At 70.4% G+C, this 56,329-nt stretch carries 49 protein-coding genes (1 of these 49 running past the window's edge); 28 read left to right on the forward strand and 21 right to left on the reverse strand.

The features are described from left to right. Positions 1-299: 299 nt before the first annotated feature. Positions 300-1,490, forward strand: coding sequence for an acyl-CoA dehydrogenase family protein (locus tag ACIBK4_RS33680; RefSeq protein WP_399000897.1), 1,191 nt, complete (start codon positions 300-302; stop codon positions 1,488-1,490). A gap of 69 nt (positions 1,491-1,559) precedes the next feature. On the opposite strand, the gene ACIBK4_RS33685 is transcribed toward ACIBK4_RS33680, so the two are convergent. Beyond that, entirely contained in the window at positions 1,560-2,000 is a 441-nt protein-coding gene (locus ACIBK4_RS33685; protein ID WP_019059292.1) for a cell division protein SepF, read from the reverse strand. A gap of 333 nt (positions 2,001-2,333) precedes the next feature. Between ACIBK4_RS33685 and ACIBK4_RS33690 the strand changes: the two genes are divergently transcribed. The 5 genes from ACIBK4_RS33690 to ACIBK4_RS33710 all read left to right on the forward strand — a co-directional run bounded on the left by ACIBK4_RS33690 (position 2,334) and on the right by ACIBK4_RS33710 (position 7,372). Continuing rightward, entirely contained in the window at positions 2,334-3,521 is a 1,188-nt protein-coding gene (locus tag ACIBK4_RS33690; protein ID WP_399000899.1) for a DUF5685 family protein, read from the forward strand. Positions 3,522-3,752: 231 nt separating this feature from the next. Next, positions 3,753-6,011 (forward strand): nitrate- and nitrite sensing domain-containing protein, encoded by a 2,259-nt coding sequence (locus ACIBK4_RS33695; protein ID WP_399000902.1) that lies wholly within the window; start codon positions 3,753-3,755, stop codon positions 6,009-6,011. Beyond that, positions 6,008-6,436: a roadblock/LC7 domain-containing protein gene (locus tag ACIBK4_RS33700; RefSeq protein WP_033286269.1), complete on the forward strand. Its 429-nt coding sequence runs from the start codon at positions 6,008-6,010 to the stop codon at positions 6,434-6,436. The genes ACIBK4_RS33695 and ACIBK4_RS33700 overlap by 4 nt, the downstream gene beginning before the upstream one ends. Beyond that, on the forward strand, positions 6,433-6,789 hold the full coding sequence (locus tag ACIBK4_RS33705; RefSeq protein ID WP_033286270.1) for a DUF742 domain-containing protein: 357 nt from the start codon (positions 6,433-6,435) through the stop codon (positions 6,787-6,789). Before ACIBK4_RS33700 ends, ACIBK4_RS33705 begins: the two co-directional genes overlap by 4 nt. Beyond that, positions 6,773-7,372 carry a GTP-binding protein gene (locus tag ACIBK4_RS33710; protein WP_399000905.1) on the forward strand — a complete coding sequence of 200 codons (600 nt, stop codon included), beginning with the start codon at positions 6,773-6,775 and terminating at the stop codon, positions 7,370-7,372. The genes ACIBK4_RS33705 and ACIBK4_RS33710 overlap by 17 nt, the downstream gene beginning before the upstream one ends. 48 nt (positions 7,373-7,420) lie before the next feature. Here ACIBK4_RS33710 and ACIBK4_RS33715 read toward each other — a convergent pair whose 3' ends face one another. Then, positions 7,421-8,377 (reverse strand): ABC transporter substrate-binding protein, encoded by a 957-nt coding sequence (locus tag ACIBK4_RS33715; RefSeq protein ID WP_399000907.1) that lies wholly within the window; start codon positions 8,375-8,377, stop codon positions 7,421-7,423. Between the two features lie 421 nt (positions 8,378-8,798). Here ACIBK4_RS33715 and ACIBK4_RS33720 point away from each other — a divergent pair, with 421 nt between their 5' ends. From ACIBK4_RS33720 to ACIBK4_RS33760, 9 genes are all read left to right on the forward strand, one after another. Continuing rightward, complete coding sequence (locus ACIBK4_RS33720; protein ID WP_399000908.1) at positions 8,799-9,656, forward strand: amino acid ABC transporter permease; 858 nt, start codon at positions 8,799-8,801, stop codon at positions 9,654-9,656. Beyond that, the gene (locus tag ACIBK4_RS33725; protein ID WP_399000910.1) at positions 9,653-11,464 is read left to right on the forward strand and encodes an FAD/NAD(P)-binding protein; all 1,812 of its coding nucleotides are present in this window, start codon (positions 9,653-9,655) and stop codon (positions 11,462-11,464) included. The genes ACIBK4_RS33720 and ACIBK4_RS33725 overlap by 4 nt, the downstream gene beginning before the upstream one ends. Positions 11,465-11,507: 43 nt before the next feature. Then, positions 11,508-12,269: an amino acid ABC transporter ATP-binding protein gene (locus tag ACIBK4_RS33730; protein WP_399000912.1), complete on the forward strand. Its 762-nt coding sequence runs from the start codon at positions 11,508-11,510 to the stop codon at positions 12,267-12,269. A 24-nt stretch (positions 12,270-12,293) separates the two neighbouring features. After that, positions 12,294-13,370, forward strand: a complete 1,077-nt coding sequence (locus ACIBK4_RS33735; protein ID WP_399000914.1) for an LLM class flavin-dependent oxidoreductase — start codon at positions 12,294-12,296, stop codon at positions 13,368-13,370. Next, positions 13,367-14,695, forward strand: coding sequence for an NtaA/DmoA family FMN-dependent monooxygenase (locus ACIBK4_RS33740; RefSeq protein WP_399000916.1), 1,329 nt, complete (start codon positions 13,367-13,369; stop codon positions 14,693-14,695). The genes ACIBK4_RS33735 and ACIBK4_RS33740 overlap by 4 nt, the downstream gene beginning before the upstream one ends. Positions 14,696-14,719: 24 nt before the next feature. Further along, complete coding sequence (locus tag ACIBK4_RS33745) at positions 14,720-15,514, forward strand: DUF1684 domain-containing protein (RefSeq protein ID WP_399000918.1); 795 nt, start codon at positions 14,720-14,722, stop codon at positions 15,512-15,514. 241 nt (positions 15,515-15,755) lie between these two features. Continuing rightward, positions 15,756-16,655, forward strand: a complete 900-nt coding sequence (locus ACIBK4_RS33750; protein WP_033286275.1) for a S1 family peptidase — start codon at positions 15,756-15,758, stop codon at positions 16,653-16,655. 377 nt (positions 16,656-17,032) lie between these two features. Beyond that, entirely contained in the window at positions 17,033-17,950 is a 918-nt protein-coding gene (locus ACIBK4_RS33755; protein WP_399001479.1) for a slipin family protein, read from the forward strand. Between the two features lie 235 nt (positions 17,951-18,185). Continuing rightward, positions 18,186-19,268 carry a S1 family peptidase gene (locus ACIBK4_RS33760; protein WP_399000921.1) on the forward strand — a complete coding sequence of 361 codons (1,083 nt, stop codon included), beginning with the start codon at positions 18,186-18,188 and terminating at the stop codon, positions 19,266-19,268. A gap of 73 nt (positions 19,269-19,341) precedes the next feature. Here ACIBK4_RS33760 and ACIBK4_RS33765 read toward each other — a convergent pair whose 3' ends face one another. After that, positions 19,342-20,541: an AAA family ATPase gene (locus ACIBK4_RS33765; protein ID WP_399000923.1), complete on the reverse strand. Its 1,200-nt coding sequence runs from the start codon at positions 20,539-20,541 to the stop codon at positions 19,342-19,344. After that, positions 20,538-21,620, reverse strand: a complete 1,083-nt coding sequence (locus tag ACIBK4_RS33770) for a DUF3533 domain-containing protein (protein WP_399000925.1) — start codon at positions 21,618-21,620, stop codon at positions 20,538-20,540. Before ACIBK4_RS33770 ends, ACIBK4_RS33765 begins: the two co-directional genes overlap by 4 nt. 153 nt (positions 21,621-21,773) lie before the next feature. Between ACIBK4_RS33770 and ACIBK4_RS33775 the strand changes: the two genes are divergently transcribed. Both ACIBK4_RS33775 and ACIBK4_RS33780 read left to right on the forward strand, forming a co-directional pair. Next, entirely contained in the window at positions 21,774-25,187 is a 3,414-nt protein-coding gene (locus ACIBK4_RS33775) for a DNA polymerase III subunit alpha (protein ID WP_399000927.1), read from the forward strand. Next, positions 25,184-26,152 (forward strand): DNA polymerase thumb domain-containing protein, encoded by a 969-nt coding sequence (locus tag ACIBK4_RS33780; protein ID WP_399000929.1) that lies wholly within the window; start codon positions 25,184-25,186, stop codon positions 26,150-26,152. Before ACIBK4_RS33775 ends, ACIBK4_RS33780 begins: the two co-directional genes overlap by 4 nt. Positions 26,153-26,169: 17 nt before the next feature. On the opposite strand, the gene ACIBK4_RS33785 is transcribed toward ACIBK4_RS33780, so the two are convergent. Next, positions 26,170-26,544: a cupin domain-containing protein gene (locus tag ACIBK4_RS33785; RefSeq protein WP_399000931.1), complete on the reverse strand. Its 375-nt coding sequence runs from the start codon at positions 26,542-26,544 to the stop codon at positions 26,170-26,172. 94 nt (positions 26,545-26,638) lie between these two features. On the opposite strand from ACIBK4_RS33785, the gene ACIBK4_RS33790 reads away from it, so the two are divergent. After that, positions 26,639-27,085, forward strand: coding sequence for a MarR family winged helix-turn-helix transcriptional regulator (locus ACIBK4_RS33790; protein ID WP_399000933.1), 447 nt, complete (start codon positions 26,639-26,641; stop codon positions 27,083-27,085). Between the two features lie 146 nt (positions 27,086-27,231). Continuing rightward, entirely contained in the window at positions 27,232-28,092 is an 861-nt protein-coding gene (locus ACIBK4_RS33795) for an esterase/lipase family protein (RefSeq protein WP_399000935.1), read from the forward strand. A 68-nt stretch (positions 28,093-28,160) separates the two neighbouring features. Here ACIBK4_RS33795 and ACIBK4_RS33800 read toward each other — a convergent pair whose 3' ends face one another. Beyond that, entirely contained in the window at positions 28,161-29,183 is a 1,023-nt protein-coding gene (locus ACIBK4_RS33800) for a lytic polysaccharide monooxygenase (RefSeq protein WP_399000937.1), read from the reverse strand. Between the two features lie 193 nt (positions 29,184-29,376). On the opposite strand from ACIBK4_RS33800, the gene ACIBK4_RS33805 reads away from it, so the two are divergent. After that, complete coding sequence (locus ACIBK4_RS33805) at positions 29,377-29,829, forward strand: GNAT family N-acetyltransferase (RefSeq protein WP_399000939.1); 453 nt, start codon at positions 29,377-29,379, stop codon at positions 29,827-29,829. 26 nt (positions 29,830-29,855) lie between these two features. Here ACIBK4_RS33805 and ACIBK4_RS33810 read toward each other — a convergent pair whose 3' ends face one another. Further along, complete coding sequence (locus tag ACIBK4_RS33810; RefSeq protein ID WP_399000941.1) at positions 29,856-29,990, reverse strand: hypothetical protein; 135 nt, start codon at positions 29,988-29,990, stop codon at positions 29,856-29,858. Positions 29,991-30,125: 135 nt separating this feature from the next. On the opposite strand from ACIBK4_RS33810, the gene ACIBK4_RS33815 reads away from it, so the two are divergent. Continuing rightward, positions 30,126-30,734: a class I SAM-dependent methyltransferase gene (locus tag ACIBK4_RS33815; protein WP_399000943.1), complete on the forward strand. Its 609-nt coding sequence runs from the start codon at positions 30,126-30,128 to the stop codon at positions 30,732-30,734. Positions 30,735-30,774: 40 nt separating this feature from the next. Here the strand turns inward: ACIBK4_RS33815 and ACIBK4_RS33820 are convergent, their stop codons facing one another. Beyond that, complete coding sequence (locus ACIBK4_RS33820) at positions 30,775-31,275, reverse strand: DUF402 domain-containing protein (RefSeq protein WP_399000945.1); 501 nt, start codon at positions 31,273-31,275, stop codon at positions 30,775-30,777. Then, on the reverse strand, positions 31,256-32,185 hold the full coding sequence (locus ACIBK4_RS33825) for a GNAT family N-acetyltransferase (protein ID WP_399000948.1): 930 nt from the start codon (positions 32,183-32,185) through the stop codon (positions 31,256-31,258). Before ACIBK4_RS33825 ends, ACIBK4_RS33820 begins: the two co-directional genes overlap by 20 nt. A gap of 111 nt (positions 32,186-32,296) precedes the next feature. Here ACIBK4_RS33825 and ACIBK4_RS33830 point away from each other — a divergent pair, with 111 nt between their 5' ends. Then, positions 32,297-32,668 carry a GntR family transcriptional regulator gene (locus tag ACIBK4_RS33830; RefSeq protein ID WP_399000950.1) on the forward strand — a complete coding sequence of 124 codons (372 nt, stop codon included), beginning with the start codon at positions 32,297-32,299 and terminating at the stop codon, positions 32,666-32,668. Positions 32,669-32,754: 86 nt separating this feature from the next. Here the strand turns inward: ACIBK4_RS33830 and ACIBK4_RS33835 are convergent, their stop codons facing one another. Then, positions 32,755-33,849, reverse strand: a complete 1,095-nt coding sequence (locus ACIBK4_RS33835) for a DUF5925 domain-containing protein (protein WP_399000952.1) — start codon at positions 33,847-33,849, stop codon at positions 32,755-32,757. A 209-nt stretch (positions 33,850-34,058) separates the two neighbouring features. On the opposite strand from ACIBK4_RS33835, the gene ACIBK4_RS33840 reads away from it, so the two are divergent. After that, complete coding sequence (locus ACIBK4_RS33840) at positions 34,059-35,474, forward strand: xylan 1,4-beta-xylosidase (RefSeq protein ID WP_399001481.1); 1,416 nt, start codon at positions 34,059-34,061, stop codon at positions 35,472-35,474. A 34-nt stretch (positions 35,475-35,508) separates the two neighbouring features. Here the strand turns inward: ACIBK4_RS33840 and ACIBK4_RS33845 are convergent, their stop codons facing one another. The 5 genes from ACIBK4_RS33845 to ACIBK4_RS33865 all read right to left on the reverse strand — a co-directional run bounded on the left by ACIBK4_RS33845 (position 35,509) and on the right by ACIBK4_RS33865 (position 42,823). Then, the gene (locus tag ACIBK4_RS33845; protein WP_399000954.1) at positions 35,509-39,357 is read right to left on the reverse strand and encodes a lipopolysaccharide biosynthesis protein; all 3,849 of its coding nucleotides are present in this window, start codon (positions 39,355-39,357) and stop codon (positions 35,509-35,511) included. After that, positions 39,350-40,150: a polysaccharide deacetylase family protein gene (locus tag ACIBK4_RS33850; protein ID WP_399000956.1), complete on the reverse strand. Its 801-nt coding sequence runs from the start codon at positions 40,148-40,150 to the stop codon at positions 39,350-39,352. Before ACIBK4_RS33850 ends, ACIBK4_RS33845 begins: the two co-directional genes overlap by 8 nt. Further along, entirely contained in the window at positions 40,147-41,181 is a 1,035-nt protein-coding gene (locus ACIBK4_RS33855) for a glycosyltransferase family 2 protein (RefSeq protein ID WP_399000958.1), read from the reverse strand. The genes ACIBK4_RS33850 and ACIBK4_RS33855 overlap by 4 nt, the downstream gene beginning before the upstream one ends. Next, positions 41,178-42,029 (reverse strand): glycosyltransferase family 2 protein, encoded by an 852-nt coding sequence (locus ACIBK4_RS33860; RefSeq protein WP_399000960.1) that lies wholly within the window; start codon positions 42,027-42,029, stop codon positions 41,178-41,180. Before ACIBK4_RS33860 ends, ACIBK4_RS33855 begins: the two co-directional genes overlap by 4 nt. A gap of 368 nt (positions 42,030-42,397) precedes the next feature. Beyond that, positions 42,398-42,823 (reverse strand): hypothetical protein, encoded by a 426-nt coding sequence (locus ACIBK4_RS33865; RefSeq protein ID WP_399000962.1) that lies wholly within the window; start codon positions 42,821-42,823, stop codon positions 42,398-42,400. Positions 42,824-43,040: 217 nt separating this feature from the next. Here ACIBK4_RS33865 and ACIBK4_RS33870 point away from each other — a divergent pair, with 217 nt between their 5' ends. Then, positions 43,041-43,847 (forward strand): SGNH/GDSL hydrolase family protein, encoded by an 807-nt coding sequence (locus ACIBK4_RS33870; protein ID WP_399000964.1) that lies wholly within the window; start codon positions 43,041-43,043, stop codon positions 43,845-43,847. A 4-nt stretch (positions 43,848-43,851) separates the two neighbouring features. On the opposite strand, the gene ACIBK4_RS33875 is transcribed toward ACIBK4_RS33870, so the two are convergent. From ACIBK4_RS33875 to ACIBK4_RS33890, 4 genes are all read right to left on the reverse strand, one after another. Further along, positions 43,852-45,480, reverse strand: a complete 1,629-nt coding sequence (locus ACIBK4_RS33875) for a serine/threonine-protein kinase (protein ID WP_399000966.1) — start codon at positions 45,478-45,480, stop codon at positions 43,852-43,854. A 45-nt stretch (positions 45,481-45,525) separates the two neighbouring features. Then, the gene (locus tag ACIBK4_RS33880; RefSeq protein WP_399000968.1) at positions 45,526-47,253 is read right to left on the reverse strand and encodes a sulfite exporter TauE/SafE family protein; all 1,728 of its coding nucleotides are present in this window, start codon (positions 47,251-47,253) and stop codon (positions 45,526-45,528) included. Beyond that, positions 47,250-49,196 carry a tetratricopeptide repeat protein gene (locus ACIBK4_RS33885; RefSeq protein ID WP_399000970.1) on the reverse strand — a complete coding sequence of 649 codons (1,947 nt, stop codon included), beginning with the start codon at positions 49,194-49,196 and terminating at the stop codon, positions 47,250-47,252. Before ACIBK4_RS33885 ends, ACIBK4_RS33880 begins: the two co-directional genes overlap by 4 nt. Before the next feature lie 194 nt (positions 49,197-49,390). Further along, positions 49,391-50,932 (reverse strand): DUF4331 domain-containing protein, encoded by a 1,542-nt coding sequence (locus ACIBK4_RS33890; RefSeq protein ID WP_399000972.1) that lies wholly within the window; start codon positions 50,930-50,932, stop codon positions 49,391-49,393. A gap of 229 nt (positions 50,933-51,161) precedes the next feature. On the opposite strand from ACIBK4_RS33890, the gene ACIBK4_RS33895 reads away from it, so the two are divergent. The 3 genes from ACIBK4_RS33895 to ACIBK4_RS33905 all read left to right on the forward strand — a co-directional run bounded on the left by ACIBK4_RS33895 (position 51,162) and on the right by ACIBK4_RS33905 (position 52,938). Beyond that, a complete protein-coding gene (locus ACIBK4_RS33895; protein WP_366436328.1) occupies positions 51,162-51,704 on the forward strand; it encodes a sigma-70 family RNA polymerase sigma factor in 543 nt (180 codons plus the stop codon). Beyond that, positions 51,701-52,543, forward strand: coding sequence for an anti-sigma factor domain-containing protein (locus ACIBK4_RS33900; RefSeq protein ID WP_399000974.1), 843 nt, complete (start codon positions 51,701-51,703; stop codon positions 52,541-52,543). Before ACIBK4_RS33895 ends, ACIBK4_RS33900 begins: the two co-directional genes overlap by 4 nt. Before the next feature lie 128 nt (positions 52,544-52,671). Continuing rightward, the gene (locus ACIBK4_RS33905) at positions 52,672-52,938 is read left to right on the forward strand and encodes a hypothetical protein (protein ID WP_266873831.1); all 267 of its coding nucleotides are present in this window, start codon (positions 52,672-52,674) and stop codon (positions 52,936-52,938) included. 42 nt (positions 52,939-52,980) lie between these two features. On the opposite strand, the gene ACIBK4_RS33910 is transcribed toward ACIBK4_RS33905, so the two are convergent. Further along, entirely contained in the window at positions 52,981-54,189 is a 1,209-nt protein-coding gene (locus ACIBK4_RS33910; protein WP_399000976.1) for a CaiB/BaiF CoA transferase family protein, read from the reverse strand. A gap of 96 nt (positions 54,190-54,285) precedes the next feature. Here ACIBK4_RS33910 and ACIBK4_RS33915 point away from each other — a divergent pair, with 96 nt between their 5' ends. Continuing rightward, positions 54,286-55,932 carry an amidohydrolase gene (locus ACIBK4_RS33915; protein ID WP_399000978.1) on the forward strand — a complete coding sequence of 549 codons (1,647 nt, stop codon included), beginning with the start codon at positions 54,286-54,288 and terminating at the stop codon, positions 55,930-55,932. A 4-nt stretch (positions 55,933-55,936) separates the two neighbouring features. On the opposite strand, the gene ACIBK4_RS33920 is transcribed toward ACIBK4_RS33915, so the two are convergent. Continuing rightward, positions 55,937-56,329, reverse strand: the 3' portion of a protein-coding gene (locus ACIBK4_RS33920; protein WP_399000980.1) for an ABC transporter permease. 390 nt of this gene lie beyond the right edge of the window; the window shows 393 of its 783 coding nt (coding positions 391-783); its start codon lies off the right edge, out of view; its stop codon occupies positions 55,937-55,939.

Below are 56,329 nucleotides of genomic sequence, written 5' to 3' on the forward strand. Positions count from 1 at the left end.
CGGGTCGGCGGGTCGGCGGGTCGGCGGGTCGGCGGGTCGGCGGGTCGGCGGGTCGGCGGGTCGGCGGGTCGGCGGGTCGGCGGGTCGGCGGGTCGGCGGGTCGGGGGATGCGGGGTGGCGCGGGCGCCGGCGGTGCTCAGCCCCCGCGGCAGACGGTCACATGTTGGCGCCTTGCACGGGTGGGCGGGTGGGAGAGGTCTTGTGGGGAGGGGACACGCTGGACGCATGTCACCCGTCGTCGTAACGTCGACCCGTCCCGCTAACTAGCGCTGATAGTTTTAAACGCCGGAGGCCCTGTCATGGCTGCGTCCCCGAAGTTGCCCCCCTTCGACCCCGCCGACCCCCTCGGCATCGACGACCTGCTCGACCCCGAGGACCTCGCGATCCGGGACACCGTCCGGACGTGGGCCGCGGACAGGGTGCTGCCGTACGTCGCCGAGTGGTACGAGAACGGGGAGTTGCCCGGGATCAGGGAGCTCGCCCGCGAACTCGGTGGCATCGGGGCGCTCGGGATGTCGCTCAGCGGGTACGGGTGCGCCGGTGCCTCCGCCGTTCAATACGGGCTCGCCTGCCTGGAGTTGGAGGCCGCGGACTCCGGGATCCGGTCGCTCGTGTCCGTGCAGGGGTCCCTCGCGATGTACGCCATCCACCGCTTCGGGAGTGAGGAGCAGAAGCAGGCGTGGCTGCCGCGCATGGCCTCCGGCGACGTCATCGGCTGCTTCGGGCTCACCGAACCCGACCACGGTTCCGACCCCGCCGGCATGCGCACCTACGCCAAGCGCGACGCCGGCGACTGGGTCCTCAACGGCCGGAAGATGTGGATCACCAACGGCTCGGTGGCCGGCGTCGCCGTCGTATGGGCGCAGACCGACGACGGGATCCGCGGGTTCGTCGTGCCGACCGACGCGGCCGGATTCTCCGCCCCGGAGATCAAGCACAAATGGTCACTCCGCGCATCCGTCACCAGCGAACTCGTCCTCGACGACGTCCGGTTGCCCGCCGACGCCGTGCTTCCGGAGGTCGTAGGACTGAAGGGTCCGCTCAGCTGTCTGTCGCACGCTCGTTACGGAATCGTGTGGGGCGCGATGGGCGCGGCGCGCGCTTCCTTCGAGTCCGCCGTCGAATACGCGAAGACCCGGGAGCAGTTCGGGCGGCCCATCGGCGGCTTCCAGCTCACCCAGGCCAAGCTCGCCGACATGGCGGTCGAACTGCACAAGGGGATTCTGCTCGCCCATCACCTGGGGCGGCGCATGGACGCCGGGCGCCTGCGTCCCGAGCAGGTCAGCTTCGGCAAGCTGAACAACGTACGAGAGGCCATCGAGATCTGTCGTACGGCACGAACGATCCTCGGTGCCAACGGGATCTCACTGGAGTACCCCGTGATGCGGCACGCGACGAACCTGGAGTCGGTGCTCACGTACGAGGGCACCGTCGAGATGCACCAGCTCGTGCTGGGCAAGGCGCTCACCGGACTCGACGCCTTCCGGTAGGAAGACCCGAAGACCTCTGATCAACGCTGATCAACCCTGCGGGAGGCAGGGCCGGTAAGCGGCCCTGCCTCAGCTCTGGTTGAAGAATCCGTCCTCACGGCGCACGGCGGGGTCGCCGCTGACGATCTCCGTGTTGGCGGGGGTCAGCAGGAAGACACGGTTCGCGACCCGCTCGATCGTGCCGCGCAGGCCGAAGGTCAGGCCGGCCGCGAAGTCGACCACGCGCTTGGCGTCGGTCGCCTCCATCGCCGTGAGGTTCACGATCACCGGAACCCCTTCCCGGAACAGCTCGCCGATCGCGCGGGCGTCGCGGAAGCTGTCCGGGGTGACCGTGCCGATCCGCCGGCCCTTCACCTCGGCGACGTCCTCCGCCACCTTCACCCGCGGATCCGTGACCCAGGCATCCCCGGGCTGCTCGGTCCCTTCGGAGTAGTCGTCGTCGTAGTAACGCTCGTCATCGTTGTCGTCAACGAGTCCAAGCCAAGCACTCGCCTTGCGTACCGATCCCATGGACGCCTCCTCTCACAGCGGTCTTACTTGCTTTCCGCATCCCTATGGTCATCCATGATGCGGATCGCGCGCCAAGTGGATAGACGCCGCGCGGGGGGTTTGTGACGCTACTGGTGCACAGCCAATACGTCGAGGGCCCCCGTGTATCAAGGGTGTTGCTGGACAAGGCTGCTGACTGAGAGTGAAATATGATTCTTCCCGGCGTCCGGGTGACGGCTGGTGCGTACGGGTGAACGGAGTGGTCGATGGGAAGCGGCTGCTCAACGCCCGGTCAGATGCCATATCGATCTCCGGATGCCCTGTCAGATGTCGTTCACGCCACGGGGGGTTGTCGTGTTCGGAATGGTCCGGCCTTGCAGTCACAGACTCGGTGAGAACCTCAAGACCCAGTGGATGGCGCATTTGTGCGGGCTGTGTCTCGCGCTGCGCGGGGATCACGGGCAGTTCGCGAGGATTGTCACGAACTATGACGGTTTGCTCCTCTCGGTGTTGACGGAGGCTCAGGTCGAGCGCGCGGGCGGCGGATGGCGCCGTACGGCCGGGCCCTGCCCGTTGCGCGGGATGCGGACCGCGTCCGTCGCGCAGGGCGAGGGAGCGCGGCTCGCGGCGGCCGTATCGCTGGTGCTCGCCTCCGCGAAGGTGCGTGACCATGTCGTCGACGGGGACGGGCTGCTGGCCCGCGGGCCGATGGCGCTGGCCGCGCGGCGGGTCGCCGGGAGCTGGGGGCGGGCCGGGGCGCGGACCGGTTCGGCCGTCGGGTTCGACGCCGCCGTCCTCGTCGACGCGGTGGACCGGCAACTCGGCATCGAGAGCCTCGCCGGGCTCGGCACGCCGATCCTGACCGTCACCGAACCGACCGAGACCGCCACCGCGGCCGCCTTCGCGCACACCGCGATCCTGGCCGGACGGCCCGGCAACGCCGTACCGCTCGCCGAGGCCGGGCGCCTCTTCGGGCGGCTCGCGCATCTCCTGGACGCCGTGGAGGACAAGGAGTCCGACGCCGCGTCGGGCGCCTGGAACCCCCTCACCGCGACCGGCACCCCGCTCACCGAGGCCCGCCGGCTCGCCGACGACGCGCTGCACGGGATACGCCTCGCGCTGCGCGACGCCGAGTTCGTCGACGCCAAGCTCGCGCATCTGCTGCTCGCGCACGAACTGGGGCGCTCGGTGGACCGGGCCTTCGGCACACAGTCGTGCGGGCACGGGGCCGGGCATGGGCACGTGCCGGAGACGCAGGGAGCGTTCGGGCCGCCGCAGACGCCGTATCTGCCGGGCGATCCGCGGCACGGCGGCAATCCCTACGGCGGTGAGCCCCCGCGGCCCGAGAGGCGCGGTTTCTGGGCCGGGTGCGCCGTCGCCCTCGGGCTCTGCTGCACCTGCAAGGTGTGCTGCGCCGACGAGTTCGAGGGACCGTGGTCGGGGCGGCGACGCGAGGGATGCTGCTCCAGCTGCGACTGCTCGTGCTGTGACGCGTGCGAATGCTGCGAATGTTGTGAATGTCTGTCGTGCTGCGACTGCTGAATATGCCGGGCGCCGCGACCAGTTGACCGTGACGGGGCGTCACCATCGTTGTATACGCGGCATTCGGCGATCATGTCCGACCTGCGAGGTCGGTCCGATCCTGTTTCAGAGCGGTAAAACAAAAACATGATCCGGTGACCGGTGTGCCATGAGTGTCGTTGGTCGGGAGCAGAACCATTTCTGCCCCAGGTTCGACTCCTGATCAACTCGCCACCCACTTAAGGCACTTCAGTGGACGTCACAACAAAAGCGACCACCAGCATCCGCACCAGGCTGCTGAGGATTCTGGTCCTCGCTCTCGCGGTTCTGCTCGTCCTGCTCGGTATCGCGGCCGCCGACCAGATCTCCGCCTATCGCAACGCCTCCGCGACCGCCGACAACGCCCGCCTGGAGATCACCCTCCAGGGACTCGTGCACGAACTGCAGAAGGAGCGCGGACTCACCACCGGATACGTCGGCGGAGTCCAGCAGTTCAGCGCCAAGCTGCCCGCGCAGCGCAAGGCGACCGACGCCGCGCGCGAGCAGTTGGACGTGGCCCTGAAGGGGCGTGAGGACTCCGCCGCCGGTTCCGTGCGCGAGTCCCTCGGCCGGCTCGACGGCCTCACCGGCATCCGCAAGGACGCCGACGACGGCACCGGCGTGGTGAAGGACACCTTCGACTACTTCACCACCACGATCACCGTCCTCGACCGGCTCGACCTCGGCCTCGAAGACGTGCACGACGGCACCCTGCGCGACGCCTACCAGGCGCTCCAAGTCCTCGGCAACGCCAAGGAGTTCACCGGCGAGGAGCGGGCCATCGTGCTCGGCTCGGTCCGCGCCGGGAAGTTCCGCGGCGACGACTACAGCCGGTTCATGGAGATCCGCGCCGGACGCCTCGCCGCCCTCGACGCCTTCCCGCGCTCGGCCACCGCCGTGCAGGCACGGCGCCTGAACACCGCCCTCACCACCCCCGACGCCGAGCGCGCGCTGGCGTACGAGAGCAAGGCGGTGCACGGCACCGGGAAGCTGAAGTCGAGCGCGATCCCGCCCATGGCGTGGTGGGACTCGATGACCTCCACCATCAATGGGATGCGGAACGTCCAGATCACCCTCGGCACCGATGTCGAGAACAGGGCCGCCCAGCTGGAGAGTTCGGCCCAGCGCGACCTGCTGCTGTTCCTGCTGCTCGCCCTCGCGACGGTCACCGCGCTCGGCGCGCTGGCCCTCGACTGCGTACGGTCCGTCTCCACGCCGCTCGTCGAACTCGCCCGGCAGGCACGGGAGGTGGCCGGCAGCAGGCTGCCGCAGGCCGTGGCCGCCGTACAGGACGGGTCGTCCGGGGCGGCGCCGAAGCCGCCCGCTCCGCTCGCCGTCGCCGACAAGGCGGGGGCCGAAGTGCGGGAGGTGGCCGACGCGTTCGACCGGGTGCAGCGGTCCGCCTTCGAACTCGCCACCGAACAAGCCGTGTTGCGGCGCAACGCCACCGACTCCCTGGTGAGCCTGGGGCGTCGCAACCAGAACCTGGTGCGCCGTCAGATCAGCTTCATCAACAAGCTGGAGCACGAGGACGCCGACCCCGCGACCCTCGCCAACCTCTTCGAACTCGACCACCTGGCCACCCGTATGCGCCGCAACGCCGAAAGCCTCCTCGTGCTCGCCGGGGAGTCCAGCCCCCGCCCCTGGTCCACGCCGCTGGCCGTCAACGACGTGCTGCGCGCCGCGCTGTCCGAGGTCGAGGAGTACCGCCGGGTCACCCTGCGCCGGATCGAGCCCGCGTTCGTCACCGGCTCCGTCGTCGTCGAAATCGCCCACCTGCTCGCCGAGTTGGTGGAGAACGCGCTGAGCTTCTCGCCGCCGGACTCCGACGTGGAGATCGAGGGGCGGCGCACCAGCGCCGGGTATCTGGTCGCGATCGTCGACCACGGCTTCGGCATGGACAACCAGGCCCTCGCCGAGGCCAACGTACGACTCTCCGGCACCGCCAGCTTCATGGCCGAACCCACCCGGTTCCTGGGCCACTTCGTGGTCGGCGCGCTCGCCCGCAAGTGCGGTATCGAGGTACGGCTCGGCGAGGCACCGGCGGCCGGTGTGGTCGCCCGAGTCCTCATCCCCGCGGGGCTGTTGACGGAGAAGGCGGTCGAGGCGGCGCCGGTTCCCGCCCCGAGGAAGGCGGAGACGGAGGAGATGAAGAACGAGGAGACCGAAGCGGTGGCCGCCCCGGTAGTGGCCAAGGGCGGTTCGTCCGCCGCGCGCACCCGGAACGGGTTGGTCAAGCGGCCCCAGCGCAGCGGCATCGCGGCGGCGGTGAGCGAGACCGACCGGACCGGCCGGCCCGCCCCCACCACACCGCCCAACCCGGAACGGAGTCCCGAGCAGGTCTCCGGGATGCTCTCCACCCTGCGCAGCGCCCACATGCGGGGCGGGATCAGCGTCGAGAAGGAGAAGCAGCAGAAGACCGAGAAGAGTGCCGCGAAGCACGCCGACACGAACGAGGGTGCCGCCAAGTGACCACCGTCGACACCCCGCACGACTCGCAGACCTTCAACTGGCTGCTCGCCAACTTCGTCAAGAGCACCGACGGTGTACGCGACGCGGTCGCCGTCTCCTCCGACGGGCTGCTCATCGCCGTGTCGGACGGGCTCGGGCGCACCGAGGCCGACCATCTCGCCGCGATCGTCTCGGGGTTGAGCAGTCTGGCCCGCAGCGCGTCCAAGCGGTACAGCTTCGACGGGGTCAAGCTCATCATGATCGAGATGGGCCGCGGTTTCCTGCTCGTCTCGGCGATCCGGGACGGCAGCTGTCTCGGTGTCCTCGCCGACAGCAGCGGTGAACTGGGCCTGGTCGGCTACGAGATGGCGGTGCTCGCGGAGCGGGCGGGTGATCTGCTCACCCCGACGCTCATCGCCGATCTGCGGCAGGCGTTGCCCCGGTGAACGGTGAACAGCCCAGGGACGTAGAACCTGACGAGGACGCGACGTTCGTCCGGCCGTTCATCATCACCGGCGGCCGGTCCGAGCCTCTCCAGGCCGATCTGCGGCTGGAGACGCTGGTCGTCGCCGTCGGCGTGCCGGATCCGTCGCTCGCGTTCGAGCGGCGCCACATCGTCGCGGTGTGCGAACAGCCGACGACCGTCGCCGAGGTGGCGCACCGCGTCGGCGTACCCCTCGGAGTGGCCAAGGTGCTGATCTCCGACCTCGTCGTCGCCGGGCAACTCGCCTGCCGGCAACCCGCGGAGCTGCCGCTCCCGATGCTCGAAAGGATCAGGGACCATGTCCGGGCGCTCTGACAAGATCGTGCCGCTGGCCGTGAAGATCGTGGTCAGCGGCGGCCTCGGGGTCGGCAAGACCACGTTCATCGGGGCCATTTCGGAGATCGAACCCCTCGACACGGAGGCGGCGATCACCCAAGTCTCCGTCGGTGTCGACTCGTTGGAGGGCGTCGAGGCGAAGACCACGACCACCGTCGCCCTCGACTTCGGGCGGATCACCCTCGACCCGACGATCGCCCTGTATCTGTTCGGGACGCCCGGGCAGGACCGATTCTCGTTCCTCTGGGACGACTTGGTCGAGGGCGCGCTCGGCACGGTGGTCCTCGTGGACACTCGGCGGATCGAGGACTGTTTCCCTGCGGTGGACTACTTCGAGTCGCAGGGGGCGCCGTTCGTTCTCGCGGTGAACCGGTTCGACGGGGCGGAGCGGTTCGATGTGGACGAGGTCCGGGAGGCGCTGGGGTTGGGGGTGGATGTGCCGGTGCTGGAGTGTGATGCGCGTGAACGGGACTCTGTGCGGGACGTGTTGGGGGCGTTGATGGATCGGGTGATCGGGGTTCGGGCCACACCACGACGCCGCACGGCCGCCCTGACACGGTAGACGGAGGGAAGCCAGGGGGTCGGACCGCGAACCCGACCCCCTACGGCCCTAGTTCTTCAGTTCCGGTGGGGACACTTGCGACTTGGCTATCGCCGAGCCCGTCGTGCCCCACTTCTTGAGGATCTTGTTGTACGTGCCGTCCGCGATCAGCTTGTTCACCGCGGCCTGGAACGCCGGCGCCAGCTTCGTGCCCTTCTTGAAGGCGAAGCCGACGTCCAGGCGGTGGAACTCGTTGAGGAACTTGACGCCGGTCTGCTGGGCGACGGCGTAGCGGAGGCCGTTGATCGTGGACATCACGACGTCGCTGCGGCCCTGTTGGAGGGACGACCAGATCGCGCCGGACTCGCTGTAGGTCTGCACGCTGTACGCCTTCTTGCCGGCGTCCGTGCAGACCTTCTTGTTCTCCTCAAGGGTGGCCTCGAACGTGGTGCCCGCGCCGGTCGCGACGTTGAGGCCGCACAGCTGCTTGAGGTCGGTGATCTTGCCGAGCTTGCTGTCCTTGCGGGTGGCGAAGCCCTGGCCGTCGTTGATGTAGGTGACGAAGTCGATCGTCTTGCGCCGTTCGTCGGTCACGCCGAAGTTGCTGGCGCCGAAGTCGTACTTGCCGCTGTCGAGGGCGGGCAGGATCGCCTCGAAACTGGCCTGTTCCGTCTTGAGCTTGATGCCGAGGACCTTGGCGACGGCGTCCGCGAAGTCGACGTCCTGGCCGGTCAGCGTCTTGCCGTCGTCGAGGTAGGTGGTGCCGGGTGGCGTGCCGCCGACGGCCACCGCCACGGTCAGGCTCGTGGTGCCGGAGGGCAGCAGCTTCGCCGCCGCCGCGTCCTTCGGGATGGCCGAGACGACATCCGTGGTGGGGATCTTGTCGGCCTTGGCCGCCGCCGCGTTCGCCGTGGTGCCGCTCGCGTCGTCCGAGCCGGAACCGCAGGCCGTGAGCAGCAGGGCCGCCGAGGTGATCAGGGCAAAGGGTGCGAAATGCCGATAACGGGTGCGCGTGGGCGTACGCATCGTGTGCGGTCTCCTGAGAGCAAGAGTGAGCAGAACCCGAGGGGAGGGTGAGGGGGTGCGCGTGTGAAGGCGAAAGGGAGTGCGGGGAGAACGCGAGAAACGCCCGATCAGGCGGGAGTACCGGGGATCAGGGCGTGCAGTGGGTCAGCTCAACAGGAAGAGGACCACACTCGACCGAAGTCGATGTGGGAGCGCTTGACCAGCCACTGCTGTGGATGCATGAGGTAAGTGGAACAGGCATCCGGTTGGGCGTCAACCGACTTGAGACGTAGCGCTCACAGTATGGACAGCCTTGACAGCGAGGGGAAACGGCGCCGTACCCTCGGTGCACGGCCCTGCTGAGGGGCTCGGCCGTACGGCGCCACGCGGCGTTCCGTGTGAAGGCACCACCCGTGTTCGACCGACGTCACGGAGTCTTCGCATGTCTTCCCACACCCTTGCCAAAGCGTCCGCCGCACCGGACATACCGGAGCCGGCCGGCTCCCCGCGGATCGTCCCGCAGCGCCGTCTCGGCCAGTGGACGGCCGCCGTCGCCGTACTGATCCTGCTCGGGCTCGCCGTCACCTCCGTCGTCCGCAACCAGGCGTTCCAATGGGGCGTGGTCGGCGACTACTTCACCTCGGACTCCGTCCTGCGCGGCCTGTGGCTCACCCTGTGGCTGACGGCCGTGGTGATGGTGCTCGGTTTTGTCCTGGGGGCGCTGCTCGCCGCTGCCCGGCTGTCCGCCAACCCCGTGCTGCGCGGCGTCAGTTGGGGCTATGTGTGGCTGTTCCGGTCGATCCCGATCCTGGTGCAGCTGCTGCTCTGGTTCAACATCGGGGCGCTGTACCCGCAGTTGCTCGGTGTGAAGACCGTCAACCTGTTCACCCCGATCGCGGTCGCGATCATCGGCCTCACCCTGCACGAGGCCGCCTACGCCGCCGAGGTCGTCCGGGGCGGCATCCTCTCCGTCGACCGGGGTCAGGTCGAAGCCGCGCAGGCGCTCGGGCTGAGCCGGTGGCGCCGCTGGTGGCGGATCGTGCTGCCGCAGGCGATGCGCTCCATCGTGCCGCCCGCCGGGAACATGCTCATCGGCACCCTCAAGGGCACCTCGATCGTCAGCGTCATCGCCGTCCAAGACCTGCTGTTCTCCGTGCAGTTGGTCTATCACCGCACCTACCAGGTGATCCCGCTGCTGATGGTCGCCACCATCTGGTACACCGTCGTCACCTCGGTGCTCAGCGTCGGCCAGTACTACGTCGAGAAGCACTACGCCCGCGGCTCGGAGCGCACCCGATGAGCGCGGACCGGCGGACACTCGTCATCGTCGGGGCCGGGCCGCGGGGGACCGGGCTCATCGAGCGCATCGCCGCCAACGCGCCCGAGCTGTACGACAGTTCGGGCGCCGAAGGTGCCGAAGGTTCCGTAGGCGCTGAAGGTCCCGAGGGTCTCGACATCCATCTCGTCGACCCCCATCCGCCGGGCGCCGGCCGTATCTGGCGCGCCGCCCAGTCCCCGCTGCTGTGGATGAACTCGCATGCCGAGGACGTCACCATGTTCACCGACGAGACGGTGGTCATGGAGGGCCCGGTGCGGCCAGGACCCACCCTGCACGAATGGGCCGCCATCGAGGGCAGCACCTTCGCCGACCGCCAACTCCAGGGCTCCTACCTGCGCTGGGTGCACGAGGAGGCCGTGGCCGCGCTCCCGCCGGGCGTCACGGTCCACCACCACCCGCAACGGGCCGTAAGGATCAGCGGCCCGCGCGACGGCCGCCAGCAGGTGTGGCTGGAGGGCACCCCGGACCCGCTCCTCGCCGACCTCGTCGTCCTCGCCCTCGGTCACCTCGACGCCGAACTCGACGAGGACCAGCGCGAGTTGGCCGCATACGCCCGCGCCCACGACCTGGTCCATCTGCCGCCCGACTTCACCGCCGACAGCGACCTGTCCGCCCTAGCCCCCGGCGAACCCGTCCTCGTCCGCGGCTTCGGCCTCGCCTTCGTCGACCTGATGGTCCTGCTCACGGAGGGGCGTGGCGGGCGCTACGACGGCGACACCTACGTCCCCTCGGGGCAGGAGCCGGTGCTCTACGTCGGGTCGCGGCGCGGAGTGCCGTACCACTCGAAGATCGGTTACGAGTGGAGCGGTGAACGGCCGCCGCTGCCACGGTTCTTCGGGCCCGCCGAGGTCGACGCGGTGCTCGCGAAGCCGGACGGGTTCGACTTCCGGCGGGACGTATGGCCGCTGATCGAGAAGGAGTTGGGGTTCGCGCACTACCACCGGCTGTTCGGTGTGCACCCCGAGCGGACGAGCATCGCCTGGACCGACTTCGAGGAGAAGTACGCGGCCGGGGATGCGGTGGAGCGCGAGATCCTCGTGGCGTCCGCGGTGCCCGACCCCGCCGACCGGCTCGACCTCGCGGCCCTCGACCACCCGCTGGCCGGGGTGACGTACGCGTCCCAGGAGGAGTTCCAGGACGGGCTACGGGCCTATGTGGAAGGGGATCTGAGTCGCCGTCACGATCCCTCCAACAGCCCGGACTTGGCGGTCTTCCTCGGACTGCTCTCCGTCTACGGGCAGTTGATCAGGCTCGGTGACGTCGGGCCCTGGTGGCACGGCTTCTTCAGCTATCTCGCCTCCGGGCCGCCCGGACCCCGGCTGCGCCAACTCCTCGCGCTGTCCCGGGCCGGCATCGTGCGGTTCGTCGGCGCCGACATGGCCGTGGCCGCCGAGGACGGGGTGTTCCGGGCGTCGAGCGCGACCGTGCCGGGTGTGACGATCGAGGCGCGGGCGCTCGTCGAAGCGCGGTTGCCGGAGCCCACGGTCGGGCGGTCCGTCGATCCGCTCTTGCGTCAACTGCACGACGACGGGGCCGTGGTGGAGAGTCCCGAAGGGCTGCTGCGGGTGGACCGCACCGACGGGCGGCTGCTCGACGGGGACGGGCGGCCGTATCCCCGGCGGTTCGCGCTCGGGCCCTACACCGACGTACGGACGCCCGGTGCCTTCACCCGGCCGCGCACCGGCGGGCCGGCCTTCCGGCAGAACGACGCCACCGCGCGGGCCCTGCTGGCGTTCCTGCGCGACCTCGCGTGTCGGGCCTCCGCGTAGCCCTCGACCGCCAACTCCGCTGCCAGTACAAGGGATTCACACCATGACCGTCATGGTCGACATCAGGTCCGTCCACAAGAGTTTCGGGTCGCTCGACGTGCTCAAGGGCATCGACCTCGCGGTGCGCGCGGGCGAAGTCACCGTGATCCTGGGCCCGTCGGGGTCCGGCAAGTCGACGCTGCTGCGCACCATCAACCACCTGGAGAAGGTCGACCAGGGCATGATCAGCGTCGACGGCACCCTCGTCGGCTATCGGCGCTCCGGCGACAAGCTGTACGAACTGCGCGAGCGCGAGGTCCTGAAGCAGCGCACCCGGATCGGGTTCGTGTTCCAGAACTTCAACCTCTTCCCGCACCTCACCGTGCTGGACAACATCATCGAGGCACCGGTCTCCGCGCTGAAACGCCCCCGCCGAGAGGCAGTTGAGAGCGCGCGCCGACTCCTCGACCGGGTGGGGCTCGCCGACAAGGCCGACGCCTACCCGAAGCAGCTCTCCGGCGGTCAGCAGCAGCGGGTCGCGATCGCCCGCGCGCTCGCCCTGGAGCCGAAACTGCTGCTCTTCGACGAACCGACCTCCGCGCTCGACCCCGAGCTGGTCGGTGAAGTCCTCGACGTCATCAAGGACTTGGCCCACCAGGGCACCACGATGATCGTCGTCACCCATGAGATCGGCTTCGCCCGCGAGGTCGCCGACACCGTCGTCTTCATGGACGACGGCCGGATCGTCGAGCAGGGCGCCCCCACCGACGTACTCGACCGACCCCGGCACGAACGCACCCGGACCTTCTTGTCCAAGGTGCTGTGACGTGCGCAGAAAGGGACTCCCCACATGACCTCCTCGCACGGCCGGGGCCTGCATCTGGCCGCCGCCGTCGACCAGCGGTCGGCCTACGACGCCGATTCCTACGTCGAGTTGGCGCGGCTCGCCGAGAGCGGCGGCCTCGACTTCGTGACGCTCGACGACACCTTCGCGCGCCCCGGACCCGACGCCCTCGCCGTCCTGTCCCGCGTCGCCCCGGCGACCAACCGGATCGGCCTGGTGCCGACCGTGACCACTACGCACACCGAGCCCTTCCATGTGCAGGCCGCGGTCGCGACCCTCGACTGGGTCAGCCGGGGCCGGGCCGGCTGGCGGCTCGACGTGTCGACCACCGAGGGCGAGGCCCGCCTCTTCGGCCGTCGGCATGCCGCGCCCGCCGACGCGTTGTGGGCGGAGGCGGGTGAAGTCGCCGAGGTGGCAGCCCAGTTGTGGGACAGCTGGGAGGACGACGCCGAGATCCGGGACACGGCCACCGGCCGTTTCGTCGACCGCGACAAGCTGCACCACGTCGACTTCACCGGCTCCGAGTTCTCCGTCAAGGGCCCCTCGATCGTGCCCCGGCCACCGCAGGGCCACCCGGTCCGCGTGGTCGACGCCACCGAGGGTCAGGCCCGGCGGACGGCCGCCCGGTACGCCGATGTGGCCCTCGTCCGCGCGGCGAGTTCCGCGCAGGCCGGCGCCGTACGGTCCGAACTGCGGGCGTCCGCCGCGAAGTCGGGCCGCGATCCCGACACCCTGCGGGTCCTGGCGAGCCTCGTCGTCGACCTCGGCGACGGCGAGCACGCGGCCGAACCGGGCCACGGCGGGGGCGGCCCCCGGCAGACCGCGCACGGCCCGCTGTACCGGGGCGGCCCGGTCGACCTCGCGGAGCTGATCGCCGGCTGGCACGGCGACCGTACCGTCGACGGCTTCCACCTCACGCCCGTCGAACCCCGCCGCGACCTGGAGCGACTGGTCAACGGCACGGTCGCGCTGCTCCAACACCGGGGCCGCTTCCGCACGTTCTACCCGGGCAGCACGCTCAGGGAGCACTTGGGCCTGGCCCGGCCCGCCAACCAGTACGCCGTGACCGGGGGAGCGTCATGACCGTACGGGCGCGCAAGCAGATCCATCTCGCCGCGCACTTCCCCGGCGTCAACAGCACTACTGTGTGGGCCGATCCGCGGTCGAGGTCCCAGATCGCGTTCTCCTCCTTCGAGCAGCTCGCCCGCACCGCCGAACGCGGGCTCTTCGACTTCTTCTTCCTCGCCGAGGGGCTGCGACTGCGCGAACACAAGGGCCGTATCCACGACTTGGACGTCGTCGGCCGCCCCGAGTCCCTCACGGTCCTCAACGCGCTCGCCGCCGTCACCCGGCGCATCGGGCTGGCCGCCACGGTCAACGCGACCTTCAACGAGCCGTACGAACTCGCCCGCAGACTCGCCACGTTGGACCACCTGAGCGCAGGTCGTGCGGCCTGGAACGTGGTGACGTCCTCCGACGCCTTCACCGGTGAGAACTTCCGGCGCGGGGGATACCTCGACCGAGCGGACCGCTACACGCGAGCGGCCGAATTCGTGGACGTGGCACGGGAGTTGTGGGACTCCTGGACCCCGGACGGAGTGTCCCGCCCCTTCGCCCACCGGGGCCAACACTTCGACATCGCGGGCGAGTTCACCGTGCCGCGCTCACCGCAGGGGCACCCGGTCGTCATCCAGGCCGGGGACTCGGGGGAGGGCCGGGAGTTCGCGGCACGCACCGCCGACGTCATCTTCACCCGGCACGGCACGCTGGAGGACGGCCGTGCCTTCTACGCCGACGTGAAGGGACGCCTCGCCAAGTACGGCCGTAGCGCGGACGATCTCAAGATCATGCCCGGCGTCAGCGTCGTCCTCGGCGACACCGCGGCCGAGGCGCAGGAGCGGGCCGCCGAGATCCGGCGGCAGCAGGTCTCCCCGCAGAACGCGATCCTCGCCCTGGAACAGATCTGGGGCACGGACCTCTCCGCCTACGACCCCGACGGCCCGTTCCCCGACATCGACCCGGTGCCGGACGCGTCGCTCACCCAGGGGCGGACCCGGCGCGGTGACACCGTCGCGATGGCCGAAAAGTGGCGGGCGCTGTCGCGGGAGAAGGGGCTGTCCATCCGGCAGACCGTGATCGAGGCGAGCGGCCGGCAGTCCTTCATCGGCACCCCGGAGGCGGTCGCCGCCGAACTGGAGACCTTCGTACGACAGGACGCCGCCGACGGCTTCGTCCTGGTCCCGCATCTCACCCCGGGCGGCCTCGACGAGTTCGTGGACCGGGTGGTTCCGCTGCTCCAGGAACGCCGCGTGTTCCGCACGGAATACCGGGGCACGACCCTGCGCTCACACCTCGGGCTCCCCGACCCGGCAGGCAGGGAAGGGGTGACCACGCGACGACAGGACTGAGCGCACGACGATGGAGCTGACGGCATGACCTCGGACGCGGCCGACGAGTGGAGACAGTGGCACGAGCACCGCACGGAGACGGTGTCCGGTCCCTACGGACCCCTCGCCCTGACCGGCACGCACTGGCTGGAAGACCACCCGGACGGTCACCTTCCGGACATCCCCGGCGGATGGCTTCTCGACGGTGACGCGGTCGTCCTCACCGCGACGGCGGCCGACGGACTGACCGTCGACGGGGAACCCTTCGCCGGCGAGATCCGCCTCGGCGCGGACACCGGCCCGGTGAGCACGGCCCGCGTCGGCCTCGGCGAGCGCCGGCTGCCCGTCCTGATCCGCGAAGGCCTGTGGTGCGTGCGCGACTACGACCCCGACTCGGCGGCGCGGCGCGCGTTCCGGGGCGTCGAGGTCACGCCGTACGACCCGCGCTGGTCGGTGCCGGGGCGCTTCACGCCGTACGACGCACCGCGCACCGTGCGGGTCGACGCGGCGGACGGTGCCGAGCGTGGGCTCGGGCTCGCGGGTGAACTCGCCTTCCGGGTCGGCGGGTTGGAGGCGACCTTGCAGGTGGCGGTGCAGGGCGACGGGGCGTTGTGGGCGGTGTTCGCCGACTCCACGAGCGGGGACGGCAGTTACCGGTTCCGGTTCCTGTACCCGGCGGCGCCCGACGCGGAGGGGCGCACGACGGTCGACTTCAACCGGGCGATGCTCCCACCGTGCGCGTTCGCCGAACATTTCATCTGCCCTTTCCCGCCGCCGGGGAATACGCTGGGCCTCGCGGTCGAGGCGGGGGAGCGCACCCTTCGGCAGACGGTGCGCTGACCTGCGGCGGGCCGGGTTTCGGCCCACTGCTTTGGGGTGATCAACTCGCGTAGACCGTGGGCCAGTTGAAGGCCGTACGGCCGAAAGGCGCCCTTGCGCCCATCGGCAGGGCGGCCGAATACTCCCCCACAGCGCTTGTCAGGAGCACGGCGTGTTCGGAAACCGGACGCCCGACCCCGACTGCGCCTCACGGGCCCCGACCCCACGCGGGCCCCCGAATTCCCCTAGGAGGGAACGAAACGTGAGGATCAAGCGCACCACCCCGCGCAGCGGAATCGCGAGACGGACCAGGCTGATCGCCGTGGCCACCGGATTCGTCGCCGCTGCCGCGTTCGCCGTCCCCACCGCGAGCGCCAGTGACGCCCACACGTTCAGCGCCACCCAGCTTTCCGCGGCCAACTCGTCCGTGCTCAAGGCCGATGTCCCGGGTACCGCCTGGGCCGTCGACAGCACGACGAACCGTGTCGTCGTCACCGTCGACAGCACGGTCTCCCAGGCCGAGATCGCGAAGATCAAGTCGCAGGCGGGCAGCACCGCCGACGCGATCACCATCAAGCACACGGCCGGTCAGTTCAAGAAGCTGATCACCGGTGGCGACGCCATCTACGGCGGCGCGTACCGCTGCTCGCTCGGCTTCAACGTGCACAGCGGGAGCACGTACTACTTCCTGACCGCCGGGCACTGCGGTGAGGTCGCCTCCACCTGGTACTCCAACTCGGGGCACACCACGGTGCTGGGCACGAACGTCGGCTACAGCTTCCCGACCAACGACTTCGCGCTGGTCAAGTACACCAACACCTCGATCGCCCACCCGAGCGCGGTCGGCAGCCAGACCATCTCCAGCGCGGCCACGCCGAGCGTGGGCACCACCGTCTACCGGCGCGGCTCCACCACCGGCACGCACAGCGGCCGGGTCACCGCCCTGAACGCCACCGTCAACTACGGCAGCGGCGACATCGTCTACGGCATGATCCAGACCACGGTCTGCGCCGAGGGCGGCGACAGCGGCGGTCCGCTCTACGGCGGCACCGTGGCCTACGGTCTGACCTCGGGCGGCAGCGGCGACTGCACCTCCGGCGGCACGACCTTCTTCCAGCCGGTCACCGAGGCGCTGAGCTACTACGGCGTGAGCGTCGGCTGACGCCCGCCTGAACGTCTTCCGCTCCGGACTGCAGCCGGCGGCGAAGCGAGGGCCTGTCCGGCGGATCAGGTCGCAGGAAATCGGCGGTGCCTGATCAGTGCCGGTGAGCGGGGTGTGGTGCGTGCAGCTGCAAGGCGGAGGAGGGAGTCGACGCGGAGCGTCGGCGACCGACGACAACGCCGCTGGGGGTCCCCCCACGCTTTAGGCAGTGGGGGAGTGCGTGCCACACCCCGCGTCTGCGACAGGATCCGCCGGACAGGCCCTGAGTCCCCGTACGCAACTGGCGTGCGGGGGCTCGCTCTTGTGCGTGGCGCGGAGTTACCGTCGTTGTATCGAAGCAGGCACCTGATGCGCCACGTCGGACCCTGGGGGCCGTGATGGTCGAGGAGCTGGTGACGGCGGGAGTGACGCTCGCGTCCGTCGGAGTGGTGTACGCGATGGCGGCGGCGCGGGTCGTCAAACAGTACGAGCGGGGCGTGGTGTTCCGGCTCGGCAGGCTGCGGCCCGAGGTGCGCGGGGCCGGCTTCACGATGGTCGTCCCGTTCGTGGACAAGCTCCGCAAGGTCAACATGCAGATCGTGACGATGCCCGTCCCCGCGCAGGAGGGCATCACCCGCGACAACGTGACGGTCCGGGTGGACGCGGTCGTCTACTTCAAGGTCGTCGACGCGGCGGACGCGCTCGTGCAGGTCGAGGACTACCGGTTCGCCGTCTCGCAGATGGCGCAGACCTCGCTGCGGTCGATCATCGGCAAGAGCGACCTGGATGATCTGCTCTCCAATCGCGAAAAGCTCAACCAGGGGCTGGAGTTGATGATCGACAGCCCGTCCATCGGCTGGGGCGTGCAGATCGACCGCGTCGAGATCAAGGACGTGTCGCTGCCCGAGACCATGAAGCGCTCGATGGCCCGCCAGGCCGAGGCCGACCGCGAACGCCGGGCCCGGATCATCAACGCGGACGCCGAGTTGCAGGCCTCGAAGAAACTCGCCGAGGCCGCCGAGCAGATGTCCGAGCAGCCCGCCGCGCTCCAACTCCGGCTGCTGCAAACGGTGGTGGCGGTCGCGGCCGAGAAGAACTCGACGCTGGTGCTGCCCTTCCCGGTCGAGCTGCTCCGGTTCCTGGAGCGGGCGGCCCCGGCTCCGGCCGCCCCGGCCGCGCCTGCCGCGCCCGCAGTGCCGGCGGCACCCGTGACGCCGGTTGCCCCTGTGGCGCCGCAACCGGTGCACGAGCAACTTCCGCCCGCCGAGCCCCAGTCGGATCCGGACTCCGATGGGGCGATTTCAAGACAGGACTAGACCTCACCGGCTGATGAGCGTCACTCGCGCGCAGTGTTTGCACTGCGAATGGCCTGGGGTGACCGTGAACAGTCAAAGCGAGGGGGGGCGTGCAACCGCGTTCCGCGCTCGACCTGAAGTCGACCTTGTGCGCTCCCTGTGCGATTAGGAAGAGTAGGCGCTCGTCAACCTACCTTTCGGCCGGTCGGGTCCCCATAACCTGGCGGGCCGACCCCCCCCCACAGGAGGACACGAGTTGAAGCACCGACGCATACCCAGGCGCCGGGTGGCCGTGGCGGGTGCGGGTATAGCCGCACTGGTCGTCGCGGGAGTCACCTTGCAGAGTGCGAACGCCAGCGAGACCACGCCGGCGGCCGCACCCCACACCCTCTCGGCCCTCGCGGCCGGAAAGCTCGCCTCGACGCTCGGCAAGAACCTCGGCACGGACGCGGCCGGCACGTTCTACGACGCGAAGACCAAGAGCCTCGTGGTGAACGTGCTCGACCAGAACGCCGCCGACACCGTCGAGGCGGCCGGCGCCAAGGCGAGAATCGTCGAGAACTCCCTCGCCGAACTGGCGGGCGCCCGCATGACCCTGAAGCAGGACGCCACCATCCCCGGCACCTCGTGGGCGACCGACCCCACCACCAACAAGGTCGTCGTCACCGCCGACCGCACGGTTTCCGCCGCCGAGTGGACCAAGCTCACCAAGGTCGTCGACGGACTCGGTGCCAAGGCCGAACTCCAGCGCACCCAGGGGGAGTTCAAGCCCTTCATCGCGGGCGGCGACGCCATCTCCGGCTCGGGCGGCCGCTGTTCGCTCGGCTTCAACGTGGTCAAGGGCGGCGCGCCGTACTTCATCACCGCCGGGCACTGCACCGAGGCCATCTCCACCTGGTCCGACTCCAGCGGCAACGAGATCGGCACGAACGAGCAGTCCAGCTTCCCGGACAACGACTTCGGCCTGGTCAAGTACACCTCGGACGTCGCCCACCCGAGCGCGGTCGACCTCTACAACGGCTCCTCGCAGACCATCACCCACGCCGCCGCCGCGACGGTCGGCGAGAAGGTGACCCGCAGCGGCTCGACGACCCAGGTGCACACCGGCACGGTCACCGGCCTGGACGCCACCGTGAACTACGGCAACGGCGACATCGTCAACGGCCTGATCCAGACCGACGTCTGCGCCGAGCCCGGTGACAGCGGCGGCTCGCTCTTCGACGGCGACGCGGCGATCGGCCTCACCTCCGGCGGCAGCGGCGACTGCACCTCAGGCGGCGAGACCTTCTTCCAGCCGGTCACCGAGGCACTGTCGACGTTCGGGGCGCAGATCGGCTGACCTGCCCACAGGGTGGTGCGAAGTCCCGCTCCCGCGCGCGAGGGAGCGGGACTTTCGTGTCTGTGCGGTCGGCTCAGCGCTTCGGCCAGTACCACAGCGGTTCGTCCAGCGGCCCCTCGCGCCCCGCCACCGTCGTCTGCCCGAACTCCTTCACCAGCTCTATGGAGTTGACGTCGAGACGGTGCCGTATCGCGCCCTTCTGGAGGGCGTCCGCGAGTGGTCGGGCGTGGGTGACCACCACGATCTGGGTGTCCTTGGTGGCGGTGAGGATCAGATCGGCGAGGGGTGGGATCAGGTCCGGGTGGAGACTCGTCTCCGGTTCGTTCAGCACGAGCAGCGACGGGGGCCGGGGTGTCAACAGCGCCGCCGCCCACAGGAGATAGCGCAGGGTGCCGTCCGACAGCTCGGCGGCGGTCAGCGGGCGCAGCAGGCCGTGCTGGCGCAGGCCGAGCCGGAAGCGGCCGCCGAGGTCGGCGATCTGGACCCGGCTGCCCGGGAAGGCCGCGTCCACGGCCGTGTCCAGCGCCTCGGCGTCCCCGACCTCGCGGATCGTCTGCAGGGCGGCGGCCAGGTCGGAGCCGTCGCCGCTGAGCACGGGCGTGCGGGTGCCGATCCGGTCGGCCCGGGCCGGCGCGTGCGCGTCGGTGCGGACATGGTCGTAGAACCGCCAGGACCTGATGAACTCCCGGACCGCCAGGACGTCGGGGGCGTGCTGGGGGTCGGCCAGTTCGCCGAGCATGCTGTCGTACGGGCGCAGGGTGCCGTGGGCGCGGGACCAGCCGCCGCCCGCGCCGCGCAACTTGACGACGGCTCCCGCGCGGTCGGAGAGCGTCGAGGCCGGGCGCAGGACGGGGCCGCTCCAGATGGACTCGCGTTTGATCTCCGGGTCGAGGTTGAACATCGACGGCGCCTCGCCCGCGCCCGAGGAGGGACTCGGGTGCCCGAAGTCGACCGCGTACCCGAACTCGTCGCCCGCGAAGCCCAGTTGCAGACTGACCGGGCCCGAGCGGACCGTGCCCTGCACCGGATGTCTGCCCTCGCGCACCGCGCGGCTGATCGTCTCCGGGCCCGCCCACAGCACCGACGGCAGCCCGCCCTCCTGCGCGAGCGCGGCCACGGCGCCGCCGCGCGCGGACTCGGCGAGCAGGCGCAGCGAGCGGTAGAGGCTCGACTTGCCCGTGCCGTTCGCCCCCGTGATCACGTTCAGTCGCGTCAGCGGGACGATCAGGCGGCGCAGGGAACGGTAGTTCTCGACGGCGAGGGTGCTGATCATGTGTCCAGGGTTGCAGACGGGTCTGACAACGCCGGTCGGTCCAGGAGGTCCTCGTGCTTCCGGCGCAGCGTCGCCGCCAGCAGGGTGACCACGATCCCGGCGAGTGCCCAGGCCGACAGGACCAGCAGCGGGCCGGTGACGGCGTTGCCCTTGAAGTAGGCGATCGAGCGCGCCACCCAGGTGCCGGCGCCCGGTGGCAGCGCGGGCCCGATCGCGTTCCAGAACGGCGGCAGCAGCGGCAGCGGGAAGGCGCCGCCCGCGCTCGGGTTGCCCGCGATCACCACCAGCAGGATCGCGAGACCGATGCCCACGACCCCAAAGACCCCCTGGAGAGCGAGAGTTGCCGCCCCCACGGCGAACGTGATCAGCGCGCCGAGCCCCCAGAACGCCATCACGCTGCCCGGCAGCGCGCCCAGGATCGGCCCGACGATCACCGCGCCGCCGAGGCCGCCGACGATCGCGACCAGCGCCATCACGATCAGCCGGATCACCGCGCGGCGCGGGTTGGCGGGCCGGGCGCCGGTGCTGATCGCCAGGATCGAGGCGCACAGATAGCCGCCGACGCACCAGCCGACGACCAGGTAGAAGGACGACAGCCCGTCGAAGTCCTGGGTGGAGGCCGGGGCCACGTCCACCGTCCGGACCGCGCGCTGCTCGGTCCTCTCCAGGGAGGTGGTGATGGTCTCCAGGGTGGTGGCGAGGACCGTGCCGCCGCCGGTGGCGACCAGGAGCGTGTCCGTGGTGCCGCGCGGGTCGATGACGAGGGCGCCGTCGATGTCCCGGTTCAGGATCTGCCTCCGCGCGGTCGCCGCGTCGGACACCGCGCGCGGGTCGAGCGGTGAGCCGGGCAACCGCTTCAGCCGGGCCACCGTCTGCTCGGCCGTGACCTGAGGAGCGACGACCCCGAAGGCCACATCCCTGGGCTTCGGGTTGTGCAGCGCCCCTACGTAGGAGGCGATGAAGAGCAACTGAAGGGCGACCACACCGACGACGAGCAGAGTGGCCCGCAGGCTGACCGCGTCCTTCACCTCACCGAGAAAGGACGTACGGGACGTACCGGCACCGGGGGTCTCTGTCATGTCCTCACGGTCTCGGCGGCCCGGTGTTTGCGCAGGTGGGAAGGGTCCGAACGGATGTCGCACACGCGTTCGAGAATGGGGGTATGGTGGGGCTGAGGCAGTAGGGAACAGATGTTCGATAGCCCTCAGGGGCCACGAGTGCGGGAGGTGCGCGTGCCGGGTTTCACGCATCTGCACACCGTCTCCGGGTACTCCCTGCGCTACGGCGCCTCGCACCCCGAGCGGCTCGCCGAGCGCGCCTCGGAGCGGGGCATGGACGCCCTCGCCCTCACCGACCGCGACACCCTCGCGGGCACCGTCCGCTTCGCCAAGGCCTGCGTCAAGGCGGGCATCCGCCCCCTGTTCGGCACCGAACTGGCGGTCGGCGAGCCGGTACGCGGGGAGCGGCGCCGGGCTCCCGTGCGCGGCGGCGCCTTCATCGACGAGTCGACACCCCGGGTGACCTTCCTCGCCCGGGACGGCGCGACCGGCTGGGCCGACCTCTGCCGGCTCGTCACCGCCGCCCACACGGCCGTAGGCACCCCTCTCCTGTCCTGGCCCGCCAACCACGGCGACGCCCTGACCGTCCTGCTCGGCCCCGCCTCCGACGTCGGCCGCGCCCTCGCCGCCGGCCGCCCCGACCGCGCCGCGAAACTCCTCGCCCCCTGGCGCGAGATCTACGGCGACGCCCTGCGCCTGGAAGCCGTCTGGCACGGCCTGACCGGTACCGGCCCCGGCTCGCTGCGCCTCGCCGCCCGCACCGTCGGCTTCGCCGCCGAGCAGCGCGTACGGCCCGTGCTCAGCAACGCCGTACGGTACGCCGACCCCGGCATGGGCCCGGTCGCCGACGTCCTGGACGCCGCCCGCCGCCTGGTCCCCGTCGACCCCACCAAGGGGCTGGACTCGGGCGAGGCCTGGCTCAAGGACGCGGGCACCATGCTCGACGCCGCCGAACGGGTCGTCGAGGCCGCCGGGTTCCGCCGCGACACCGCCCACCGCCTGCTGGAGCAGACCCGGGCGACAGCCGCCGAGTGTCTCGTCGACCCCGAGGACGACCTCGGCATCGGCACCGTCCACTTCCCCGAACCGCACCTCGTCGGCGCCGGCCACCGCACCGCCCAGCGCGCGCTCGCCTCACGGGCGGCGGCGGGGATGGTGCTGCGCGGCCACGCCGGGAAGCACGCGTACTGGGAGCGGATGCACCGCGAGCTGGACATCATCGCCCACCACGACTTCGCCTCCTACTTCCTGACGGTCGCTCAAGTCGTCGACGACGTACGGAAGATGGGCATCCGGGTCGCCGCGCGCGGCTCGGGCGCGGGCTCGCTCGTCAACCATCTCCTCGGCATCGCGCACGCCGATCCCGTCGAACACGGGCTGCTGATGGAGCGGTTCCTGTCCCGGCGCCGTTCCGTGCTGCCCGACATCGACATCGACGTGGAGTCCGCGCGCCGCCTTGAGGTCTACCGCGCGATCATCGCCCGCTTCGGCACCGAGCGGGTCGCGACGGTCTCGATGCCGGAGACGTACCGGGTGCGGCACGCGATCCGTGACGTCGGCGCGGCCCTGTCCATGGACCCCGCCGACATCGACCGCATCGCCAAGTCCTTCCCGCACATCCGCGCCCGGGACGCCCGCGCGGCCCTCGCCGAACTGCCCGAACTCAAGGCGCTGGCGGGGGAGATGGAGAAGTACGGCAGACTCTGGGAACTGGTCGAGGCGCTCGACGCGCTGCCGCGCGGGATCGCCATGCACCCCTGCGGGGTCCTCCTCTCCGACGCCGGTCTCCTCGCCCGTACGCCGGTCGTGCCGACCAGCGGCGAGGGTTTCCCCATGTCGCAGTTCGACAAGGAGGACGTCGAGGATCTCGGACTGCTCAAACTCGACGTACTGGGCGTGCGGATGCAGTCCGCGATGGCGCACGCGGTGGCCGAGGTGGAGCGGGCGACGGGGGAGCGGATCGACCTGGACGCCGTACCGCCGGGCGACCCGGCGACGTATCAACTCATCCGTTCCACCGAGACGTTGGGCTGCTTCCAGATCGAGTCGCCGGGGCAGCGGGATCTGGTGGGGCGGCTGCAGCCGGCCACCTTCGACGACCTCGTCGTGGACATCTCGCTCTTCCGGCCCGGTCCGGTCGCCGCCGACATGGTGCGGCCGTTCATCGAGGCGCGGCACGGGCGGGCGCCGATGCGTTATCCGCACGAGGACCTGAAGGAACCGCTGCGGAGCACCTACGGGGTCGTCGTCTTCCACGAGCAGATCATCGACATCGTCGACATCATGACCGGCTGCGGACGCGACGAGGCGGACCGGGTGCGGCGCGGGCTGTCCGACCCGGAGTCGCAGGGGCGGATCCGGTTCTGGTTCGCGCAGCACGCGGCGGTGCGCGGCTATGACGCAGAAACGATTCAGCGAACCTGGGAGATCGTCGAGGCCTTCGGTTCCTACGGCTTCTGCAAGGCGCACGCGGTCGCGTTCGCGGTACCGACGTACCAGTCGGCGTGGCTGAAGGCGCACCACCCGGCGGCCTTCTGCGCGGGGCTGCTCACGCACGACCCGGGGATGTATCCGAAGCGGCTGCTGCTGGCGGACGCGCGGCGGCGGGGGGTGCCGATCCTGCCGTTGGACGTGAACCGGTCGGCGGTCGCCCACCGTATCGAACTGGTGTCTGAATCCCCTGTGGTGTGGGGACTTCGGCTCGCGCTCTCCGACGTGCACGGCATCAGCGAGGCCGAGGCGGCGCGGATCGCGGACGGGCAGCCGTACGCCTCGCTGCTGGACTTCTGGGAGCGGGGGCGGCCGAGCAGGCCACTGGCCCAACGGCTCGCCCAGGTCGGCGCGTTGGACGCCTTCGGTGCCAACCGCCGTGATCTGCAACTCCACTTGACCGAGCTGCACCGGGGCGCCCGGGGTGCGGGCGGCGGTCAACTCCCGTTGTCCGGTGGGCGGAAGACGGCTCCGGCCGGGCTGCCCGACCTGTCCTCGGCGGAGCGGCTCAGTGCCGAACTCGGGGTGCTGTCCATGGACACCTCGCGCCATCTGATGGACGACCACCGCGCGTTCCTCGACGAGTTGGGCGTGGTGTCGGCGCGCCGGCTGCGGGACGCCCGGCACGGGGAGACGGTGCTGGTCGCGGGCGCCAAGGCGGCCACCCAGACCCCGCCGATCCGCTCCGGCAAGCGGGTCATCTTCACCACCCTCGACGACGGCACCGGCCTGGTCGACCTCGCCTTCTTCGACGACTCCCACGACGCCTGCGCGCACACCGTCTTCCACTCCTGGCTGCTGCTGGTGCGCGGGGTGGTGCAGCGGCGTGGGCCGCGCAGCCTGAGCGTGGTCGGCGCGGTGGCCTGGGACCTCGCCGAACTGGTCGAACTGCGGGGCGAGGGCGGGCTCGACGTGGTCGCGGCCCGGCTCGCGGAACCCGTACCGGAAGGCGCCGGCTCCGGCGACGGCTCCGGTGGGAGACGGATCCAACTGCCCACCGGATACGAGCTGCATCCATGGGCCGATCTGCGACCGGCGGGCGAAGAGCCCACGAAAGTACGGAAGTTGTGGCACCAGAGTCCGGGGAGTGCGGGATGACCATCCTCTGCGTACGTTTCCAGCTGCCGCCGACGGACGAGGCTGCCTTGCCTCAACTCCTGGGCCTGCTGGAGGAGTTCACCCCTGTCGTCGAGGCCCTGCCGCCGGACGGCGCGCTGGTCGATCTGCGGGGCGCCGAACGGTACTTCGGGCGCGACGCCGTCGAGTTGGCGGCGGTGATCCGGGTACGGTCGCTCGCCCTGTACGGCGTCGACTGCATGATCGGCGCCGGGCCGGGACCGATGCTCGCCCGCATGGCGCTGCGCGACGCCCGGCCCGGGGTGACCAGCGCCGTATCCGCCGACGCCGTAAGGGAGTTCATCGAGGAGAAGCCCGTCTCCGCGCTCCCCGGCGTGGGCACCGCGACCGCCCGCACCCTGTGCGAGTACGGCCTCGACACCCTCGGCCGGGTCGCCGCCGCACCTCTGTCCACGGTGCAGCGCCTGGTCGGCGCCAAGGCCGGCCGCGACCTGCACGAGAAGGCGAACGGCATCGACCGCGGCCGGGTCGTCCCGAACGCCGTCTCCCGCTCCCTCGCCACCGAACGCCCCTTCACCCGCGACGAGTTGGACCCCGACCGGCACCGCCGCGCCCTCCTCTCGGCGGCCGAGGACCTGGGCACGAGACTGCGCGCCCTGGACAAGGTCTGCGCCGGCCTGACCCTCACCGTCCGCTACGCCGACCGCTCCTCCACCACCCGCACCCGCACCCTCAAGGAACCGACCGCACACTCCGCGGTACTGACCAGAACGGCCTACGACATGTACGAGGCACTCGGCCTGCAACGCGCCCGCGTCCGCGCGCTCACCCTCCGCGCCGAGAGCCTCCGCCCCGCCGAACACTCCTCCTACCAGCTCACCTTCGACCCGGTCGACGAGAAGGTCCGCCGCATCGAGGAGGTCGCGGACCGCGCGCGAGCGAAGTTCGGGCCGCGTGCGGTGATGCCGGGGGCGCTGGCGGCGTAACTCTCCTTATGCGTACGTCAGTTGGCCCACGGCGCGACGATGCGCGTCCCGTCGTCCAGCTTCGCCTCCAGGCCGATGGAGGTGGTGACCCAGGTGACGGTGGTCCGGTCGGTGGGGTTCTCGGCGCCGAAGGTCGCACCGGGGTTGATGATCAGCGTGTCGCCCGCGGTGACCCGCTCGGTACGGCCGTCGAGCGTGATCACCAGCTCGCCGTCGAGAATGTGCAGGATCTCCTCGCGGTTGACGGTGTGCAGCGGCGCCTTGGTGCCGGCGGGGATCTCGCCCCGCCATGCGCACAGTTCCTTGCTGCCGGTGCTGGGATGCGCGTACGAGACGAAGCGGGCGCCGTGGATCTCGTGAGTGACGGCTTCGGTCGAGCGGATGACGGGCATGGACTGGCCTCTCTCGAAATGGTCAAGCTGCTTGACTACTTGGCTTCATGGTCAAGCTGCTTGACCAATCCGTCAAGGGTGTTTCAATGCCTCCGTGCAGAACTCCGAGGCCATCGCCCTGTCCGCCGCCGTGCTCGCCGTCGCCGGAGAGCTCACACAGCGCATCCACGAGGGTGTCGTCGCCCGCGGTTTCGAGGGGGTGCGGCCCGCGCAGGGGTTCGCCTTCGTCCGTCTCGCCCCGGACGGTGCGACGGTCACCGATCTCGCCGCCCACCTCGGAGTGACCAAGCAGGCGGCGAGTCAGCTCGTCGACGACCTGGTGCGCAGGGGGTACGTCGAGCGCCGCCCGCATCCCGTCGACGCGCGCGCCCGGCTGATCGTGCTCACCGAGTTGGGCTGGGCCTGTACGCGGGCGGCGGAGGAGGCCGCCGTCGATGCCGTGCGGCCCTGGGTCGAACTGCTGGGGGAGAGTGAAGTGCGCGTGTTGTGTGACCGTTTGCGGCGTATTGCGCCCTACGGTCCCATCAGGCCCACCTGGTGACTGGTTATCACTGGAAGTTTTTACTGACGCGTAACTTCACACTTCACCTACTCGCTCGTAACTTGACGAGTGAACAGCATTCTTGTGATCCGGATCACAGGGCGTAAGGCCGTCGCAACTCCCTTGAGCCGCAAGGAGATCACACGATGCTGCCCTGGAAACGACTGCTCAGACCCCTGACCGCGCTGCTGCTGACCGCCGCGGTCGCCGCCGTTCCCGCCACCGTCGCGCATGCGGCGAGTGCCCCCAGTAGTGGTTGGAACGACTACAGTTGCCGGCCCTCCGCCGCCCACCCCGACCCCGTCGTCCTCGTGCACGGCACCTTCGCCAACGCCACCGACAACTGGCTGGCCCTCGCGCCGTACCTGGAAGCCCGCGGCTACTGCGTCTTCTCCCTCGACTACGGCCAACTCCCCGGCGTCCCGCTCGTCTACGGCCTCGGTCCCATCGACAAGTCGGCAGAGCAACTCCAGGTCTACGTCGACAAGGTGCTCGCCGCGACCGGCGCCGCCAAGGCCGACCTGGTCGGGCACTCGCAGGGCGGGATGATGCCCCGCTACTACCTCAAGTTCCTCGGCGGCGCCGCCAAGGTGGACACCTTCGTCGGCATCGCGCCCGACAACCACGGCACCACCCTGGACGGCCTCACCGAACTCCTGCCGTACTTCCCCGGTGCCGAGGACGTGATCGCCTCGGCCGCCCCCGGCCTCGCCGACCAGGTCGCCGGCTCGGCCTTCCTCGCCAAACTGAACGCGGGCGGCGACACCGTCCCCGGCGTCCACTACACCGTCATCGCGACCAAGTACGACGAGGTCGTCACCCCCTACACGAGTCAATTCCTGAGCGGGTCCGACGTGCACAACGTGCTGATCCAGAACCTGTGTTCAGTGGATCTCTCCGAGCACGCGCTGCTCGGGCTCACCGACCGGATCGCCTTCCACGAGGTCGCCAACGCCCTCGATCCCGCGCACGCCACCGCCACCACCTGCCTGTCGGCGCTGAGTTGACCGTAGGCGCACCGCGGGGCCTGTCCGACCTGAGCCGCCGGACAGGCCCCGCCCCCTGCACGGCCGTACTAACGACCGTGCCGTCCACCGCCGTTGGTCGCGCGCCGGCGGACCGAGGCGAAGAGGGCCGCCGCGCCGAGCGCGAGAGAGGCCGCGCCGCCCACGACGAGATGCGGCGAGCTGTTGTTGGCGCCGGTCTCGGCAAGATTCTGTGAACTCCCCGCCGCCTGCGGCTCGTTGGCCTGAGCTGTCGCTGCCACCGGCTCCGCCGAGGTGCTCGCGTCCGCGTCGCCGTGGCCGTTGTGCTCGACGGTCGACTTGTCGGCACCGGCCGCGATCTGCTCGTCGGAGGGGGCGGAGGCGGAGGGCGCGGGAGTGGTGGGGGCGGCCGGCTTCGGTGTCGGTGTCGGTGTCGAACTACCCGTCGTACCACCGCCGTTGGATCCGCTGTTGCTGCCTCCGAAGCTGACGTCCGAGCAGGAGTAGAACGCCTCCGGGCTGTCCGAGCGCTGCCAGATCGCGTACAGGAGTTGCTTGCCGGAGCGTTGCGGGAGGGTGCCGGAGAAGGTGTAGAAGCCGTTCGAGGCGACGGGGTCGGCGGACGTCGCGACCGGGTGCTCCAGGTCCAGGTCGGACCAGGCGAGCGGTTGGGCGGGGTCGTAGCCGGACTTGGTGATGTACACCTTGAAGGTGCCCTTGTGCGGGGCGGTCACGCGGTACTTGAAGGTGTACGAGCCGCTGCTCACGCTCGTCGTCGGCCAGTCGGCGCGGGCCAGGTCGAGGCCCTTGAACTCCTCGTTGTTCGCGCTGCACAGCTTGCCGTCCGGGATCAGCGTCTGGTGCTGCCCGTTCGCGTCGCCGATCCGGATGCCGTTCCAGTCGTAGAGCGCCTGCGTCCCACCGGCCGCGACGGCCGCCTTGCATGCGTCGGACTTCGGGCTCTCCGGCCCCTCCGCGTAGCACTGCGTGACCCTGCTGACCGGGTCCCCCATCGAACCGTGCGCCACCGCGGGCGCTGCGGCGAGCGCGGTCAGGGCGAGCGGGGTCATCCCGAGGACGGCGACAGCGGCGACCTTGCGGCGTGCGGGCATGGGGGAACTCCAACTCCTCGGACGGTGCTCGGCGCGGGGGACGGATCCCGTGGGGGTGATCAGAAGCTAGCCCCTGGAAACCGCGAAATCGCCTGCTGGAGACGGGGAGGGGAGATCCTTATGGTCGTGTTAAGGCAGGGCTAACTGAGGGCTCAGGGAGGGACGGTTCCGTGAGCGAGGAGAGGTGTCGCGGATGAGGGGAGCGGACGGGGTTCGGGTCGCCGTCGTCGCCGATGTGCCGGCCGTGAAGGCCGTGACCGATGTGGCGTACCGCCCCTACATCGCGCGTATCGGTGTGGTGCCGCAGCCCATGGAGGCGGACCACCTGGCGAACGTGGTCGCGGGGCGGGTGTTCGTGACGGGGGAGCCCGTGATCGGGCTGGTGGTGATCGAGGAGCGTGGCGATCACCTGTTCCTCGACAGCATCGCCGTCCACCCCGAGGCGCACGGCACGGGGGTGGGGCGGCGGCTGCTGGAGTTCGTGGACGCACGCGCGCGTGCGCTCGGGCTGGCCGAAGTCAGGCTCTACACGAACGCGCTGATGTGGGAGAACCAGGAGATCTACCCGAGGTTCGGGTACGAGGTCGTGGAGCGGCGTGTGGACGGGCCGTACGACCGTGTCCACTACCGGAAGCCGCTGGACTGACCGGGGCCGACCGGGGCGACCCGGGATCAGCCGTCCGGCCACCACGTGCGGGCGATGTCCTTTCGGACCTCGGGGCGCTCGGCAGGGCGCTCGTCGGGCTCCTCGCGCACGCGGCGGGTGTCCGACTTCTTCAGGGGCTTCTGCACGGTTACGCGGCGCATGGCTGCCTCCTTGTGTCCACCCGGGGTCGTGTTCTCACGAGGTAGACCGTTCCCGGGAGGGTGACTCATCGGCGCGAGTCTGTCTGTGGCCGCTGTCACGATGGGATTGTCAGTGGCGGGTGTCACGCTGGGCGCATGAGTGAACCTGTAGCGAACTTCGACTGGGACGCGGAGGCCGCCGCCTTCGACGAAGAGCCTGATCACGGCCTGCGCGACCCGGAGATCCGCCGCGCCTGGGCCGACCGGCTGCGCACCTGGCTGCCCGTCGGCGCCGCCGACCTCCTCGACCTCGGCTGCGGCACCGGCAGCCTGTCGCTCCTCGCCGCCGAGCAGGGGCACCACGTCACCGGCGTCGACCTCTCCCCGGCGATGCTGGACCTCGCCCGCGCGAAGCTGGCCGGCCGTGACGCGGTGTTCCTCGTCGGCGACGCGACGGCGCCCCCGGTGGGCGAGCAGCGCTTCGACGTCGTCCTCGTACGGCATGTGCTGTGGATGCTGCCCGACCCCGCCCGGGTCCTGCGGCACTGGCACGGACTGCTCCGCCCCGGCGGCCGGCTCGTGCTGATCGAGGGCGTGTGGGGCACGGTCGACCCGGCCGGCATACCCGCCGACCGTCTCGCCGGGCTCCTGGCACCCCTGGTGTCCGACACCGGGCACGTGCGCGTGGAGCGGCTCTCGGACGACCCGCTGCTGTGGGGCAGGTCCGTGGACGACGAGCGGTATGCGGCGGTGGCCGTGTCGTAGGCCGGGCTCACGCCAGCAGCCCGTCAAGCCGGGCTCAGGCTCAGGCCAACAGCTTGTCGAACCCGCCCTCACGGGCCAGCCTCTCCAACGTGTCGAGCGCAGCCGTGGCCGCCGCCGCGGCTGCGGGGTCCGACTCCGCCAGCCCGCTCTCCTCGAACTCGTCCTCGTCCAGGCGTCGTACGTCCGTGCCGTCGGCGGAGATCCACAGGTCCAGGTCGAGGTCCTCCACGACGAGTTCGGCGCCGGAGAGCGTGGCGGGGCGGGTGATGTCGCAGTACCAGCCCTTCAACTGCCCGGCGCCGTCCCGGACTTCCTTCACCGCGTACCAGCGGTCCCGCCAGTAGTACTCGGTGAACACGTCACCGCGCTCGAAGCGCACGAAGCCGAAGTCGCGGACACCGTCACCGGCCCACGGGGCGCGGACGGCGAGGCGGACGCCGTCGTCGAAGAGCAGTTCCGCCGCGTAACGGATCTTCGTACGGCCCGCCTTGACGAGGACGACGTCCAACTGGCGGGTGGGATCAGGTGAGTTCACGGACATAGCGCACCTCCGCGGCGCAGATTTCGTAGCCGAACCATTTGTTGATCGCGAGCATCGGCTCGTTGCCGGTGTCGTTGCCCGTGAACGCCTCCGTGTATCCGGCGGCGCGGGCGCGGTGCAGGGAGTCGTTCTTGGCGAGCTTGGCGAGGCCCCGGCCGCGGTGGGCGCGGGCGGTGCCGGTCATGGCCGTGAAGTAGCGCGTGCCGCCGTCCGCGCGGACCGCGCTGAAGGCCGCCGGGCGTCCGTCGACGACGGCCACGGACGTCAACTCGGCGCTGAACAGGGGGTGTCGCCAGGTCTCGTCCAGCCAGGCCTCGTAGTCGCTGAGCTCGGCGTCGATGTCGCTGGGTTCGTCCAGCGACGCCTCCGCGTCCAGGGCGAACAGGGGGCGCGGGTCGGCGGCGAAGTCCGAGCCCGGGCGGATCTCCACGTCCGGAGGGGGAGTCCGGAGCGGAGGCAGCGTGCCGTGCGCCAGGTCCAGGCGGAGGAAGCGCGCGGAACGGCTCGCCGTATAGCCGAAGTGCTCGGCGAAGGCGCGGTTGGCCGGCTCGTCCAGAACCCAGGCGTGGAGCCGGGTGGCGCCCGCGGCGGCCAGGTGTTCCTCGGCGGTACGGACCAGGAGTCCGCCCGCGCCCCGGCGGGTGTGCTCCGGGAGCACATGCACGTTGACGAAGCCCTGGCCCGGCTCCGGGCTGTCGTAGGCGATGCCCACCTGGGCCGTGCCGACGATCTCGCCGTCCTCCTCCGCGACCAGCCTGCGCAGCGCGGCCTCCGGACGGGCGTGGGCGATGTCGAAGGCGACGGACTCCGGGGTGAACACCATGAAGGGCAGGACGAGGCGGCGGACCTGGACGAAGCCGTCCAGGTCGGCTCGGACGTCGGGGCGAAGGTCGCGCACGATCACGGTCATGGAGTCGCACGCTACGGCGGAGCCGCGCCGGAGTGCCTCCTATTTTCCGGCGGGTGTCTTCGCCGCATTTCCGGCGGGCGCGTTCTCCGGTGGGTGCGGGACAATCGGGCCGTGACCCTGAAGATCCACATCGATGACAGTGCCGCGCCCTACGAGCAGATCCGCGCCCAGATCTCGGAACAGGCCCGGTCCGGAGCGCTGCCGGTCGGCTACAGGCTGCCCACGGTACGAGGACTGGCCGAGTCGCTCGGTCTCGCCGCCAACACCGTCGCCAAGGCGTACCGGGCCCTGGAGACGGACGGCGTGATCGAGACGCGGGGCCGCAACGGGACGCTGATCGCGGCCGCGGGCTCGGCGGCGGAGCGGGAGGCGTCGTTGGCCGCGCAGGTCTATGCGGAGAAGGTTCGGCGGCTGGGGCTTACGGAGGGGGACGCGGTGGCGGCTGTGCGGGATGCCCTGCGGGCGGCCTACGGGGAGGGGTGAGGTGAGTTCGGCGCCGCCGGTACGCGTCGTTGTGGCCGAGCGCCGTCGCGGCGGAGACAGCCGACCGGCAGAAGCGGCGCCGGTGCCTACAAGTACAACCCCGCGTCCGCGCCCTCCCGTTGGTCCGGTACCGATGTCGGTTGCGTGCCCCGGCGCAGGGCGTACAGCTCCGCCAGGGTCGCGCCCTCGCGGCCCACTCCCTCCTCCGTGCCGAGCCAGGTGATGGACTCCTTGCGGGTGAGGGGGCCGACCTCGATACGGGCGAGGCAGCGGCCGGGGCGGACGACGGCCGGGTGGAGGCGCTCCAGGTCCTCGTTGGTGGTGACGCCGACCAGGACGTTGCGGCCCTGGCCGAGGAGGCCGTCCGTGAGGTTGAGGAGCCGGGACAGCGCCTGGCCCGCCGTGTGCTTCGCCTCGCCGCGGATCAACTCGTCGCAGTCCTCCAGCAGGAGGAGTCGCCAGCGGCCCTTGCCCGTCGTGTCGTCCTCGCCGATCGCGATGTCCATCAGATAGCCGACGTCGCTGAACAGCCGCTCCGGGTCCAGCACACAGTCCACCTGACACCAGTCCCGCCAGGAACGCGCCAGCGTGCGCAGCGCCGAGGTCTTGCCGGTGCCCGGCGGGCCGTGCAGCAACAGCAGCCGGCCCGCGATGTCCTCCGGGGTCGTCTTCATCAGGGTGTCCATCGCATCGGCCACCGGACGCGTGTAGTTGGGACGCACCTCGTCCCACGTGCCCGCCGAGATCTGCCGGGTCGTCCGGTGCGGACCGCGCCGGGGGGAGACGTACCAGAACCCCATCGTCACGTTCTCCGGCTGCGGTTCGGGTTCGTCCGCCGCGCCGTCGGTCGCCTGGTCGAGGACCTTCTCCGCGAGCTCCTCGCTGGTCGCCGTGACCGTGACGTCGGCGCCCCGGTTCCAGCGGGAGATCAGCAGGGTCCAGCCGTCGCCCTCGGCGAGCGTCGCGCTGCGGTCGTCGTCGCGGGCGGCGCGCAGCACGCGGGCGCCCGGTGGGAGCAGGGTCGCCCCGGTCCGGACGCGGTCGATGTTCGCCGCGTGCGAGTACGGCTGCTCGCCCGTCGCGAACCGGCCGAGGAACAGCGCGTCGACGACATCGGACGGGGAGTCGGAGTCGTCGACGTTGAGCCGGATCGGCAGAGCGTCGTGTGGGTTAGCGGACATGGGGCCATGATCCGGCACACGGACGCCGTGTGCACCCGCTTTCCGCAGTGCGCCCCCGAGTGTCGCCTCCGTCCGATGCGTCCTCAACTGTGTCCGGTGCATCCGATGTGTCCTGACCGTGTCCGCCGTGTATCCCCTCCGCCCTGTTATAAGGCTGTGCACGCGGAGACCTGCCCCACCGCCCGGCACCGACGTTACTGTTGCCCATGATGGGACGTCATGGGTGGAATTCGGGGGCACTGCGGTGGCGGCTCACCGCGCTGCTCGGCGTGGGTGTGGCCGCACTGGCTCTGATCGTGACCCTGATCAACACGCTTCCCGGCGGCGGAAGCACCGCGGGCACCTCGCGCGACGGCGACAAGGTGCACGGCACTCCGGCGACCCCGCCCGACGAGGACCGGCCCGAGGTCGGCTGGGGCTTCACCCACACCCAGTACAGCGCCGACGAGGGCAGCGACACCGCGACCGAGCGCGTCGAGGGGCTGCTGGCCAAGTCCCAACTCCCGCAGGACCAGGCCATCATGGGCTGGGGCGCCGACAACCCCGAGCCGGTGAAGGGGCGTTACGACTTCGGCGCCCTGGACCGCCGTATCGACTTCATGCGCAAGTCCGGCGGCACCCCGGTCATCACGCTGTGCTGCTCCCCGGACTGGATGAAGGGGGGCAAGTCCGGTGTGGACAACACCAATTGGAGCCAGGCCTCGCTGGAGACGGCGCCCAAGCCCGACCACTACGCGGACTACGCGGCGCTCGCCGCGACCGTCGCCAAGCGGTACCCGGACGTCACCCACTTCATCGTGTGGAACGAGTTCAAGGGCTTCTGGAACGACGCCGAGCAGCGCTGGGACTACGAGGGGTACACCCGGCTCTACAACCTGGTCTACAAGGCGCTGAAGAAGGTCAACCCGAAGATCATGGTCGGCGGTCCGTATCTGGTGATGGACAGCGTGGACCCGCGCGACGCCAACGCCTCCAGCACGTTCAAGGGCAGTTGGGGCGCGATGGACCAGCGGATCATCGACGCCTTCGACTACTGGAACCAGCACAAGGTCGGCGCCGACTTCGTGGTCGTCGACGGCTCCAGCTACACCAACGACGACGACCTGCTGCCGAACGAGTTCGGGGCCACCGAGAAACTCACCGCCGTGAGCGAGTGGGTACGGCAGCAGACGCACGATCTGCCGCTGTGGTGGGCCGAGTACTACGTCGAGCCCGCCGACGGCAACGACGACCGCAAGGGCTGGTCCGAGACCCACCGCGTCGCCGTCCAGGCCACCGGCATGATCGCCCTGGCCAAGGGCGGCGCCACCTCCGGCTTCTACTGGAACCCGGAGGAGGAGAAGGGCACGGAGTGCGCGGGCTGCCTGTGGACACCGACCGACAGCTCCGACGGCGGGAGGCAACTGCCCATGTACGACCTGGTGTCCCGCTTCGACGCGGCCTTCGGACCCGGCACGAAGTACGAGACCGTGTCCGTCGCCGCCGACGACGTGCCCAACGTACGGGTCCTCGCCACCGACAAGACGATCCTGGTCGTGAACACCCTGGACCGGCAGATCAGCGCGAAGGTCGACGGCAAGCAGTTCGACCTGGCGGCCTACGGGGTCAAGTGGCTGACGCGATAAGCCACTTGACCCCGTAGGACTCCGCTCGGCCCCGCTACTTCATCGTCAGGAACCGCTGCACCAGCGAGGCCAGCAGTACCGCCAGCAGGGGCAGCGAGAACCAGAAACTGCTCTGCAGCCACCGCAGTTGACGCACGCTCGGCCGGACCGCGACCCGGACCACCTCGCGGGCCGTCAGCATCAGGATCAGGGCGAGCGCGGCCAGCGCGCCGACCACCGACCACGGCGTCCAGGTGATCTGCGGTCCGATCGGCCCGGGATCGGGCTTCGGGACCGCACCGGCCGGCTGCTCGCGCAGGGAGTACATGGTCACGTCGGCGTTGACGAGGACCTTCTTCAACTCCTGACGGTTGTCCAGGTTCTGGATGAGCCGGGACTCCCAACTCGCCGAGTAGCCCGCGTCCAGCTGGAGCGAGACGACCTGGCTCTTGTTGAGCATCAGATACGAGTTCGGGCCCGCGTCCTTGAGCGCCTTGACCAGACCGGACACCAGCACGGGGTCCGAAGGGGCCAGCGTGGGAACGTAGTTGACCCGCTCCATGTCCTTCGCGCCCCACGGCATGGCCGGCGTCACGTCGTTGACCGTGTCGTCGCTCAGCCACAGCAGCCGTACGGTCGGCTTGTCGTGGGCGTACACGTAGTTCATGGCCGCGACCTCGCCGGGCCGCACCCGCTCGAAGCCCTCGTTGCCCCAACGGGCCACCAGGAAGCCGCCCATGAGCACCAGGCCCGCGAGCAGCGCGGCCAGCGGGGCGAGGCTCATGCGGTCCTTCTCGCGCTCCTTGGCGGTGGCGCCGGTGCGCGGGAAGAGGGCGAGGCCCGCGAGCAGGGCCGCGCCCGGTACCGCGAACATGAAGACCCGCAGCGCCATCTCGCCGCCGTAGGACTGCATGCCGAAGCCCAGGAACGGGACGAAGGTGAGGACGAGGAGGGAGCGTTCGCGGTACTTGTGGTCGCGGCGGCGCCACCAGCCCCAGCAGGCGAAGGTCATGATGCCGCCGGCCAGCAGGACGCGGGTGTAGAGGACCAGCTTGTGGGTCGAACTGCCGCCTTGGATACGGCCGGAGACCGACGTCGAGACATTGCTGCCGACGCCGCCGACCCCGCCGAAGAGGTCGTTGAAGTGTCCGGACCAGTACGGCTCGGCCATGAAACCGAGCCAGACCGCGACCAGCACCCCGAACAGGATGGGCAGGCCCCGGAGTTCGGAACGGCCGATCAGGACGAGGACCGTGAGCACGCCCAGCATCACGAACGGCGTGAGCTGGTGGGCCGGGACGCTCGCCGCGAACAGACCGATCAACACCAGGAGCAGGACGGCCTGTTGACGCCGGTCGGTGGGTTCGACCTCCGCCTCGCCGGGGCGCATCTTCGTCCACAGGACGTGCGGTGCCCGGAACCAGACCAGGAGGATCGCCACGAAGGCCAGGTAGAGGAGGAAGGTGAAGCCCTGCGGGGAGAAGTAGTCCTGGCCGACCCAGCCGCTGAGCACGAAGATCCAGATGCCGGTCCACTTCGCCCGCCAGCTCGCCCGCAGCGAGCGCACCAGCAGGAACATCGGTGCCAAGTAGGCGAGTTGGATGGCGGTGGGCCACCAGCGGATCACCTCGGACCAGTCGGTGACCCCGCACGCCCTGCCGATGAACGCGGCCACCGCGAAGAAGCCCGGCCAGCTCCAGCGCGCGTCCAGGTCGGGCACGGCCGACCCGGTGCGGTCGATGTAGTCGATGAACCCGAGGTGCTGCCAGGCCGTCGGGAAGCGCGGCTCGGTCTCGATCACCGCGGGCAGTGCGTGGAGTGAGATGACGGTCGCGAGCAAGGTGATCAGCAGCAGTGTCTTGTGTTCGCGGCCCAGCCACAGCAGCGCGGCGAACACCACGATCAGCAGCGCGGCCCCGACCAGCGTGGGCAACGGCAGCACCGAGATCAGGCCGAGCCCTCCCATGCGGTCCAGGTCGGACTCGCCGAGCCGCGCCGCGGGCACCCAGTACAGGAGCAGCGCGGCGACCAGCAGACAGCCGAGCACGACACCGGGGCGGGTGGGCACGAGACGTTCGCGCAGGGACAACGGGCGGGCGGGCGGCGGGACTTCGGACTCCTGCGCCTCCTTCTCCGCCGCTTCCTCCCGGGCCTGTTCGCGGACGAGCGCCTCCTCCGGTACGACCACCCGGTCGGAGCCGTTGGCGGGCTCGAACGGCGCGTCCACCTCCGGCTCGGCGGACGGGCTCACCGAGGACTCCGAACCGGGCTCCCGCTCCTCCACCGGCAGCCCCACGATCTCGGGCCGCTTGATGCCGAGCGCCCAGGTCGGACGCTGGTCGCCGGAGACGATCGGGGTGCCGGTGGGCGGGGTGCCGGGTCCCGGGCGGACGTCCGGCCGGCGTTCCAGGTGGTCGAAGTCGACGTGGATGCCGAGCGCGAGGGTGTCGGAGTCGAGCGCCCAGGCCGGGCCGCGTCGGCGCGGGGCGGCGGCCGGGACCTCGCGCGCTCCCAGGTCGGCGAGGTCGCCGTCCGGTGCCGCGTCCTCGGGCAACTCCGCGGCCGGTGCGGCCCGTAGCGTCTTGAAGAGTCGGGGCGCGGCGATCGTCACGATCACCGCGAGGCTGGAGATCTCGGCGACGCCCGCGCCGGTCAGGCCCATGCGGGGGAGCAGCAGCAGCGTCAGACTGAGCACCAGGACGCACAACAGGCCCTGCAGCCAGGCGAGTCCACTGGTGCGGCTCTGCGCGCGCAGCACCGCGAAGTACGTCTCCATCACGACCCGCAGCAGCGCGCCCACCGCGAACCAGCGCAGCAGCGGGGTCGCCGCATCCGCGTAGCCCGCGCCGAACACGCCCAGGATGTACGGCGCCCCGACGAACAGCAGCCCGCAGATCGGCAGCATGATCCGGGCCATCCGCTTGAGCGCGGCCCGGGTGTTGGCGGCGATGCGCGCCGGGTCGTGCGAGCCCTCGACGGTCAGCGAGGCGCCCATGTTGATGGCGAGCAGATTGACCGTGCCGCCTATCGTCGTGGTGATGTAGAAGTACGCGTTGTCCTCGGAGCTGACCTGCGAGGCGATGATCACCGGCACGAGGTAGACCACGGCGAGCGAGAACAGCGAGCCGGTGTAGTCCCCGGCGAGGAACCGCCCGATCTCCCGCAGCGTCGGCGGCCTCGCGTGGTCCTCGGTCGCCTTGATGTGCCGGGGCACCAGCCGCCGGAACACCAGCCAGCCGAGCGGCACCACGGAGAACGCGATCGCGGCGACCCACGACACGAAGACACCGCTGGTGGCGAGCACCGACGCGAGACCCACGAGCAGCGCCAACTTGACGGCGGAGAACACCGTGTTGCCCACCGGCACCCACGGCGCGCTGCGCAGCCCGGTCAGTACCCCGTCCTGGAGCGTCAGCAGGTTCCAGGCGACGACCGCGACGACGAAGCCGAGCGCGGGCACGGGCCCGTGCAGGAAGCGGTACGAGGGTCCCCAGTCGTTCAGCGTCACCAGGAAGATCCCGGCCCCGAGCGCGACGACGATCGAACTGCCCGCGTACGTACGGAAGATGAGGCGCCCGGTGGCGCGTCCGGCGACCGGGATGAAGCGGGCCAGGGCGCCGGTCAGCGTGACCGCCGTGAGCCCGGCCAGCAGCTTCATCGCGGCGATGGCCGCCGAACCCTGCCCGACCGCGGACGGCGAGTAGTAGTGGGCGGCGATCAGCCAGTAGCCGAGCCCGAGCACCGCGGAGATCCCGGTGTTGAGCATCAGCGCGTAGGCGTTGCGGAACAGCGGGCTGCCGCCGGGGGACTTGCCCCGCCCCGGCAGGCGCAGCCGGCGCCCCGACTGCTGGGGCGCCTCGGTCTCGGGCGCCGCGTCCTGGGTGGTGGTCGTCGTGTCAGACACGGGAACGGCTGGCCTTCCGGCGTACCTGTCGAGCTCTGCGGACCATGGCGTAACCCTGGGTGAGGGCGCGGTCCCTGGCGAAGTTGCGGGCGATCGCACGGCCCTCGACGAGTCGCGCGAACTCCTCGACTCCCGTACTGCGGCGGACAGTTACCCGCCGCAAGGCGTACGGTCCCTGGCGGCGCCGGGCGAGGTCGTTGCCGACGGCGAGTGCCTGCGCGAACCCGGTCTCCCGTACCGCCTGGCGCACCCGGCGGCTGGAGTAGCCGTACGGATACGCGAACGAGACGGGCACGGCGCCGAGTTCGTCGGCGACGATCTCCTTGCAGCGGACCAGTTCCGTGCGCAGGGTGTCGTCGTCGAGCTGGTCGAGCTGCGGGTGGGTGTGGCTGTGGCCGCCGATCTCGACGTCCGCGCCCGCGAGTTCGCGCACCTGGTCCCAGTCGAGCATGGTGTCCAGGCCGCCGCCGGTGTCGTGGGCGCCCCGGATCCAGCCGGTGGAGACGAACAGGGTGGACGCGAAGCCGTGTTGGGCCAGCGCGGGCAGGGCATGCCGGTGCACGCCCTCGTAGCCGTCGTCGAAGGTGATCAGCACCGGGCGCTCGGGCAGCGGCTTGCCGGAGCGCCAACTCGCGGCCAGATCAGCCGTGTTGATCGGCGTGAAGTCCAGGTCGCCGAGGAGCGCCAGCTGCTCGGCGAACGCCTCGGGTGCGACGGACAGTTCACGGGTGGCGTCGTTCGGGGCGGTGGCGACCGAGTGGTACATCAGGATCGGCACCGGTGTGTCACTCATGCCTGCCCGCCCCCTGTGTTCGTGCGGCCCCCGCGCTCGTGTGCGTCCCTCTCGATCTCCACCACCGCGTAGGTTGCCCCGCCGCGCCGGGCCCGGACACTCCCGACGACATACCCGCCCGCCGCCGTGAACACCCCGGCGACGATCGCGCCCGCTCGGCCCGCGCCGCCCGGACGGGCGAACACGGCGTCGCGCAGCCCGCGTACCACCCCGGCCGGCAGGACCCGGGTCGTGTACCGGCGCTCGGACTCAAGTCCCTTGTCGGCGCCGACACTTCGGGCCACCAGGGCCTTGGAGAGGCCCTCGGCGTAGGTGCGGGTGCGGAAGTAGCCGAAGTGCTCGCGCACCGCGGGCACCCGGTGGTGGATCACCGCCCGGTCGTCGATCAGGAGTACAGCGTCCGGCCTGGCCCGGGTGAGGCGGATGCAGAGCTCCGTCTCCTCGCCGCCCAGCGGGCGCTTGTCGCCGTCGCGGCCGATGCCGGTCGCGAAACCGCCGGCCGCGTCGAACGCCGTACGGCGGAAGGAGGCGTTGCCGCCCAGGACGTTGCGCACCCGGACCCGGCCCGGCGGCAGGCCCCTGTACGTGCAGCCCACCACCCAGTCGAACTCCTCGGGAAACCAGGCGGGTCGGCGGCCGGACGCCCAGATCGGCATCGTGCGGCCGCCGACGGCCATCACCTTCGGATCGGTGTACGCCTCGGCGAAGTGCCGCAGCCACTCCCGCTCGGCCACGGCGTCGTCGTCGAGGAAGGCGATGACCTCGCCGCGGGAGGCGGCGATGCCGGTGTTGCGGCCCGCGGACAGACCGCGCGGGCCCGCGTTCGCCAGCACGCGGACCTCGCCCGTCTCCTTCACGTCCTTGTACTCCCTGGTGAGCCGGTCCAGGAGAGCGGGGTTGTGGTCGACGACCAGCAACGTCTCCAGCGCGGGCCGCGACTGCGCCCGCACCGAGGAGACCGCCGCGAGGATGTCCTCCCAGCGGTCCTCGGTGTAGACGCAGATCACGACAGAGATGTCGGGACTGCTCAAGACACCTCTCCCCGGACCGATTTGAGCTGCGGGTCGAGCTGCGGTTCGAGGGTGTCGATCATCGTGGAGTGCGAACGACGGCGCAGCGCACGCCGGTTGGAGCGCTCCTTGAGGATCACCTTGAGCACCCGGATCCCGTCCCGCACGGCGCGCAGATTGCTCGTGCCGTGGATACGGAGATACTCGTGGCTGGGGATCTCCTGCACCTTGAGGCCGGCCTTGACCACCCGGATGTTGATGAGCGTCTCGATCTCGAAACCGGTGCAGTCGAGGTCGATCTTGTCGAGGCAGTGCCGCCAGAACGCGTTGTATCCGTAGCAGAGATCGGTGTAGCGGGCGCCGAACTTGCGGTTGACGATCGTGCACAGCGCCCAGTTGCCGAGCTTGCGGATGAACGTCATGTCGTCCGTGCCACCGCCGTTGGCGAAGCGCGAACCCTTGGCGAAGTCCGCGCCCGAGACGAGGGCGGAGACATAGCTGACGATCTCGTGCCCGTCGGCCGAGCCGTCCGCGTCGACCATCACGATGATGTCGCCGCTGCAGGCCTCGAACCCGGTGATCAGGGCATCCCCCTTGCCCTTGCCCTGCTGTTCGACGACCTTGACCCCGGGCCACAGCTCGCGGGCCACCTCGACGGTGTTGTCGGTGGAATTGCCGTCCACAAGAACCACTTCGTGTATCCAAGCGGGAAGTGTCTTGAAGACGTAGGGGAGATTCTCCGCCTCATTCATGGCGGGAATCACCACGCTCACCGGCGGTGTGATCGCCAGGTGAGAGGAGATCGGCCGGTATTTGGCCGACATTAACGGATCTTGGCCCGATGCAGCTGGGCGCAGAACAGAACTCACGAGTCTGGTCCCTCTCGTCCGGCGGACCGCCCGCCCCTGGGCGGCCCGGCTCTGTGCTCCGGTTCGAAAGGGGGGTTCTCACGGGCGCCACGGAGAAATGGATCTCCGTGCACGCGTGGTGAGCTGGCAAAACTGGTCGACCCCCGAAAAACATGAAAGCCGGCCGCGCGGACGACTCGGTCACAAAAGCGGTCACCGAGCACGGCACCCCCCTACCGCGCCCCGCCCCGGATTCATCGCGGTCCTTGAGCCCTCCCCTAGAGCCGCTCGATGATGAACCAGTGCGGGTGAGATGTACGACGGTATTGATGATTGAACCTGTATGGCAAGACCTGGAACGAGGCCTCACGTTTTTGTTGGTTTGACCGTTACACAACTTTGTCAGCCGTTGTACGGCCCGGCATATGCCGCATGAGTACCGGTAGCGATATCAGGCCACTGATCACCGCCACCGTGATGATTCCGCCGTCGACCGACCACCGGTGCACGGCCAGCATTCCCTGGGCCACCAGCATGTCGACGACCACCGCGCCCGCCACCGAGGTGAGAACACGGCCGAAGGGATCAAGTCCGCGCAACACCGCGGCGATGGCCGAAGCCGGCGCCGCGAACAGGAAGAACAGCGCGAACGGACCGCGCAACGGCGATCCCGAGTCGATGAGCGCGAGCAGCGCCCCGACTCCCCCCACGGCAACTGCCGCGCCCGCGAGCAGTGGTGCCAGGTCCCTCCCCGGTCCTGACCGCACTCGCTCGACGCCGTCCGTGGAAGCTCTCTTGATACGTAAGGTCTGCATTGGCGACTTTGCCCCCCAGCGCGCCGGATGCCGGGCTTCAATGTCGCGCAGCCGGGCTGGGCCCGTCAAGATGCGGAAGCCGTTCCCACCCGTTCGTGTGCACTTCAAACACGCGGTTCCGGAGGCACGGGACCACTCTCCCTTGGCATGCACACTTCCCGTCAACGCGCGTCGCTGCTACGACAGTTGTGGCAGAGATCCTGCTAAGGGAGGTTCCATGAGACGTTCCCGATTTACGGCATACGTGACCTCGCTCCTCCTGGCCGCCGGCCTCGCCCTCACCGGGGCGATGACGGCGCAGGCGTCCCAACTCGCCGCCACCGGCGGCTATGTGGCCCTCGGCGACTCCTACTCCTCCGGGGTCGGCGCGGGCAGTTACATCAGTTCCAGCGGGTCCTGCGACCGCAGCACCAAGGCCTACCCCTACCTCTGGGCGGCCGCGCATTCACCCTCGACCTTCGACTTCCTGGCCTGCTCGGGCGCTCGTACGGGTGATGTTCTCGCCAACCAACTCGGCACCCTCAGCGGCTCGACCGCCCTCGTCTCGATCAGTATCGGCGGCAACGACGCCGGCTTCACCGACGTCATGACGACCTGCGTCCTGCAGTCCGACAGCGCCTGCCTGACCCGGATCGCCACCGCGAAGTCGTACGTCGACTCGACGCTGCCCGGCCTCCTCGACAAGGTCTACTCGACGATCAGCGCCAAGGCGCCCGCCGCGCACGTGGTCGTGCTCGGCTACCCGCGCTTCTACAAACTCGGCACCACCTGCCTCGGCCTCTCCACGACCAAGCGCACCGCCATCAACGGCGCGGCCGACTACCTCGACGCCGCCCTCGCCAAGCGCGCCGCCGACCACGGCTTCACCTTCGGCGACGTACGCACCACGTTCACCGGCCACGAGATCTGCTCCGGCAGCTCCTGGCTGCACAGCCTCAACCTGCTGGACATCGGCGAGTCGTACCACCCGACCGCGGCCGGCCAGTCCGGCGGCTATCTGCCGGTCCTGACCGGCGCGGTCTGACGCTCTAGCCGTCAGAGGGCGTTGCCGAGTCCGACGCGGAGGCCCCGTCCGACGGGGTCTCCGCCACGCAAGTGACCGAGAACGGCACCGAGTTGGACTCCTCGTGCACCGGGCTGCGGATCTCGACACTGATCTCGTTCTTGAACGTCCCGCTGTTCGAGTACGTCGTCAGGAACACCCGGTCCTGCTTGGTCTTCCCGCCGCCCGACGGGAACGACAGTGTCTTCCAGCCCGGGTCGGAGACCGAACCGGTCTTCGTCACCCACCGGTAGGACACCTCCGCGGGCAGCTTCCCCACCGTGATGCTGGCCGTGAAGGTCGGCGCCTTCGCGTTCGGCGGCGGACAGGTCCCCGAGTACTCGGTGTTGCCGCCCTCCACCGTCGCCTTCACCGACTGCGGCGCCGACGAGGACTTGCTGCTGCTCGGGCTCGGCGTCTCGCTCGGGGCCGTCGTCCTACTGCTCGGGCTCGGCGAAGTCCCGTCCGAGGGCTGGCTCTTGGGGGTGCTCGACCCCTGGCCCGCGTTCGCGTCCTTGTTGTCGTTGTTCCGGTTGATCAGCGTGTACGTCAGCCCGCCGATCGCCAGCGCCAGCGCGACCAGACCCGCCACCAGCACGACGGCCGCCCGCCGGTTGCGGGGCGGTTCGTCCGCGGCCGTCGGCGTCGAGTAGGAGTCGGGCGGCGGCCCGAAGCCCTGCACCGGCTGCGGCGGCGTCCGCCCGTCCTGCGCGGAGTAGCCGTCCTGCGGATACCCCGCCATCGTCGGCGAGTACGGCGTCGTCGGCGCGGTGTACGCGTGAGGCGTACCGCCCGCCGCGACCAGCCGCAGATCCTGCTCCGCCTGCTCCGCGGACATCCGCTCGGCCGGGTCCTTGCGCAGCAGCCCCTCGATGACCGGGGTGAGCGGTCCGGCGAGCTGCGGGGGCGGCAACTCCTCGTCGACGATGGCGCGCAGGGTGCTCAGCGGGGTGTTCTGACGGAACGGCGAGTGCCCTTCGACCGCCGCGTACAGCAGCACACCGAGCGCCCACAGGTCGGACTCGGGACCGGGCGTACGGCCCAACGCCCGCTCCGGGGCGAGGAATTCGGGCGACCCGATGACCTCGCCCGTCATGGTCAGTGCCGAACTGCCCTCGACCATCGCGATACCGAAGTCGGTCAGCACCACCCGACCGTCGTTCGACATCAGCACGTTGGCCGGTTTCACATCCCGGTGCAGCACCCCCGCGTCGTGCGCGGCCCGCAGCGCGGCGAGCACCTCGGCACCGATGTGCGCGGTCCGCTGCGGCGTCAACGGCCCCTCGGCGTCCAGGAGATCGGCCAGGGACACGCCCCGCACCAGCTCCATGACGATCCAGGGGCGGCCGTCCTCCGTCGCCACGTCGTACACCGTCACCACATTGCGGTTGGCGACCCGCGCGGCCGCCCATGCCTCGCGCTCCAGCCGGGCGTACATCCGCTCGACGTCGTCGGACGCCAGTCCGCCCGGCGCACGCACCTCCTTGACGGCGACCTCGCGTTGCAGCACCTCGTCGCGGGCCCGCCACACGGTGCCCATCCCGCCCTCACCGAGGGGGGACAGGAGCCGGTAGCGGCCCGCGATCACACGTTCAGTGCCCGGATCTTCGGACATGGGCTCCCCCCATTCGCAGCCGGGCGAATTCTCGCCAAACGTAACTCAGCCGAGCGCTGATGCCGCCCCCTTGAGCACCAGTCCGACCCCGAGGGCCACGACGACGAGCGCCGATCCCAACGGCAAGGTCCTGCGGACCAGCACGGCCATGGGGCTGGTGGTCCAGCGGGGGCGCCGGTCCAGCACTCGGTTCATCCCTGTACCCAGCTTGACGACGGCGAATCCGGCGGCCGTGAGGGTGAGGGCCAGACCGACGCCGTACGCGACGACGAGCAGCAGCCCGAACCACGCCTGCCCGAGCGCTGCGGCCCCCACGAGGACGACCACGGCGGACGGGCTCGGCACGAGCCCACCGGCGAAACCGAGCAGGATCGTGCCGCGGACGGTGGGGGCGGTCTCGTGCGTGTGGGTGAAACCGCCGTGCGTGTGTTCTACGGCGTGATCGTGGTCGTGCGTGTGGCCATGGTCGTGGGGGTGGTCATGGCCGTGATCGTGGTCGTGCGGGTGATCGTGGCTGTGGTCGTCGTCGTGGCTGTGCGGGTGGGGGTGCGGGTGTGTCGCCGTGTGGGTGGCCCCGGCCGCGGTGTGCGCGGAGGCGAGGACCAGCGCTCGCTCGGGGGCCTTCGCGGTCTCGTGCCCGTGGTCGTGGTCGTGGTCGTGGGGGTGCGGATGTGGGTGGGGGTGCGAAGTGGCTTGTGGGCGTGGGCGGTTGCGCCAGGCGCGGCGTACGAGGTTGGCGCCGGCGAAGAGGACCAGGACCCCGCTCGCGATGCCGAGCCAGGCGATCACCGACGGGGTCGCGGCGGAGCCGGCCGTGACCAACAGGCCCAGGGCGACCACGCCGAGGGTGTGGGTGACGGTGACCGAGGCGGCGAGCGGGAGGACGTCCTTGAGCCGGGCGCGACCGCCCCGCGCCGCAGCCGTGGCCGCCATCAGCGTCTTGCCGTGACCGGGCGCGAGCGCGTGCATCGCGCCCAGGGCGATCGCGATGAGCAGGGCGAGGGCGGCGAAGCCGACGGTGAGGTGGTGGCGGGCCACCAGGTTGTTCAGGGCCTCCGTCCAACGGTCGGCGCCGCGCGGCAGCACGGAGGCGGCAGGCGGCTCGGACGTGGACTGGTCGGCGTCGGTGAGGGCCGGACCGCCCGGGCGCGCGTGCAGGGACGCGGTCGTCGTGTCGTCGGGGGAGGAGAGCAAGTCCTTGGGGTAGCTGGTGAGTTCGCGCGAATTCGACTTCTTCGCCACGTCCGACTTCGTGAGCGTCATCCGGTCGGCCCGCGCGGTGATCTCCCGCCAGCCCGGCCCGGTGGTCAGTCCCGCGCTGTGGAAGCCAAGCGTGACCGTGCTCCCCTTGGGCAGCGCGGCGGTCGAACTGCACTCCACCCGCAGGGTGTTGAGCCCGGCCTGCCCGGGACGCAGGCGCGCGGTACTGGCACCCGGGGTGAGGGCGACCGTACGCCCGTCGACGGTGACCTTGCTGCCCTCGGCGGCCTTGTCGCACCGCTGCCGGGCCCACTCGGTCATGCCCAACTGCTTGATCTCCGGCTTGACCTGGGTGGCCGGGATCTCGGCGAGGTCCTCGATGTGCGTGACGCGAAGCTTGCCGGGGGCGACGACGAGACCGTCGTAGCGGTTGACGGTGAAGTTGCCGAGGGGGTGCGCGCTCGCGGCGGCCGTGGGGACCAGGAGGAGCGCGCCGGCGGCGGTGAGGACGGCCGCGGCGGACGCCAACAGGCGGCGGACGGGCCTCACTTGGCGGCGGCGGACCGGCGTCACTTGGTCGCCTCCAACGCCTTGCGGGCCTTGGCGGCGCCCAGTGGCGAGAAGCCCGGGTTCAGCTTCAGGGCCTTGGCCAGGTGGGCGCGGCCGTCGGCCTTGTGGCCGGTGGCGAGTTCGATCGTGCCGAGGTGGTAGATGAACGAGGCGTTGTGGTAGTTCGTGGCCGTGGCCTGCCGGGCGTAGGGGAGGGCCTCCTTGTCGAGGCCGTTGACGTGCAGGGCCCAGGCGAGGGCGTCCGCGGTGTGCACGGTGTGGCGGCGGGCCCACTCGGCGCGGGCGGCCTTCAGGGCCGACTTGATGTCGCCGTGGTCGGCTGCGGCGAGCGCGGTGTCCAGGTCGGCGTTGACGCCGTTGGCACGGGCCAGCGCGATCCAGGCGTCGACGAGGGCGTACTGGTCCTCGGCCTTCGCCTTGTCGCCCTCGGCGCCCCGGCTCTCGTACAACTCGCCGAGTTCCACGAGGGGTTGGGGCAGCGGGTAGCGGGAGACGACCAGCTCCATGCCCTTGATGGCCTCGGCGCGGTCGCCCAGGGCGGCCTGGGCGCGGGCGCGGCCCTCCAGGGCGGGGAGGTAGTTCTCGTCGGCGGCGAGGGCGCGGCCGTAGTCGTTCAGCGCCGTCTTGTAGTCGCCCTGGTTCCAGGCGAGTTGGCCGAGTGTGGCGGCGACGTACGAGATGTCGCCGGGGGAGGTGGCGGCGGCGAGGGCCTGCTCCAGGACCTTGCGGGCCGTCGTCACGTCACCGCGCAGCTCGTGCACGTACGCGTACCGGGTGAACACCGGGACGCCGGGCTTGCGGGAGTCGGCGAGGTCGGCGGCCTTCGACGCGTCGGCGTAGCGGCCGAGTTCGACGAGGGCGTCAATCCGCGAGCACAGGGCGCGCTCGCTGTAGGGGTTCTCCTTCAGCACCTGGTCCGCGTAGGTCAGCGCCTGCGCGAACTCGTGCCGGGCGGCGGCGAGCGCGGCACGGCCCTCCAGCGCGTTCTCGTTGCCGGGCGAGATCTTCAACGACCGCTGGAACGCGGCCTGCGCCTGCGGATACCGGGACGGGTCGCCCTTCGTCCTCGCCTGCTCCACATACGCGAGCCCGAGCGTCGCCCATCCGTCGAAGTCCTTGGGCTGCGTGCGCAGATGGGCCTGCAGCGAGGCGATACTGGCGTCCAGGCTCCCGCTCGCCAGCAACTCCGGCGACACGGCACTGGACGCGGCGACCCCGGTGGCCCCGCTGTCCTTCGCCGCGCCGATGGCAATGGCCCCGGCGGTCATCGCGACCGCCAACAGGGCGGCACACCCGACGAGTTGGGCAGTCCGCCAACGACGGCCCGCGGCGGCCACCCGGCGTACGGCGGCGACGCGTTCGTCGTCGAGGTGGGGGTGCGTGTGGCTGTGGGGGGTGGTGGATCCGTCGGCGTGGTCGTGGTCGTGGTGATGATCGTGGCCGTGGTCATGATCGTGGTCGTGACTGTGGGCGGCGGCCGGTCCATCGGCGTTGCCGCGCACGGGAGTTGGGGCCTGGTCCGCGTCGTCGACGGTGGGGGTACGACCTTCGCGGGCTTCGGCGTCGGTGTCGGCGTCCTCGGAGGCGTCGGGAACCTCGGCACGGGCGTCGACCGCGGCTTGGGGCGTCTCGGCGCCCGGCGCCTGTGGCTCTTCGCCCCGCATCGGGCTGTCGACCGGCGCTGGATCCGCCCCGGACGCCGCCGCGACGGCTGCCGCAGGGGTGCCCGGGCTGTCGTCCGGCCCGGTGGCGGAGTCCGCGTCCAGGTCACTCTCCGGTCCGGCACTCGCCTTCGCGTTGCCCCCGCTCTCCGGCCCGGCACAAGCCGCTTCCCCGCCCTCGCCCCCCGAGTCGTCGCCCTCTTCCCACAGTCGCTCCCACTCCCGCTGTGTCGCCGCCGGCTGCTCGTCCTTCGGCGGCTTGTGGTCGTTCTCGCGCGGGGCCATGCCGTTCCTCCATCGCCTGGGTGGATCAGTGGTTCCGTGGATCTGCGGATCGGTGGATACGTGGGGATACGTGGGTCAAGTGCCGTACTGCTCAAGGAAGTCGTGGCCGTGTCGCGTCAGGGAGGTCGTGACACGGGGTGGCGCGGCCCGCACCGTGGGGGAAGTACTGTGCGGGCCGCGCCAGTCAGGGGGGACTAGTACGGGCGGTGGCTCATCCGGCGGCGCCACCACGCGACCGCCGCGCCGATCAGCAGGACTCCGGCCACACCGGAGGCCGCCGACGCGACCATCAGCATCATGTTGTTGCTGTTGGACGAGGAACCGGCCGGCTGCAACGCGTCGCCCAGCTGGTTCTTGACGTCGGTGCCGCTGCTCGTGCCCTTGGCGAGCGGACCGCGCGAACCCGAGGTGGGCTCGGCGACGTACGGGAAGTACTTCTCGAAGCCCTTGTCGTTCTTGTCGACCGCGTCGCCCAAGTCGTTCTTGGAGCCGACGAGTTCACCCTCCATGACCTGGAGCGCGGAGTCGATCACGTCGTCGGTGAGCCGGCGCCCGTTCGGGAAGCCCGCGTTGTCACCGTCGAGGACACCGAGGCGCTTGGGGTGCGCGGTCGGCTTGATCGACGTGTTGAGGCGCAGCATTTCCGACGGCTTCGCGTACGGCTGCTCGGTGTTGAGACCCTTGACGCCCGTGAGGAACACGCTGACGAGGTCGTTGCGCGGCTCGCTCGGCGCCTTGATCTTGTAGATCGACTCGATGAGCTTCGGGATCTCGGGCTCGGTCACGTTCTTCAGGAACTGCGCGTCGTCCTTGGGCTCGGACGCGTTGAACTTGTCCTTGTCCTTCTGCGGGTTGACGACCTCGTTGACCAGCGGGTTGCCCAGGCGCGAGACCTGCGTGTAGTAGCCCTTCGCGTTCTTGCGCTGGGTCGTGGAGTAAATACCCACGGTCGGGCGGGACTTGGACTGCCGGATCAGGTCGTTCGGCACCTGGAGGGCGATCGTGTTGACGTTGTAGCCCTTGAGGGTGTCGTTGCCGACCTCGCTCAGGTTGCCGCCGTAGAGCAGGTCGAAGACGCGCAGGTCCGCGAAGAACGGGTCGTCGGCCTGACCGGCGAAGGTCGCGCCGCCGTTCGTCGTCTTGTAGATCGCCTGCGAGCGCAGCTTGGCGTAGTCCGGCATCGACGCGTCGCCGACGTCCGAGGGCGCCGCCGGGATGTCGTCGGCGACCTTCGTCTCGGAGACCGCCTTGCCCTTCTTCAGCTTGATGAGCTCGACGTCGTACGACTGCGTGATGTTGAGGTCGGGGTCGGTGAGGCTGGTGACCGGACCCGTGTTGTAGAGGAACGTCTTCTTGTTCTTGATCTGCGTGCTGAAGGTGTAGCGGAAGATGAAGTCGTCCAGTGCGTCACCGTTGTTGTCGATGTGCAGGTCGTACTGGGCGTCGTCCGCGAACTGGTAGAAGTTCGGGCCGCCGGCGGGCTCCTCGAACGGTATCCAGTTCGCCACGATCGTCGTGGTGTCCGGCTTGTCCGGGCTGACGAACGCGTACAGGTCCGTGTTGTCGTACTGCGGGGTCCCCGAGATGAGGGGCGCCTCCCGGTGGGAGGAGGCCGCGGCCACTCCCGGTTCCAGCGCGGCCGTACCGGCGGCTGCGAGCCCCCCGGCGGCCAGCGCGCCACATACGAGGGCCGCGAGCTTCCTGCGTCCCGCACCGCTCCTGGAGATAGGTGTCATGCCGTCCGTCCTCAGTGCCAACTTGCCTGACGCTCGGGGATTCGGAGCAGGTGCCGGGGCGGATTGGTCGAACCTGAAAAGTTTTTTTGGCGCCCTCCAATCCGTCCCTTGACCCGCGTTTTGGGCGCGCTGATCCGTAACCCATCCGTAGAGGTGTTCGCTACGAACGCCTCGTGTGACGGGATGTGATGAGGGGATGGGCCGCGTGCGGTCGAAGAGTGGGGGACGAGTGGAGGCGGACGAGCTCCTGGTGCAGGTGGCGGCAGGTGATCAACGGGCCTTCGAGGAGCTCTACGGACTGGTGTCCGGACCGGTGTTCGGGCTGGTGCGCCGGGTGGTGCGCGACCCGGCGCAGTCCGAGGAGGTGTCCCAGGAGGTGCTCCTGGAGATGTGGCGGTCCGCCGCCCGCTTCGACCCCGGCCGGGGCAGCGCCCTGTCCTGGGTCCTCACCCTCGCCCACCGCCGGGCCGTGGACCGGGTGCGCAGCGCCCGCGCGGCCGGCGAACGCGAGCAGCGCGAGGCCCGCCGCTCCCACCACCCCGCCTTCGACCAGGTGACCGAGGAGGTCGAGGCAGGCCTGGAACGGCAGTTGGTGCGCCGCTGCCTGGACCGGCTCACGGCCCTGCAACGGCAGTCCGTCACCCTCGCCTATTACGACGGCTATACGTACCGTGAAGTGGCCGAGCGGCTCTCGCTGCCGCTGGGTACGGTCAAGACCCGCATGCGTGACGGACTCACCCGGCTGCGCGACTGCATGGGAGGTGTCGCATGAGCGTCTTCGCCCGACTGTTTGGCCGGGGGGATCTCCACTCGCTCGCCGCCCCCTACGCCCTCGACGCCCTCGAACCCGACGAGCGCCGCCAGTTCGAGAAACACCTCAGGGGCTGCGACCGCTGCGCCGAGGAGGTCCGCGCCATGACCGAGGACGCGGTCCGCCTCGCCTGGTCCACGGTCGCCCAGCCGCCGCTCGCCATGCGCGACCGGGTGCTGGCCGCCGTACGGCAGACTCCGCAGGAACCCGGGCCGCTGCGGGAACATCATGCGCGGGAACCGCGGACGCGGGAGTACACGCCCCGGCTGCCGGCGCACGTGTGGGGCACGCAGCCTCAGGCTTCGCGCGCCCGCGTGCCGCAACGCCGCCCGTTCTTCGTGCCGTTCGCCACCGCGACGGCCGCCGCCGCGCTCGTCGTGGCCTCGCTGTTCGCCGTGCAGGCGAACCGCACCCAGGACGAACTGAACGCCCAGCAGGCGCAGTCACGTGACATCGCACATGTTCTCGCGGCTCCCGACGCCCGTGCGACCACCGGCGCGGACGCCGCGGGCCGGAGCATCGGCGTGATCGCCTCCGCGTCGGAGGGGCGCGCGGTGGTCACCCTGAGCGGATACGGCGCGCTGCCGAGCGGGCGCGTGCGTCAACTGTGGCTGATGCGCCCCAATGTGCAACCGCGCTCCCTCGGGCTCTTCAAGGACGACACGCCCTTGGTGACCAGCGGACTCGACAAAACTGCAACATCACTCGCAGTGACCGTCGAGCCCGATGGTGGCTCAGCGCAGCCCACAACGCAGCCAGTTGTCCAACTCGCCCTGAAATCGGTCGGATTCGGAGAGTAATCAAGGAGGGGTCGTCAACACCCTTACGGGGAAGGTGAATCCCGAGACCTCGATACACGAGTGCTCGGTTGGGGCGATAGGGTTACCCTGCCCGGGCCGGGTGGAGTCGTACGCGGGTGGGGAGTGACATGGAACAGATAGTGCGCAGCAGGGCAAGGGTCCCTGCGATCACGTGCGGGAGCAGCGCGACCAGTTCGCGTCTTGACCGCCATCTCTCGGTGCTGGGCGGCCCTGTCGTCCCGCAGCGCGAGACGGCAGAGGCGACCTTGCTGATGCGTGAGCTGACCTCGCGTGACACCACGCAGGAACGCAGCGCCACAGGTACCCGAGTGAGCCGTGTCAAGCTCTTCGCGCCACTGCGCAGGCTGCGCCGCTCGCTGTTCGGCGGGCGCTGAGCAACTGCTCGGCGCCCCCGGGGAGTTCCCGGGGGCCCGCGCTCAGGCGACCACGCCGTCCCGGCGCAGTGCTGCGATCTCTACGTCCGCCATCCCCACGGCACGCAGCAGCGCCTCGGTGTGCTCCCCGAGCGCGGGCACGTCGCCCATCCGCGCCTCGCCTCCGCCCGGCAAGGTGATGGGCGGCAGCAGCGCCCGCAGCGGCCCGACCGGCGAACCCACCTCCCGCCACCGCTCCCGGGCCGCCAACTGCGGGTGCTCCGCCAGCTGTTGTACGTCCCTGAGCCGCGCGCAGGCCACACCGGCGCGCTCCAGCAGCCCCACGGCCTCGTCGGCACCCAGCCCACCCAGCGCGTCACCGACGAGGGCGTCGGTGCGCTTCCGGTTCACGACCCGCGCCGCGTTCGTCGCGAAGTCGGGATCGACCCCCAACTCCGGCCGCCGGATGACCTGTTCGGCCAGCCGCCGCCACTCCCGGTCGTTCTGCACCGACAGCAGCACCCGCCCGCCGTCCGCCGTGGGATAGGCGTCGTACGGCGCGATGACGGCGTGCGCAAGTCCCGTGCGCGCCGGGGGAGTTCCGCCGTGCATCGCGTGATGCAACGGATGCCCCATCCACTCCGCGAGGGCATCCAGCATCGACACTTCCACCGGTCCACCGCGCCCGGTCACACCCCGGCGCACGAGCGCCGCGAGCACCCCGGAGAAGGCGTACATGGCCGCCGCGATGTCGGCGGCCGGGATCCCCGCTTTCACGGGCCGCTCCGGCGTCCCGGTCACCGACACCAGCCCCGCCTCGCACTGCACGAGCATGTCGTAGGCCCGCTTGCCGGCGTACGGTCCGCTCGGGCCGTACCCGGAGATGTCCACGGCGACCAGCCGCGGATGCGCGGCACACAGCGAGGCGGCGTCGAGCCCGAGCCGGGCGGCGGCTCCGTGCGCGAGATTCTGCACGAACACGTCGGCGCCGGCGACGAGTTGACGGACGACGTCGATTCCGCGCGGGTCCTTCAGATCGAGCGCGATGGACTCCTTCCCCCGGTTGCACCACACGAAGTGCGAGGCCAGACCGCCCGCCGCCGTGTCGTAACCGCGCGCGAAGTCACCCCCGTCGATCCGCTCGACCTTGATCACCCGGGCGCCGAGATCGGCGAGCTGGCGGGTGGCGAAGGGGGCGGCGACGGCTTGTTCCACGGCGACGACGGTGATGCCTTCTAGGGGCAGCGGGAGGGCGTTCATGCCGGGGATCATGTCGTGGGGCTGACGGCTTTGTCATGCGGGAAGGATGATTCCTGTGGCCGATGCACCGATCGGCCGGTGCATCCATCCTCACCGCCGGAGGCGCGTGTGTGTGACCCCCACGACCAGCACGAACACGAGACGCCGACCGCCGCCGACCCGGTGATGGCGGCCTCCGCCCACCGCACCGCACCCACCTACGTCCCGCCCACAGGCCTTGCCCTCGACGGCCACGCCAAGACGACCGCGCTGGACTGGATCGCGGAGCACACGGACCGCATCACCGGCCTGAACTCCGAGATCTGGGAGTACGCCGAACTCAGCCTGCGCGAGTGGAACTCCTCCCTCGCCCAGGCCGCCTTCCTCGAACAGGCCGGATTCCAGGTCGAGTTCGGCACCGCCGGCTTCCCCACCGCCTTCACCGCGACCTACTCCCACGGCACCGGCGGCCCCGTCCTCGGCTTCAGCGGCGAGTACGACGCGCTGCCCGGCCTCTCCCAGCACAGCGGCGTCGGCCACCACGACCCGCGGGAGTACGTCCACGATCCCTTCGCGCCGGGCTACGGCCCCGGCCACGGCTGCGGCCACTGCGTCCTCGGTACGGCGGCGGCAGCGGCCGCGGCGGCCGTGGCGCAGGCCGCGCAACGGCACCAACTCCCGGTCACCGTCCGGTTCTTCGGCTCGACCGCCGAGGAGAACCTGATCGGCAAGACCTACGCGGTCAGCCAGGGCGTCTACGACGGCCTCGACGCCTTCCTCGACTGGCACCCCTCGACCTCCAACGCCACCGGCTGGAAGAGCAGCACCGCGATGACGGCGGTGACCTTCACCTTCCTGGGCGTGGCCGGTCACGGCGGCCATCCCCTGGGAAACAAGAGCGCGTTGGACGCGGCCGTGATGATGGCGACGCTCTCCGAGTTCCTGCGCGAGGAGAGCGTGGCGCCGAGCGGACGCCTCCACTGGGTGATCAACAACGGGGGTGACATCCCGAACGTCACGCCAGAGATAGCGGAGATCAGTTACTACGTCCGCGAGGGCAGCCCCGCCCGCGTCCAGGTCCTCCTCGACAAGGTGATCGCCGTCTCCGAGGCGGCCGCGAAGGCCTCGCAGACGTCGGTCCAGCACCGCATCACCGCCGCCTGCTGGAACCAACTCCCCTCCAGGGCCTTCGCGGAGCTGATGTACGACAACATGAGGCAGCTCGGCCCGCCCGAATTCACCGAGGAGGCACACCAGTTGGCGCGTGACTTGCAGGAGTCCCTCGGCCTTCCGCCGAAGGGCCTGCACACCGAGATCGCCGAACTCGCCCCGCCCAACCCCGTGTTCCTCGGCGGAGGCTCGACGGACGTCGCCGACATCAGCTGGAACGTCCCGACCGTCTCGATGGGCGCCGCCCTCGCCCCGATCGGCGCCAAGCTGCACACCTGGGCCCTCACGTCCTGCGCGGCGGCGGCACCCGGCCGGGCAACCGTCATCGCCGCCGCCCGGTATCTCGCGGCGACGGCGACCGACCTGCTCACCCAGCCGGAACAACTCAGGGCGATCAAGGCCGAGTTCGAGGAACGCACGGAGGGCGTCACATGGCGGACGGCGCTGCCCGACGGCTACGAACCGCCCATGTACGAACCCCCGGAGTGGTTCCTGGAGCGGACCGGCCAGACCTGGCCACCGGCCAACATCACCTGGCCGCCTCAACGGGTGGTCTCCCAGGAGAAGTTCGCGTCCCTCGGGCCCGAACTGCCCGCTCAGCAGTAGCCGTTCACCGCTCGCCGTGCGCGTACCGGCGCACGGCGAGCGGGGCGAACACCGCGATCAGCGCGGCGCACCACGCCAGCGACCCGGCGATCGGATGGGCCACCGGCCAGGCGGCGCCCGCGGGGACGGGGGAGTTGCCGAACAGGTGCCGCAGGGCCGTCGTCACCGCGCTGATCGGGTTCCACTCGGCCAACGCGCGCAGCCAGCCCGGCAGTCGGTCGGTCGGGATGTACGCGTTGGACAGCAGCGGCAGCATGAAGGTCGCGCTGCCGAGCTGACCGGCCGCCTCCTCGCTGCGCGAGGCCAGCCCGAGCAGGATGCCGACCCAGGCACAGGCGAACCGGAACAGCAGCAACAGGCCCACGGCAGCGGCGGCTTGGAGTGCCGACCCCTCGAT

This window comes from Streptomyces sp. NPDC050528 (assembly GCF_044457795.1).
In the GTDB taxonomy this organism is placed as follows: domain Bacteria; phylum Actinomycetota; class Actinomycetes; order Streptomycetales; family Streptomycetaceae; genus Streptomyces.

What these genes read in the sequence shown, in the direction of transcription:
- ACIBK4_RS33680 (WP_399000897.1), top strand. Translation starts at nt 300, where the DNA reads ATGGCTGCGTCCCCGAAGTTGCCCCCCTTCGACCCCGCCGACCCCCTC.
- ACIBK4_RS33685 (WP_019059292.1), bottom strand. Translation starts at nt 2,000, where the DNA reads ATGGGATCGGTACGCAAGGCGAGTGCTTGGCTTGGACTCGTTGACGAC.
- ACIBK4_RS33710 (WP_399000905.1), top strand. Translation starts at nt 6,773, where the DNA reads ATGTCCGGGCGCTCTGACAAGATCGTGCCGCTGGCCGTGAAGATCGTG.
- ACIBK4_RS33715 (WP_399000907.1), bottom strand. Translation starts at nt 8,377, where the DNA reads ATGCGTACGCCCACGCGCACCCGTTATCGGCATTTCGCACCCTTTGCC.
- ACIBK4_RS33720 (WP_399000908.1), top strand. Translation starts at nt 8,799, where the DNA reads ATGTCTTCCCACACCCTTGCCAAAGCGTCCGCCGCACCGGACATACCG.
- ACIBK4_RS33725 (WP_399000910.1), top strand. Translation starts at nt 9,653, where the DNA reads ATGAGCGCGGACCGGCGGACACTCGTCATCGTCGGGGCCGGGCCGCGG.
- ACIBK4_RS33730 (WP_399000912.1), top strand. Translation starts at nt 11,508, where the DNA reads ATGACCGTCATGGTCGACATCAGGTCCGTCCACAAGAGTTTCGGGTCG.
- ACIBK4_RS33735 (WP_399000914.1), top strand. Translation starts at nt 12,294, where the DNA reads ATGACCTCCTCGCACGGCCGGGGCCTGCATCTGGCCGCCGCCGTCGAC.
- ACIBK4_RS33740 (WP_399000916.1), top strand. Translation starts at nt 13,367, where the DNA reads ATGACCGTACGGGCGCGCAAGCAGATCCATCTCGCCGCGCACTTCCCC.
- ACIBK4_RS33745 (WP_399000918.1), top strand. Translation starts at nt 14,720, where the DNA reads ATGACCTCGGACGCGGCCGACGAGTGGAGACAGTGGCACGAGCACCGC.
- ACIBK4_RS33755 (WP_399001479.1), top strand. Translation starts at nt 17,033, where the DNA reads ATGGTCGAGGAGCTGGTGACGGCGGGAGTGACGCTCGCGTCCGTCGGA.
- ACIBK4_RS33765 (WP_399000923.1), bottom strand. Translation starts at nt 20,541, where the DNA reads ATGATCAGCACCCTCGCCGTCGAGAACTACCGTTCCCTGCGCCGCCTG.
- ACIBK4_RS33770 (WP_399000925.1), bottom strand. Translation starts at nt 21,620, where the DNA reads ATGACAGAGACCCCCGGTGCCGGTACGTCCCGTACGTCCTTTCTCGGT.
- ACIBK4_RS33780 (WP_399000929.1), top strand. Translation starts at nt 25,184, where the DNA reads ATGACCATCCTCTGCGTACGTTTCCAGCTGCCGCCGACGGACGAGGCT.
- ACIBK4_RS33785 (WP_399000931.1), bottom strand. Translation starts at nt 26,544, where the DNA reads ATGCCCGTCATCCGCTCGACCGAAGCCGTCACTCACGAGATCCACGGC.
- ACIBK4_RS33795 (WP_399000935.1), top strand. Translation starts at nt 27,232, where the DNA reads ATGCTGCCCTGGAAACGACTGCTCAGACCCCTGACCGCGCTGCTGCTG.
- ACIBK4_RS33800 (WP_399000937.1), bottom strand. Translation starts at nt 29,183, where the DNA reads ATGCCCGCACGCCGCAAGGTCGCCGCTGTCGCCGTCCTCGGGATGACC.
- ACIBK4_RS33805 (WP_399000939.1), top strand. Translation starts at nt 29,377, where the DNA reads ATGAGGGGAGCGGACGGGGTTCGGGTCGCCGTCGTCGCCGATGTGCCG.
- ACIBK4_RS33810 (WP_399000941.1), bottom strand. Translation starts at nt 29,990, where the DNA reads ATGCGCCGCGTAACCGTGCAGAAGCCCCTGAAGAAGTCGGACACCCGC.
- ACIBK4_RS33815 (WP_399000943.1), top strand. Translation starts at nt 30,126, where the DNA reads ATGAGTGAACCTGTAGCGAACTTCGACTGGGACGCGGAGGCCGCCGCC.
- ACIBK4_RS33820 (WP_399000945.1), bottom strand. Translation starts at nt 31,275, where the DNA reads ATGTCCGTGAACTCACCTGATCCCACCCGCCAGTTGGACGTCGTCCTC.
- ACIBK4_RS33825 (WP_399000948.1), bottom strand. Translation starts at nt 32,185, where the DNA reads ATGACCGTGATCGTGCGCGACCTTCGCCCCGACGTCCGAGCCGACCTG.
- ACIBK4_RS33835 (WP_399000952.1), bottom strand. Translation starts at nt 33,849, where the DNA reads ATGTCCGCTAACCCACACGACGCTCTGCCGATCCGGCTCAACGTCGAC.
- ACIBK4_RS33840 (WP_399001481.1), top strand. Translation starts at nt 34,059, where the DNA reads ATGGGACGTCATGGGTGGAATTCGGGGGCACTGCGGTGGCGGCTCACC.
- ACIBK4_RS33850 (WP_399000956.1), bottom strand. Translation starts at nt 40,150, where the DNA reads ATGAGTGACACACCGGTGCCGATCCTGATGTACCACTCGGTCGCCACC.
- ACIBK4_RS33865 (WP_399000962.1), bottom strand. Translation starts at nt 42,823, where the DNA reads ATGCAGACCTTACGTATCAAGAGAGCTTCCACGGACGGCGTCGAGCGA.
- ACIBK4_RS33870 (WP_399000964.1), top strand. Translation starts at nt 43,041, where the DNA reads ATGAGACGTTCCCGATTTACGGCATACGTGACCTCGCTCCTCCTGGCC.
- ACIBK4_RS33875 (WP_399000966.1), bottom strand. Translation starts at nt 45,480, where the DNA reads ATGTCCGAAGATCCGGGCACTGAACGTGTGATCGCGGGCCGCTACCGG.
- ACIBK4_RS33885 (WP_399000970.1), bottom strand. Translation starts at nt 49,196, where the DNA reads ATGGCCCCGCGCGAGAACGACCACAAGCCGCCGAAGGACGAGCAGCCG.
- ACIBK4_RS33890 (WP_399000972.1), bottom strand. Translation starts at nt 50,932, where the DNA reads ATGACACCTATCTCCAGGAGCGGTGCGGGACGCAGGAAGCTCGCGGCC.
- ACIBK4_RS33900 (WP_399000974.1), top strand. Translation starts at nt 51,701, where the DNA reads ATGAGCGTCTTCGCCCGACTGTTTGGCCGGGGGGATCTCCACTCGCTC.
- ACIBK4_RS33905 (WP_266873831.1), top strand. Translation starts at nt 52,672, where the DNA reads ATGGAACAGATAGTGCGCAGCAGGGCAAGGGTCCCTGCGATCACGTGC.
- ACIBK4_RS33910 (WP_399000976.1), bottom strand. Translation starts at nt 54,189, where the DNA reads ATGATCCCCGGCATGAACGCCCTCCCGCTGCCCCTAGAAGGCATCACC.